Annotated in this window: 61 protein-coding genes and 1 pseudogene (1 of these 62 running past the window's edge); 25 read left to right on the forward strand and 37 right to left on the reverse strand. The window is 57.3% G+C overall.

From position 1 onward, the window contains the following. The 3 genes from E4S61_RS23550 to E4S61_RS23560 form a co-directional block, all read right to left on the reverse strand. On the reverse strand, positions 1-1086 hold a 1086-nt coding region (locus E4S61_RS23550; protein ID WP_135306273.1), incomplete at its 3' end, for a heavy metal translocating P-type ATPase. 59 nt (positions 1087-1145) lie between these two features. Continuing rightward, positions 1146-1895, reverse strand: coding sequence for a helix-turn-helix domain-containing protein (locus E4S61_RS23555; RefSeq protein ID WP_092817285.1), 750 nt, complete (start codon positions 1893-1895; stop codon positions 1146-1148). Positions 1896-1960: 65 nt separating this feature from the next. After that, positions 1961-2248 (reverse strand): hypothetical protein, encoded by a 288-nt coding sequence (locus E4S61_RS23560; RefSeq protein WP_092817284.1) that lies wholly within the window; start codon positions 2246-2248, stop codon positions 1961-1963. Positions 2249-2477: 229 nt separating this feature from the next. Here E4S61_RS23560 and E4S61_RS23565 point away from each other — a divergent pair, with 229 nt between their 5' ends. Both E4S61_RS23565 and E4S61_RS23570 read left to right on the forward strand, forming a co-directional pair. Next, on the forward strand, positions 2478-2942 hold the full coding sequence (locus E4S61_RS23565) for a DoxX family protein (protein WP_225935281.1): 465 nt from the start codon (positions 2478-2480) through the stop codon (positions 2940-2942). 6 nt (positions 2943-2948) lie between these two features. Further along, positions 2949-3236, forward strand: a complete 288-nt coding sequence (locus E4S61_RS23570) for a hypothetical protein (RefSeq protein WP_004594603.1) — start codon at positions 2949-2951, stop codon at positions 3234-3236. Between the two features lie 264 nt (positions 3237-3500). Here E4S61_RS23570 and E4S61_RS23575 read toward each other — a convergent pair whose 3' ends face one another. Continuing rightward, positions 3501-4499 (reverse strand): universal stress protein, encoded by a 999-nt coding sequence (locus E4S61_RS23575; RefSeq protein WP_004594604.1) that lies wholly within the window; start codon positions 4497-4499, stop codon positions 3501-3503. 456 nt (positions 4500-4955) lie between these two features. On the opposite strand from E4S61_RS23575, the gene E4S61_RS23580 reads away from it, so the two are divergent. The 8 genes from E4S61_RS23580 (at position 4956) to E4S61_RS23615 (ending at position 10234) form a co-directional block, all read left to right on the forward strand. After that, positions 4956-5450 carry a DUF411 domain-containing protein gene (locus E4S61_RS23580; RefSeq protein ID WP_004594605.1) on the forward strand — a complete coding sequence of 165 codons (495 nt, stop codon included), beginning with the start codon at positions 4956-4958 and terminating at the stop codon, positions 5448-5450. Positions 5451-5502: 52 nt separating this feature from the next. Next, the gene (locus E4S61_RS23585) at positions 5503-5874 is read left to right on the forward strand and encodes a hypothetical protein (RefSeq protein WP_135306274.1); all 372 of its coding nucleotides are present in this window, start codon (positions 5503-5505) and stop codon (positions 5872-5874) included. Between the two features lie 7 nt (positions 5875-5881). Beyond that, entirely contained in the window at positions 5882-6763 is an 882-nt protein-coding gene (locus tag E4S61_RS23590) for a class I SAM-dependent methyltransferase (protein WP_004594607.1), read from the forward strand. Positions 6764-7112: 349 nt separating this feature from the next. Next, positions 7113-7253 (forward strand): YHS domain-containing protein, encoded by a 141-nt coding sequence (locus tag E4S61_RS23595; protein WP_011222411.1) that lies wholly within the window; start codon positions 7113-7115, stop codon positions 7251-7253. Between the two features lie 59 nt (positions 7254-7312). Beyond that, complete coding sequence (locus E4S61_RS23600) at positions 7313-7915, forward strand: AsnC family transcriptional regulator (protein WP_004594609.1); 603 nt, start codon at positions 7313-7315, stop codon at positions 7913-7915. Between the two features lie 216 nt (positions 7916-8131). Next, the gene (locus tag E4S61_RS23605) at positions 8132-8755 is read left to right on the forward strand and encodes an ABC transporter ATP-binding protein (RefSeq protein WP_004594610.1); all 624 of its coding nucleotides are present in this window, start codon (positions 8132-8134) and stop codon (positions 8753-8755) included. Between the two features lie 109 nt (positions 8756-8864). Beyond that, positions 8865-9485 carry an ABC transporter permease gene (locus E4S61_RS23610; RefSeq protein WP_245180935.1) on the forward strand — a complete coding sequence of 207 codons (621 nt, stop codon included), beginning with the start codon at positions 8865-8867 and terminating at the stop codon, positions 9483-9485. Continuing rightward, complete coding sequence (locus tag E4S61_RS23615; protein WP_004594612.1) at positions 9482-10234, forward strand: ABC transporter permease; 753 nt, start codon at positions 9482-9484, stop codon at positions 10232-10234. Before E4S61_RS23610 ends, E4S61_RS23615 begins: the two co-directional genes overlap by 4 nt. 284 nt (positions 10235-10518) lie before the next feature. Here the strand turns inward: E4S61_RS23615 and E4S61_RS23620 are convergent, their stop codons facing one another. The 8 genes from E4S61_RS23620 to E4S61_RS23655 form a co-directional block, all read right to left on the reverse strand. Continuing rightward, on the reverse strand, positions 10519-11265 hold the full coding sequence (locus E4S61_RS23620; protein ID WP_004594613.1) for a plastocyanin/azurin family copper-binding protein: 747 nt from the start codon (positions 11263-11265) through the stop codon (positions 10519-10521). Between the two features lie 19 nt (positions 11266-11284). After that, positions 11285-11593, reverse strand: a complete 309-nt coding sequence (locus E4S61_RS23625; RefSeq protein WP_004594614.1) for a thioredoxin family protein — start codon at positions 11591-11593, stop codon at positions 11285-11287. Positions 11594-11716: 123 nt separating this feature from the next. After that, on the reverse strand, positions 11717-12070 hold the full coding sequence (locus E4S61_RS23630) for an SHOCT domain-containing protein (protein ID WP_004594615.1): 354 nt from the start codon (positions 12068-12070) through the stop codon (positions 11717-11719). Positions 12071-12073: 3 nt separating this feature from the next. Continuing rightward, positions 12074-12490, reverse strand: a complete 417-nt coding sequence (locus E4S61_RS23635) for a DUF302 domain-containing protein (protein ID WP_004594616.1) — start codon at positions 12488-12490, stop codon at positions 12074-12076. A 95-nt stretch (positions 12491-12585) separates the two neighbouring features. After that, complete coding sequence (locus E4S61_RS23640; protein ID WP_004594617.1) at positions 12586-12939, reverse strand: SHOCT domain-containing protein; 354 nt, start codon at positions 12937-12939, stop codon at positions 12586-12588. A gap of 57 nt (positions 12940-12996) precedes the next feature. Next, entirely contained in the window at positions 12997-13317 is a 321-nt protein-coding gene (locus E4S61_RS23645; RefSeq protein ID WP_004594618.1) for a hypothetical protein, read from the reverse strand. A 168-nt stretch (positions 13318-13485) separates the two neighbouring features. Next, positions 13486-14085, reverse strand: a complete 600-nt coding sequence (locus E4S61_RS23650; RefSeq protein WP_011222408.1) for a helix-turn-helix transcriptional regulator — start codon at positions 14083-14085, stop codon at positions 13486-13488. 125 nt (positions 14086-14210) lie between these two features. Then, positions 14211-15605 carry a permease gene (locus tag E4S61_RS23655; RefSeq protein WP_004594620.1) on the reverse strand — a complete coding sequence of 465 codons (1395 nt, stop codon included), beginning with the start codon at positions 15603-15605 and terminating at the stop codon, positions 14211-14213. Positions 15606-15933: 328 nt separating this feature from the next. Here E4S61_RS23655 and E4S61_RS23660 point away from each other — a divergent pair, with 328 nt between their 5' ends. Continuing rightward, entirely contained in the window at positions 15934-17400 is a 1467-nt protein-coding gene (locus tag E4S61_RS23660; RefSeq protein ID WP_011222406.1) for an amidohydrolase family protein, read from the forward strand. A 29-nt stretch (positions 17401-17429) separates the two neighbouring features. Here E4S61_RS23660 and E4S61_RS23665 read toward each other — a convergent pair whose 3' ends face one another. Further along, complete coding sequence (locus E4S61_RS23665) at positions 17430-17954, reverse strand: ArsR/SmtB family transcription factor (RefSeq protein ID WP_004048660.1); 525 nt, start codon at positions 17952-17954, stop codon at positions 17430-17432. Between the two features lie 201 nt (positions 17955-18155). On the opposite strand from E4S61_RS23665, the gene E4S61_RS23670 reads away from it, so the two are divergent. Genes E4S61_RS23670 through E4S61_RS23680 form a run of 3 tightly spaced genes read left to right on the forward strand, consistent with a single transcriptional unit; the run spans position 18156 to position 20977 of the window. Continuing rightward, a complete protein-coding gene (locus tag E4S61_RS23670) occupies positions 18156-18371 on the forward strand; it encodes a heavy-metal-associated domain-containing protein (protein WP_004594622.1) in 216 nt (71 codons plus the stop codon). A gap of 4 nt (positions 18372-18375) precedes the next feature. Continuing rightward, positions 18376-20295, forward strand: a complete 1920-nt coding sequence (locus tag E4S61_RS23675) for a heavy metal translocating P-type ATPase (RefSeq protein ID WP_004594624.1) — start codon at positions 18376-18378, stop codon at positions 20293-20295. A gap of 28 nt (positions 20296-20323) precedes the next feature. Further along, positions 20324-20977 (forward strand): hypothetical protein, encoded by a 654-nt coding sequence (locus E4S61_RS23680; protein ID WP_135306276.1) that lies wholly within the window; start codon positions 20324-20326, stop codon positions 20975-20977. 36 nt (positions 20978-21013) lie between these two features. Here the strand turns inward: E4S61_RS23680 and E4S61_RS23685 are convergent, their stop codons facing one another. The 6 genes from E4S61_RS23685 to E4S61_RS23710 form a co-directional block, all read right to left on the reverse strand. Then, positions 21014-22246 carry a tyrosine-type recombinase/integrase gene (locus tag E4S61_RS23685; protein ID WP_135306277.1) on the reverse strand — a complete coding sequence of 411 codons (1233 nt, stop codon included), beginning with the start codon at positions 22244-22246 and terminating at the stop codon, positions 21014-21016. A gap of 453 nt (positions 22247-22699) precedes the next feature. Then, complete coding sequence (locus tag E4S61_RS23690; RefSeq protein ID WP_135306278.1) at positions 22700-24376, reverse strand: transposase; 1677 nt, start codon at positions 24374-24376, stop codon at positions 22700-22702. 104 nt (positions 24377-24480) lie between these two features. Beyond that, positions 24481-24921: an arsenate-mycothiol transferase ArsC gene (locus tag E4S61_RS23695; RefSeq protein WP_135306279.1), complete on the reverse strand. Its 441-nt coding sequence runs from the start codon at positions 24919-24921 to the stop codon at positions 24481-24483. Beyond that, the gene (locus E4S61_RS23700) at positions 24914-25384 is read right to left on the reverse strand and encodes an arsenate-mycothiol transferase ArsC (RefSeq protein ID WP_167768626.1); all 471 of its coding nucleotides are present in this window, start codon (positions 25382-25384) and stop codon (positions 24914-24916) included. Before E4S61_RS23700 ends, E4S61_RS23695 begins: the two co-directional genes overlap by 8 nt. A gap of 14 nt (positions 25385-25398) precedes the next feature. Next, entirely contained in the window at positions 25399-26565 is a 1167-nt protein-coding gene (gene arsB / locus E4S61_RS23705) for an ACR3 family arsenite efflux transporter (protein WP_135306281.1), read from the reverse strand. Then, positions 26558-26956: an ArsR/SmtB family transcription factor gene (locus E4S61_RS23710; protein ID WP_135306282.1), complete on the reverse strand. Its 399-nt coding sequence runs from the start codon at positions 26954-26956 to the stop codon at positions 26558-26560. Before E4S61_RS23710 ends, arsB begins: the two co-directional genes overlap by 8 nt. Before the next feature lie 142 nt (positions 26957-27098). On the opposite strand from E4S61_RS23710, the gene E4S61_RS23715 reads away from it, so the two are divergent. Next, the gene (locus tag E4S61_RS23715; protein ID WP_135306283.1) at positions 27099-27518 is read left to right on the forward strand and encodes a RidA family protein; all 420 of its coding nucleotides are present in this window, start codon (positions 27099-27101) and stop codon (positions 27516-27518) included. A 285-nt stretch (positions 27519-27803) separates the two neighbouring features. Here E4S61_RS23715 and E4S61_RS23720 read toward each other — a convergent pair whose 3' ends face one another. Together E4S61_RS23720 and E4S61_RS23725 are read right to left on the reverse strand one after the other, a co-directional pair. Next, positions 27804-28289, reverse strand: coding sequence for a hypothetical protein (locus E4S61_RS23720; protein ID WP_121513335.1), 486 nt, complete (start codon positions 28287-28289; stop codon positions 27804-27806). Beyond that, positions 28282-29154 carry a ParA family protein gene (locus E4S61_RS23725; RefSeq protein ID WP_128904668.1) on the reverse strand — a complete coding sequence of 291 codons (873 nt, stop codon included), beginning with the start codon at positions 29152-29154 and terminating at the stop codon, positions 28282-28284. The genes E4S61_RS23720 and E4S61_RS23725 overlap by 8 nt, the downstream gene beginning before the upstream one ends. A 493-nt stretch (positions 29155-29647) precedes the next feature. Here E4S61_RS23725 and E4S61_RS23730 point away from each other — a divergent pair, with 493 nt between their 5' ends. Beyond that, complete coding sequence (locus tag E4S61_RS23730; protein ID WP_135306284.1) at positions 29648-30322, forward strand: helix-turn-helix domain-containing protein; 675 nt, start codon at positions 29648-29650, stop codon at positions 30320-30322. A gap of 65 nt (positions 30323-30387) precedes the next feature. On the opposite strand, the gene E4S61_RS23735 is transcribed toward E4S61_RS23730, so the two are convergent. Beyond that, positions 30388-31572, reverse strand: a complete 1185-nt coding sequence (locus E4S61_RS23735) for a restriction endonuclease (RefSeq protein ID WP_135306285.1) — start codon at positions 31570-31572, stop codon at positions 30388-30390. A 126-nt stretch (positions 31573-31698) separates the two neighbouring features. On the opposite strand from E4S61_RS23735, the gene E4S61_RS23740 reads away from it, so the two are divergent. The 3 genes from E4S61_RS23740 to E4S61_RS26025 all read left to right on the forward strand — a co-directional run bounded on the left by E4S61_RS23740 (position 31699) and on the right by E4S61_RS26025 (position 34061). Continuing rightward, positions 31699-32244 carry a hypothetical protein gene (locus E4S61_RS23740; protein ID WP_135306286.1) on the forward strand — a complete coding sequence of 182 codons (546 nt, stop codon included), beginning with the start codon at positions 31699-31701 and terminating at the stop codon, positions 32242-32244. Continuing rightward, positions 32231-33601, forward strand: coding sequence for a hypothetical protein (locus tag E4S61_RS23745; protein ID WP_135306287.1), 1371 nt, complete (start codon positions 32231-32233; stop codon positions 33599-33601). Before E4S61_RS23740 ends, E4S61_RS23745 begins: the two co-directional genes overlap by 14 nt. Before the next feature lie 277 nt (positions 33602-33878). After that, on the forward strand, positions 33879-34061 hold the full coding sequence (locus tag E4S61_RS26025) for a hypothetical protein (RefSeq protein WP_209309596.1): 183 nt from the start codon (positions 33879-33881) through the stop codon (positions 34059-34061). 189 nt (positions 34062-34250) lie between these two features. On the opposite strand, the gene E4S61_RS23755 is transcribed toward E4S61_RS26025, so the two are convergent. The 8 genes from E4S61_RS23755 to E4S61_RS23790 all read right to left on the reverse strand — a co-directional run bounded on the left by E4S61_RS23755 (position 34251) and on the right by E4S61_RS23790 (position 41999). Continuing rightward, positions 34251-34685 carry a TRAM domain-containing protein gene (locus tag E4S61_RS23755; protein WP_135306288.1) on the reverse strand — a complete coding sequence of 145 codons (435 nt, stop codon included), beginning with the start codon at positions 34683-34685 and terminating at the stop codon, positions 34251-34253. Positions 34686-34761: 76 nt separating this feature from the next. Then, positions 34762-35223: a hypothetical protein gene (locus E4S61_RS23760; RefSeq protein WP_135306289.1), complete on the reverse strand. Its 462-nt coding sequence runs from the start codon at positions 35221-35223 to the stop codon at positions 34762-34764. Beyond that, positions 35216-35824 carry a hypothetical protein gene (locus tag E4S61_RS23765; protein ID WP_135306290.1) on the reverse strand — a complete coding sequence of 203 codons (609 nt, stop codon included), beginning with the start codon at positions 35822-35824 and terminating at the stop codon, positions 35216-35218. Before E4S61_RS23765 ends, E4S61_RS23760 begins: the two co-directional genes overlap by 8 nt. Next, a complete protein-coding gene (locus tag E4S61_RS23770; RefSeq protein WP_135306291.1) occupies positions 35821-37185 on the reverse strand; it encodes a DNA-methyltransferase in 1365 nt (454 codons plus the stop codon). Before E4S61_RS23770 ends, E4S61_RS23765 begins: the two co-directional genes overlap by 4 nt. A 96-nt stretch (positions 37186-37281) precedes the next feature. Further along, a complete protein-coding gene (locus tag E4S61_RS23775; RefSeq protein WP_135306292.1) occupies positions 37282-37740 on the reverse strand; it encodes a hypothetical protein in 459 nt (152 codons plus the stop codon). Then, a complete protein-coding gene (locus tag E4S61_RS23780; RefSeq protein ID WP_135306293.1) occupies positions 37737-39737 on the reverse strand; it encodes an AAA family ATPase in 2001 nt (666 codons plus the stop codon). The genes E4S61_RS23775 and E4S61_RS23780 overlap by 4 nt, the downstream gene beginning before the upstream one ends. Then, on the reverse strand, positions 39730-39933 hold the full coding sequence (locus tag E4S61_RS23785; protein ID WP_121513345.1) for a hypothetical protein: 204 nt from the start codon (positions 39931-39933) through the stop codon (positions 39730-39732). Before E4S61_RS23785 ends, E4S61_RS23780 begins: the two co-directional genes overlap by 8 nt. Before the next feature lie 44 nt (positions 39934-39977). Continuing rightward, entirely contained in the window at positions 39978-41999 is a 2022-nt protein-coding gene (locus E4S61_RS23790) for a DEAD/DEAH box helicase family protein (RefSeq protein ID WP_135306294.1), read from the reverse strand. A 259-nt stretch (positions 42000-42258) separates the two neighbouring features. Here E4S61_RS23790 and E4S61_RS23795 point away from each other — a divergent pair. Both E4S61_RS23795 and E4S61_RS23800 read left to right on the forward strand, forming a co-directional pair. After that, positions 42259-43286, forward strand: a pseudogene (locus E4S61_RS23795) (Cdc6/Cdc18 family protein). Positions 43287-44028: 742 nt separating this feature from the next. Then, positions 44029-45285: an orc1/cdc6 family replication initiation protein gene (locus E4S61_RS23800; protein WP_122106730.1), complete on the forward strand. Its 1257-nt coding sequence runs from the start codon at positions 44029-44031 to the stop codon at positions 45283-45285. A 455-nt stretch (positions 45286-45740) separates the two neighbouring features. Here the strand turns inward: E4S61_RS23800 and E4S61_RS23805 are convergent, their stop codons facing one another. Further along, the gene (locus tag E4S61_RS23805) at positions 45741-46337 is read right to left on the reverse strand and encodes a hypothetical protein (RefSeq protein ID WP_135306295.1); all 597 of its coding nucleotides are present in this window, start codon (positions 46335-46337) and stop codon (positions 45741-45743) included. Between the two features lie 121 nt (positions 46338-46458). Here E4S61_RS23805 and E4S61_RS23810 point away from each other — a divergent pair, with 121 nt between their 5' ends. Next, a complete protein-coding gene (locus E4S61_RS23810) occupies positions 46459-46869 on the forward strand; it encodes a helix-turn-helix domain-containing protein (protein ID WP_135306296.1) in 411 nt (136 codons plus the stop codon). Positions 46870-46943: 74 nt separating this feature from the next. Here the strand turns inward: E4S61_RS23810 and E4S61_RS23815 are convergent, their stop codons facing one another. After that, entirely contained in the window at positions 46944-47267 is a 324-nt protein-coding gene (locus tag E4S61_RS23815; RefSeq protein ID WP_135306297.1) for a hypothetical protein, read from the reverse strand. 172 nt (positions 47268-47439) lie between these two features. Beyond that, positions 47440-48258, reverse strand: coding sequence for a hypothetical protein (locus tag E4S61_RS23820; protein WP_103992931.1), 819 nt, complete (start codon positions 48256-48258; stop codon positions 47440-47442). Positions 48259-48486: 228 nt separating this feature from the next. Here E4S61_RS23820 and E4S61_RS23825 point away from each other — a divergent pair, with 228 nt between their 5' ends. Then, the gene (locus E4S61_RS23825) at positions 48487-49158 is read left to right on the forward strand and encodes a helix-turn-helix domain-containing protein (protein ID WP_135306301.1); all 672 of its coding nucleotides are present in this window, start codon (positions 48487-48489) and stop codon (positions 49156-49158) included. Then, on the forward strand, positions 49155-49850 hold the full coding sequence (locus tag E4S61_RS23830) for a nucleotidyltransferase domain-containing protein (RefSeq protein ID WP_092893729.1): 696 nt from the start codon (positions 49155-49157) through the stop codon (positions 49848-49850). The genes E4S61_RS23825 and E4S61_RS23830 overlap by 4 nt, the downstream gene beginning before the upstream one ends. Before the next feature lie 124 nt (positions 49851-49974). On the opposite strand, the gene E4S61_RS23835 is transcribed toward E4S61_RS23830, so the two are convergent. From E4S61_RS23835 to E4S61_RS23845, 3 genes are all read right to left on the reverse strand, one after another. Beyond that, positions 49975-50904, reverse strand: a complete 930-nt coding sequence (locus E4S61_RS23835) for an ArdC-like ssDNA-binding domain-containing protein (RefSeq protein ID WP_128904662.1) — start codon at positions 50902-50904, stop codon at positions 49975-49977. A 112-nt stretch (positions 50905-51016) separates the two neighbouring features. Beyond that, positions 51017-51364: a hypothetical protein gene (locus tag E4S61_RS23840; protein WP_128904661.1), complete on the reverse strand. Its 348-nt coding sequence runs from the start codon at positions 51362-51364 to the stop codon at positions 51017-51019. 75 nt (positions 51365-51439) lie between these two features. Further along, positions 51440-52441: a DUF6610 family protein gene (locus E4S61_RS23845; RefSeq protein ID WP_128904729.1), complete on the reverse strand. Its 1002-nt coding sequence runs from the start codon at positions 52439-52441 to the stop codon at positions 51440-51442. A gap of 285 nt (positions 52442-52726) precedes the next feature. Between E4S61_RS23845 and E4S61_RS23850 the strand changes: the two genes are divergently transcribed. Then, on the forward strand, positions 52727-52933 hold the full coding sequence (locus E4S61_RS23850; protein ID WP_128904660.1) for a heavy-metal-associated domain-containing protein: 207 nt from the start codon (positions 52727-52729) through the stop codon (positions 52931-52933). Here E4S61_RS23850 and E4S61_RS23855 read toward each other — a convergent pair. Beyond that, positions 52930-54974: the 3' portion of a heavy metal translocating P-type ATPase gene (locus E4S61_RS23855; RefSeq protein ID WP_128904659.1), read on the reverse strand. It continues 232 nt past the right edge of the window; 2045 of the gene's 2277 nt are visible here — the last part of the coding sequence; its start codon lies beyond the right edge, outside the window; it ends in the stop codon at positions 52930-52932. The two genes, E4S61_RS23850 and E4S61_RS23855, sit on opposite strands and share 4 nt — an antisense overlap.

Genomic DNA, 54974 nt, shown 5'->3' on the forward strand with positions numbered 1-54974 from the left:
CACGACCACGACCGGCGTGTAGTAGCCCGAGAAGCGGTCGACGAACTGCTCGGTGTCGGTCTTCTTCGCCTGTGCGCCCTGCACCATCTCGATGATGCGCGAGAGCGTCGAGTCGCCCGCCGTCGACGTGACTTCGACTTCGAGGTAGCCCTCCTCGTTGATCGCGCCCGCGTACACCTCGTCGCCGGCGGTCTTGTCGACGGGGACGCTCTCGCCGGTAATCGGCGACTGGTCGACCGCGCTCTCGCCCTCGACGACCGTGCCGTCCAACGGAATCTTGTCACCGGGGCGAACGACCACGGTCTCACCCACCTCCACTTCGTCGGCGGGCACCGTGACTTCCTCGCCGTCGCGCACGACGGTGGCCTCGTCGGGCGAGAGTTCCATCAGCTCGCGCAGGGAGTCCCGCGCCCTGTCCATCGCGTAATCCTCGAGCAGCTCGGCGATGCTGAACAGGACGGCCAGCGTCGCCGCCTCGACGAAGTAGCCGATACCGGTCGCCGCGATGATCGCCGTCCCCATCAGCAGGTCGATGTCGAGGCTTCGGTTCTTCGCGGAGTAGTACCCGCTGCGGACGACGGGGATGCCGCTGGCGGCGACAGCGCCGAGGAACAGGACGTCGGCGATGTGGAGCGGGTACTCGAGGACGCTCGCCACCGTGACGTTCTGCCCGGTGAGGAGGAACTCGAAGAGGAGGCCGAGCGTGACGAACGCCGCGCCGAGCCACGTCTTCTTCGCGCGAGGACTCGTCCAGACCTCCGACGGTGGCGCGATGTCGGCGCCACCGGCCGCATCCTCTGACTCATCGTGGTCGGAATCCGACTCTCTGACGACCTCGTAGCCGGCGCCTTCGATTGCGTCGACCACATCGGCCTCGCTGATGCGGTCTGAGTCGTACGTGACGTTGGCCGTACCGGTGGTCGGCTGGAGCGTGGCGTCAACGACGCCGTCGACGCGCTGGAGGCTCTTGTCGACTTTCTGGGCGCAGGACGGACAGTCCATCTCGGGGACGACGAGGCGGGCGGTCAGCTCCCGTCGCTGCCCGCCCCCGCTCGTCTCCCCCGCTGCGTCCGGATTCTCTGTCATCACCTCACAGTAGGGGCGTCAGTTCGATAAGCCTTTGTTGGAATATTCCAAATCGAGGTTCAGCGTGTTGCCGGGGGATCTTCGGGCAACCGTTCGTCGGCGACGTGCTGCTTCGCCAAGTGTTCCTCCGCCCGGCGGAGTCGGTAGGTGAGCGTCGACCGCGGCACGTCGAGATGCTCGGCCAGTTCGCCGACGTCGACTTCGCGTGGGGACTCGTAGTACCCGTGTTCGACGGCTGCCCGGAGTGCGGCCTCCTGCTCCGGCGACAGACCACTTTGCGTCTCGTCGCTTCCCCCCACCGACGCAGTCGTGTCCGCGGTTCGGAGCATCTCCATCCGGGCGCAGTCCCCGACGGCGACTTCGAGGGCGTCGAAGAACGCGGCCACGTCGCCCTCTCCGGAGTGGATGAGTCGCCACGTGTAGTGGCGGCCCTCGTGACGGGTCTCGAACAACACGCTCTTGCCGAGATGGTCGCGGGCGATGTGGGGGACGGACGCGCAGGAGGGGGTGCGCTCCCAGTCGGAGTACAGGACGAGCGTGTCGTCCGTGCGGTCGAGGACGCGAGTGGTCTGTGTGGCGCCGCAGTCCTCGGTAGCCAGACAGTCGGCGTAGTAGTCGCTGGTGAGAAAGGCGTCCTCGATGGCGTCGAGTGCGTCCGGAATGCCGGTCGCGTGGTCGACTCGCCAGAGCTGCTCCGCAGTGGCGTGCAGCGAGAGCGAGCGGACGCGGGCGTCGGGGTGGTCAGCGAGGGCGTCCGCCACCCTGTTACACCCCGGCTCGTATTCGAGGGCGAAGACGAGTTCGCGCATACCCACGCGTAGAGGGCGGCTGGATATAACACGTGGGCTCGGTGCTGCCATCGTGTCGACTGGAGTCAGATCACGTCGTCGGGGTCGTGTTCCTCCCGCATTCGCTGGGCCTCGGCGGCGTACTGCTCCTGCAGATCGGCGTCATTGACCGAGCCGAGATTGTCCGGGTCGGCGTCGACGGCGGCCGTCGTGTCGCGGACGTCGGTGAAGGAAGTGAGCGCCCGTTCTTTCCGGAAGTATCGTTCACCGTCTGGGGTTGCATAGGTGAGGATGATGAGATTCTGCTCGTCGTCGGAGTACGTCCGCTCGACGAGCCAGACGCGGACACCGTTCGAGTCGGAATCGCTGGGCATGGCTGTTCGTTCTCTTCCGGGTCGGAAAGGGGTAGTGTTGGAAATGTGGTCGACAGTGACTCGCTTGCTGAAAATCCCATATCTTTGTCATAGACGCGACTCCCTCATATTGTCCCGAATACAGGCGTCAGATCAAGTATGAAAAGTGCCGAACAGAGACGAGAGGATGGATTCGAGCCGATAGAGGTGGAAACCAAGCGATTGGTAGCGTTCTACTTTCCGATACTGTGTGTCGTATTGGATCCTGCTGCTCCGGCTGACCGCCGGGTGGTGGATGCTCCACGCTGGCCTTGACAAAATCTGGGCGTGGCCCTTCGACGCCAGCTGGTTCGTCGGCGGAGCCGCTCAGGGCACGATTCTCGCCCCCTTCGTCACGCCGTTCAGCGACGGCATCCTGTTGGCGTTCGTCAACGTGGCGGTACCGCTTGGGCAAACCGCCATCGGTCTCGGGCTGATACTCGGTGTCCTCACGAGGACCGCCGCCTTCTTTGGTGCCTTCATGATGCTGTTCTTCTACTTCATCAACGGCTACGGTGGCGGCTGGGCCAACGGTATGGTCACGGGTGAACTCCTTGGGATCATGGTCTTCGGAACCATTGTGGCACTTGGAGCGGGCGGCGTCCTGGCAGTCGATAACCGCCTGCGTGAGATGGAACTGTTCGAGAACACGCGATTACGGAAACTCCTCGGGTGACTACCAATGAGTGACTTATCAACGGCAGACCAAATCGCCATGTACGTCGGCGGTGGCCTGGTTGTCTTGGGCGTCGTCGTGATCGGCCTGCTCGACATGCTACTGGGAGCCGGGCACCCAGTCGATAGCGAGGGAGCAATCGAACACGCTGCAGTGGTCCCCATCGACATTAGGGCGGGCATCATCCTGCTCGGCTTGGTGATTTGGGGACTCGTCGCCGTTTACAAGTTTGCCGCAGGGTCGGCACCGTCGGGATCGACTACGGGCCAAACCCCATCCGGCATGGACGACTAGTTCAACAACTCAGTCCGTGGAGCCATTTGCCAGTTAACTTTTCGCGTTGCTCGCACTAACGTCCATCTGATGCACCTAAACGTGAAGACAAACACGATTTTTAGGAGTAGCCCTGTCGTTTCTTGGTTTTCCTTCTGGTCAGTACGCGCGCTTTATTCAGCAGAACGAACTTAACACTCTTTGGTTTGGTAGAAGAAACGGGGATTAATACGCAATTAGAATTTCCGAATTTAAGACTGAAATTAGTATATTACAAATAATATTTCAATATAGCCTTGACTTCCGATTCTGGTTTGTCTTTCGAAGAAAGGTGTACGGGTGTTTTTTCAATTCAGCTGTCCTTCGGTTAATCGTTAGAACGGGGTAATCTGCTTCCTCGATCACTTGAGCTGCGACGCTTCCCTGTAATAGCCGACGAATGCCAGTCAATCCTCGTGTCCCCATTGTAACAAGGTCGATGTCAGTCACCTCAGTGTATTTGAGAATCTCCTGCTGAGGTTGACCAAAGCTCAACGTAGTTCGGACAGGAACGTCCAAGGTCGCTGCCTTCTCCGTAATGTCCTCCAAGAGCCGAGTTCCCCGCTGTTCCCAAGAGTCAGTGACCTCTTCCCACGTGAATCCAGGCCGACTCGAATAGGACTGTTCGGAAATGATAAAAAGTCCATGTAGGGTTGCATCATACCGTTTAGCAATTTGTAGCCCATGTTTGAAGGCCACAGATGCCTCGTCGTATCCATCCGTAGGCACGAGAATATCTGTGAACTGACTAGTAGATAACTCTCCTACCGGATCAGAGGGATCCATATCAGGTATCGTCAAGACAGGAAGAGAGATATTTTGAATGATGTGGCTGGAGACGTCTCTCCGGAGAATTCGTGCTAATCTAGTCTGTGTAGGTTTCTGGTGGACAAGCAAATCGATATCATTCTCCTCAGCGTATTCCCGAATAACACCTGGAGAGTGCCCACTATCCACTGCTGGTATCACATTGAGTCCGAGCGAGTGGGCCTGATCCACCACGGGTTCAATTACCGCTGCTGCGTCCCATTCCTCTTGTTTAGTGACTTGATCGGATTCCACCTCCGTGCGTTCCTCATCTTGAATATATAACACGTGGAGAGCCGCATCATACGTTTCTGCAAGTGATAGGCCATATTGGACCACTGAGTCCCTTATATCAGCTCCGTAGAGTGGAATGAGGATCTGGTTGTACAGGTTGATGTCCGCACCTTCTCGAACTTCTAGATGGCTGGGGGAGTTCATACATATCTATACGTAACGACGATTTACCGTGCTTTCTGTTAAGAATCGAAACCGGGAGAACAGTCTCTGGGGTGGTGACTTGAGGCTTTTATCGCAAGTAACTCGCTATAGCACGTCTATTTCGAAAAGAGTGGAGACGTCGTTTGGAGTCGCATCAGTTCGACGAGAGCGTATTTCCCACAGTTTCGAGGAGTGAAGTGTCGGAGTCGGTGCGACGAGTCATGCTCTGGGTCATGTTGGGCGCAATTTAAGGCCGATATGCTCGTTGACGGAAAACCGTCACGGCAGCACCCTCGACCGATGAGGGTCGCCACATAGAGACGAATACGGGACTCTGACCTTTGGGGTTTCCTCCTCAGAACTGAAAGTCACCTTCCCCGTCGTGCTTGAATCCGTTCTCAATACACAGGAAAGGTCGACGTACAATTGAATACTTCCGAGCCAAGTGACGAGCATATGGAACGGGCCGTAACTCGTCGCGAACTACTACGGGTCGGTGCGACGACAGTCGCACTCGGAACCGCCGGTTGTTTGGGGTCATCGAGTGGGGATGAGTGGGATATCGAGGGAACGCTAGCGGTGACGAACGCCCAACAATACAGTTCACCAGGCTGTAGCTGTTGTGGAAAATATGCGTCGTACCTGCGGGAACAGCTCGACACGACGCTCGGGGAAACCGAAACCGAGGACGTGACGGATCTCAAGCGCCAACACGGTATTCCATCGGATCTACAGAGCTGTCACACACTCGTCCTCGACGAGTACGTCGTCGAAGGACATGTTCCTGCCGAGGTTATCGCGACGATGCTCGAGGAAGAGCCGGCGATTGACGGCATCGCGTTGCCCGGGATGCCGGCTGGATCGCCGGGGATGGGCGGGACGAAGTCCGACACATTCACCGTCTACAAACTCGGCGGCGGAAAGACAGGTGACGTGTACACCGAGATCTGAACAGAGAACATCTGGTCAAGATACTTTGGGACGGCAGTCGACAGCCTGAACGATGATTCGACGACTCCTCCATGGCCTCGGGTATGTGTTCGCGTACGTACTTTTCCTTGGCGCGAATACGCCGGACTCGGTCGTCACCCGTCTTCGTATCGCGTATCGTCTTGTCGGTGTCCGGATCGTCGAGACGCCACAGATCGATTCGGTCGAACGGACGATCTTCCTGTGTCCGTACCGAAATCTGGGCGCCACTTGGTTCGGGGAGAAGTGGATTTGTCATGACATCCTAGACCGCGTGGACGACGGCTACGTGACGTATCTCCGGCGGCACAAGGGAATCGACTACCAGCGTCCTCGCGGGTGTGCCGACCTCGCGTACTGCGACGAATCCGAGTACTGCTATTCGGAGGTTTCCGAACTCGAGTAGGTGGCCGATGGATCAGAGTACTCTCCGCCACCGAATCACCGACCAGTTTTCTTACCGCGGCGAGCGAGCCGATATCTGGCGGGCGTTCGACCTCCTGTTCGATACTGACGAGTTCCTCAATCTCGGCTACTCGGAGTGGTACCAGCCACATATAGCCGGTTCGAGTCAACGTCGCCTCGTCACGGAAGTCGGCTCAAGGGTCGCGTCGCATCTACCCACAACCGACGGAGTGCGCCTCCTCGATGTCGGCTGCGGTCGGGGGGGTCCAGCCCTCCACCTCGCCTATCAGTTCGGCTTCAACGTCACTGGTGTCGACCTCGTTCCGTACAACATCCAGATGGCAACCGAGAACGCACGGGGTAAGCACCTCGATTCCGAGTTCATCATCGGTGACGCGACACAACTCCCGTTTACCAGGGACTCGTTTACCGCGTGTACAGCCATCGACGCACTCGTATACCTCCCCGAGCGGAATCGCGTTTTCGCTACAGTCGCAGATACCCTCGAACCCGAGGGGGTTCTCGTAGTCTCCGATCTCGTGATGCAGTCAGACGTGACTGAAACGGAACGGAGATTGGTCGATTCATTTGCGGATGCGTGGGATATGCCGTCCTTGGGTACTGTTGAAGGATACAAAGCTGCTCTCGACGAGACGAGCTTTGAGCTCAAAGCGGTCGAAGATATCACGAAACACAGCGTCGGACGCTTCCGAAAGTGGACGACGCTGTACCTCCAGCTACTCACGAGCCCGCTCCGGGCTCTCATTGAACGACTGTTAGGAGCGTATGATCTCGATCCCCCAGCGATTACTGAGCAGGTACGGAAGGCTCACCACGCGCTGCCGTTCCTGCGACACGTTATCTTCGTTGCGGAACTAGAGACTACTTGACTGCTACTTGCACGGCGCAAGAAAGAATCGGATCGTCACGTCGACGCTTGAGCATCCACGAATTTGGATGGACCTGTGGGGTCTTCACTGCTCGTGATTGTCGTGTGGTGGATCGTGACCCATAGGTTTAGAATTGGTTCAGACTCCAGTATTTATATAGGACACAGATAGGAATCCGTTGGTATACTCGAACGATAGTTCGGGATTGTGAGGTACTAACCGTTGATTGTGGAGTCAGAAAAGCCAAACCGTGCAGCACGGCTCAAATCGCTATGTATCCCGACTTTGGATTGCTAAGAACAAATTGCTTGATTCAGGCCCTCGTACCATTGATGTGGGGTGAAACCGAATGGCAACTGATCCAGTCTGTGGAATGGACGTCGATGAAAGTGATCCGGCGGCCACAGCTGAGTACGACGGTCAGACGTACTACTTCTGTGCCGAGGGCTGCAAGGAGACGTTCACCTCGACACCGGAGGAGTACGTCTAACCGTCACACCCCACACCTGCGTCGTAGCTCCCCCACACCCACCCCCATTCCGCCTTTCGATGACCCAACCAGAACTTGACGACACGGATCGCGAAATCCTCCGTCTTTTAGCGGAGAACGCGAGACGACCCTACAGCACTATTGCTGAGGCTGTAAATCTTTCACCCCCGTCCGTTTCAGCACGCGTCCGTCAGTTGGAGCAAGAAGATGTCATTCGTCGATTCACCGTTGATCTCGACCTCACACAGTACGAAAACCGGATACACGTCATGGTACGCCTCCAGCCTGAGCTCGGAAAGACGGATTCTCTTCGAGAATCGATCCTCGAGACCCCAGCCGTAGAACACGTATTCACAACTGCGGAGGGCGAAATCGTAGCTGTTGCGACGCCGCCGCGGAATACAGTCGGAAACTGGGCGCAGCAATATCTACCACTGACTGACGTGCGGCGATACGACGTACAACTGCTGTCGAACGCTGCTCAATCAGCGTATGCCGAGGGGACTGAATCCGCACTCAAATGTGCAAATTGCGGAACCACTGTCGGTGAAGACGGACTAGCCACCCGTGTCGGTGGTTCACTCCAGCAGTTTTGCAGTGAGAACTGTGAAACAACGTATAGGGAACAGTATACAGAAAGTCAAGAGAAATCTGATGCTTAGAGTCTAGCATTAGCTGTATACTCAATTCCTGATTGCTTACGAGTTTGCTGCAAATAGTTTTGATTTGAAACAGTAATCGCAGTGAATTAGAAGCGTGTGTATACACCTATGGAAGCGTCCACAACCACCAAAGGAGAAGCTACAAGCAACAAGGTACTCGTCCGTGCTAATGAGATTGAAAAAACGTACGGATCGAGTTTTCCATTTACGCGGTCAGTGACCGTCCTCACCGATGCCGATCTCGAAATTCGGACGGGGGAAATCGTCGGGATCGTCGGCGCGAACGGGTCGGGCAAATCCACGCTCATGAACATCCTCGTCGGTGTCCTCGAACAGGATTCCGGAACAGTCGAACGGACGGGAACCGTTGGCTGGTGTCCACAGGAACCACTGCTTTACGACCGCTTGACGGTCGGAGAGACGTTCCGACTGTTCGGTTCCGGATACGGAATGACCGCCGAAGAAATCGACGAGGCCAAACACCGCTTGGCGTCGAAACTCGATTTCGAGCAGTACCTTGACTACCGAATCGACCAACTCAGTGGTGGAAACCGGCAGAAAATCAATCTCAGTATCGCCCTGATGCACGATCCGGACGTCCTCATGCTGGACGAGCCCTACACTGGATTCGACTGGGAAACGTATCTCACGTTCTGGGATCTCGCCGAGGAACTCGCTGCCGACGGAACAGCTGTCACGATGATTTCACACCTGATCGAAGAGCAAAGTCGTCTCGACCGCATCTATGAGGTTCGTGACGGACAGGTCTACGACGTGACTGACCAGGAAGGCGAGACTGATGCAACGGCCAGTGAACGGGGGGAAGAGACCGATGAATAGGGTTTGGACGGGGATTCGGGCGAACGTCTCCACCTTCCTCAGAACCCCCCTGAATGTTGTCCTAGCACTTCTCCTTCCGATTGTCGTTATCGAAGGCTGGGGACAAGCAATGGCTGGGTTACCAAGTATGCCGACGGTCGAGGCGATTCCGATCGAGCTAGGTCGCCTCCTCGGAGCGATATTCGGGGTCGCCATCATTGCCGGCCTGATGGGACTCGCGCAGATGATTAGTGCGCGTGCAGCCGATCGGCGACTCGTTCAGACAGGCTATCCACCCCGAACACTGCTTGCGACTCGATTAGCGACGCTCGGAGGTGTGACCGTCGTCGTGGCTGCCGTAAACTACGGCGTTCTCTGGCTGACGATTTCACCGGAAGCCCCTGTCCTGACGTTCGTATTCCTCGTACTTGCCGGCCTCGTCTATGCGTTTCTTGGCGCACTCGTCGGGGCGCTCCTTCCACGACTGTTCGAAGGCTCGCTCGTCGTGGTGTTCCTTGCGATGATGGATGCGTTCCTCAGTGGCGACAGTCCGCTGGCCGCCGACGTTCCCGAGTTCGTGGAATACTTCCCGCTCTATCATCCAAAGGAACTCCTTCAGGAGGCGATGTTCCAAGGCACATATACGACGGGTGATCTCGGCTTCGTCGCCGGATACCTGCTAGTCCTGCTTGTACTCGTCACCGCAGTGTTCGGAGTGACGATGCGCACCAGTGGTGGGTGGTCCGCATGAGTCGTACGACAACGGCGTTCACAATCGGCATCAAAGAACAGGCGCGAAACTACGTCCTCGTCGCTCTACTGGTCGTCCTACCGGTCTCGTTCATCACGTTGGCGTTCGCAGTCACCCAGGACGTCGAGATGCCGGTTCGGACGCTCGTCGACGGTGAGACGGTGACGGTCATGCGAGGGATGCCTGAGGTCCACGGCGTGATTATGACGCCGATTACGAGCGCCCTCATCGCGGGACTCGCCGGGTTGTTCCTGATGCGAGAAGCCAAAGACACAGACGGTCGTCTGGCAGTCGCCGGCTATCGTGCACGACAGGTAATCACTGCCCGGTTTGGGGTCCTCGCAGCAATCACTCTCATCGTTACCGGCGTCTCAGTCGGCGTGATGCTCGTCGATTTCCAGCCTGAGCATCTCTGGTGGTTCGTCGCAGCGATGCTCGTCGTCTCGGTCACGTATGGTCTCATCGGGATGCTCGTCGGGGCCGTTTTCGACCGCCTAGCCGGGATGTGGCTAATGCTGATTCTCCCGATGCTCGATATCGGACTCTTCCAGGATCCGCTGTTCATCCAGTCCGAGCCCGAATGGTGGATGAAACTACTCCCCGGCTATTGGCCCGTCCGTGTGATGGTCGATACCGGACTCACAACGGACGTAGATACGACTCTCTCATTGGTGTGGGCTACTGGATACCTCCTCCTCGTAGCTGTCCTCACAATCGGCGTCTACTACCGAATTACACAGGAGAAGTAAGATCAGGCCAGTAGACTACTTACTCCGGTAACTGTAGGGGAGAAGACCCAAACAGCACTATATCCAGCTTCGCTCAATTGGATAGTTTGACTCGGATTTCACTACGACCGTCTGATCGGGCAAACGGTTCGGTGGACTCTGGTTGCTGCTGTGTCCCTCGTTCTCTGGGCACCGATGAGTGCGGCTTACGTTCCGCGGAGAAGTGCCGCGGCGTAGGAACAGGTCTTCGAAGGACTCCTGAGCGAGGGACCTCAGGCGTGTAGAAATGGCGACGACACCGCGCCTTACCGAGATGGGTCTTCACTCCCAGTCTCCAACCGTTCACGACGCTTCTGGAACTCTTCTTCGTCGATCTCGCCTCGTGCGTAACGACGTTGGAGGGTTTCCATAGCGGAATCGTCACTCTCTGGAGGTGCATCGCCTCGACCCATTGCCCAGTAGAGGAAGCCGCCGACCAGCCCCAGCATCCCGAGTGCCCCGCCGACGAACGGCAGCCCACCGAACCATCCACCGTTCCGGCCGTGCATCATCCCTGGACCCATCATTCCGCCATCGGTACTCCCACTGCCGTCGACGTCCGAGCCGACGGCAACGGCGCCGTTCTGGACGATCGTTTCGCTGTCTGGGACCTCGCCGTCCGGGATCGGGCTGTCTTCAGCTGGACCGCCAGGGCTACCAACGACGATGCGACCGACCATGCCGACCGTCTTGTGAGGGATGCAGTAGTAGTCGTACGTTCCGGGCACCTCGAACGTGTGCTCGAAGCTCCCCTGCGAGATGGTCCCGCTGTCGAAGGCGGTGGCGTCGGCGGGAACGCGGTCCGGATAGGCCGTCGCCGAGTGAGCTCCGGCTGCTATCTCGAAGCGGACGGTCGTGCCAGGTTCGACGTGGAGCCCGATCGGGTCGAAGTAGTTGTTGCCCATCTTCACGACGGGCGTCTCCTGTGCGGCGACTGGTTGGGTGAATCCCGCACTCGCGACTGTGCCAGCACCGAGCGCTCCCAGGAACTGGCGTCTACTGTAGTCTGTCATTGTAGCTGGTTGGCTTCTGTTATCCACGGATGATGCTGGCGAGCCGGTTCGTGAGTCCGGGCGATTGCTGGCCGGCGCTCTCGATGGCAGCCTCCAATTCGTCCCGGTCGACGATGCCGATGAACTCGGCCGTCTGTTCCCCGTTTGCATACACGAGCGTCGTTGGCGTCTTTCGGACACCGTACTCCTCGGCCGTCTCCAGATCGGTCTGGATGTCGACCTCCCGGAACTCGACATCCGGATACGCATCTTCGATACCCTCGTTTTTCTCTCGCTGCGTTGCGCACGCTCCACAAGTCTCCTGTGTGAACAGGATAACTTCCGTCATAGTAGCTAGTATGGTCTTATGCTTTTAGCACACTTCTATTCACATCCGAAAGCTGTGAGGGTCACAGATTTCGGATTCCAAGGGGCCGGACGTGAGTAACGCCGGAGGTTGGTGGTCGGACCGTCACTCCGAGCGTTCGAGCTTGTTCCGACGCGCCTCGAACTCTTCCTCGGTGAGATCTCCGCGGGCGTATGCCATACGCAGCTCCTCCATTGCGGGATTCCGCGACGACTGCGATGCCGTCACGCGACGGAAGACGAGATATCCGCCACCGAGCAGGAGGAGGAGGAAGACCAGCTGGACGAGCATCCCGACGAGTGGCCACCAGCCGCTGGTCGTCCCGTATCCACCCATCATTCCACCGTATCCCATCATCCCGCCGAATCCCATCCCCATCGTGAGCAAGGGGAGGACGATGATCGCCCCGAGGATGAGGAGGACGATGGTTGTGGTGTCGAGTTGGTTTGATGATGTCATGGTTCAGATCTCGGTCGATGATTCGAGTTCGTCCGCGACGCTGGCGAGAACGCGTTCGAACCGGTCGTGGACCTCGTTCGCGATCGAGTCGAGTGCCTCGTTGTCGGCGATGCCGACGAGCTGTTGTGGGTCGACGGCACTCACCATGACCTCGCCGCCGTCGGTTTCGTAGACAATGACGTTACACGGGAGGAGTGCGCCGAGTTCGATCTCTTCGTTCAGGCCCTCGTGTGCCAGCCCCGGGTTGCACGCACCGAGGATGCAGTACTGTCGAAACTCCTCGCCGAGTTTCTCCTCGAGCGTCGCTTGGACGTCGATGTCACAGAGGACGCCGAATCCTTCGTCTTTGAGCGCCGCAATCGTCGTGTCGACGACGTCGTCGAACTCACCGGTGACTGAAGTCTGTATTGTGTATTCCATGAAGTATCATACCCCGTCTACGGGGTTAACGGTTGGGTGCCGCAACGGCGGCCGTTGGGAATATGATGTATCGGCTGGAACAGCAGCTGCTCCAGTCATCCGGTGCGTTCGAGCTGTTCTCGCCGCCGATCGAATTCGTCATCCGAGAGCTCTCCGCGGGCGTAGCGCTCACGGAGAACCGACAGCGACTGCTCTTCGTTCCCACCGGAGCCTCGATTGAGGAGCGCATAGACAATGTAGAGCGGAACGGCGATGAGGAGCCCCATCCAGAGGAACCCCCAGAGCCCCATCGCTCCACCGAAGAGGCCCCAGCCGCCCCCCATCATGCCGCCGCCGTAGCTCCCACTACCGTGGGCAACAGCCGGTCCAGTCGCCGCAACTAGCAGCGGGACGGCGAGGATCGCGAGTCGCCGAGCAGTGCGTCCGATGTGAGTGGTGAGTTGCGTCATTATCTTGCGTTGGTGAGTTGTGGTGTTCGATTGGAGCGATCGAAACGGCCAGAGCCGTCAGCAGTGGCCCTGCCCGTACATCCCGCCGTTGTAGCCGTCGTCAGCCCCGTCGTGGTATTCCCCGTCAGCCATGTCCTGGGCCATCTCGTCGACGGTCACACCCATGTGCGACTCCATCCACTCGACGCTACCCGGGCCCATGTGTTCGGTCATCTGTGCCTCCATCCAAGTGGCCCATTCATCTGCGGTGGCATTGTCCGTAGGCGCGTCGTCAGCGGTCGTTGCGTTGTCGTGTGCGCTGACTGCCGGTGCGGCGAACGCGAGTCCGACAATCGCGAGCGCCACGAGCAGCCACCGGCCGAGTTTGAAGTTGGTCATTGTCTCTCTCCTCGGTTACTCGTAGGCCTGCTCGGGAGTTATCGACATGGGTGTGAATCCATACAGGAGAACGTTCGAGAACGTCTATAACATCTTCTAACCGTTTTGCTCGAGGGAGACCGTTCATACCTACGGAATTCGAGAGGGAGAGCGCCCGATAGATAGCGACTATTTTCCCGGTTGTTGCTGCCGAAGGTCATCACTCGGATACACACGATAGGTCCGACCCTGTCGTTCCCGATACAGCAGACCTCGCTCCTCGAGTGAACTCACGGTCTGGCTTACTTTACTCTTCGAGAACTCAGATCGATCCCGAAGTTCAATCTGCGTGATTCCGGGGGAGTTCAGGACGGGTTCGAGGACGCGTCGTTCATCATCCGGTAAGAGATCGAGAACGCGTGCTTGGGGGTCCGATTCAGGATTGATAGACGTCGCCGGTGCAGCGTCATCATCCATCGACGTAGCTGTTGCCGCCGATGTCTGTGCAGGATCGACAGGCGCCGTTGTGTCGGCCACTTCTGGATCGGTGAGTTCTCCCCGGACCACGTAATAGACGCCACCGATAACGCCAGCAACCAGCAGGGTTCCAACCACGTACCAGAGGGGGTCTGGGCCGTGCATCGTTCCCATAGATGAACCCATCATTGACCCCATCGATTGCTCGATAGCCCGACGCTGTTGATAGGCCCGCCAACTGAGTACCCCGCCGGCCAGGAGAACGAACCCGAGAAGCACACCGACGACAGTATCTGCTCGACGGCGATTCATATGACAGCCCCGAGTTGCGGGATTTGACTATTCATACCGTCTATTTGAGCGCAGTAGGTGTGACAATTGCGGATTGAAACTGTGATGATGAACCCCATCACAGCGGATGAACCACAGTGCGATCATCAGTGGTCATGATCGTGATCGTGGCTCGATATTTGCGGGCTTTGATTAGTAAATTCCGTTGGTTCTTCTTCGAACGTACGCTTGCATTTCTTTGAGCAAAAATAGTACGTCGTCCCATCGTGGGACGCACTCGGGCCCTCATCGTCGGTTCGCATCCCGCACACCGGATCTCGATACTGACCTGGTGCGCCGAGTCCCCGCCGGTAGACATACAGAAGGAACCCGGAGAGCGCAAAGGCGATAATATTGAGGTAGAACGTGTAGTTGAGCTCGAAGTACGTCTGTTCAGTCGCCGTCTCGCCGCCCGCCAGATCTGGAACGATACCCAGCGCGTCGAACAGCAGCTCCATGAGGAAGCCGGTGAACGCCATCGTGACGAAGAAGACGCCGAGGATGTACAGCATCACCTTCCAGCCGTAGTACTTCCGGTAGACGTTCAGGACGGGCACGGTGATGAGGTCGGCGTAGACGAACGCGATGATCCCGGCGAAGCTGACGCCACCACCCCAGAGCGCGACGGCGAACGGGACGTTGCCCATACTGCCGACGAAACTGAGGACGGCGATGATGACGCCCATGACGGCGTTCTCGGCAGTCACGAGCAGGCCGTCGCCCTGAATGAACAGCGTGTTCCACACCCACTGCGGGACGAAGACGATGACGAACCCAGAAATAAGGAAGCCGGCGACGATGTCTTTCCAGATCATCGACCACTCCTTGCGGTACTGATTCCCGACCTTGTACCAGCCACCCCACGACAGCAACTCGTCACGCCACCCGCCGCTACTCGACGTCTCCTGGCGATAGGTCTCCATACAGCCCTCCGAGCAGAATTTGAGCGTCTCACCGCCGTCGGTCGTGAGCGTGTACTCGTCTTTCCCCTCCATCCCGCAGGTGGGATCTTCCGTGACGCCCGCCTGGCGGTCGCGCTCGTTGAGCTTCTCGCGGACTTCGTTAAACAGGTTTTCGGGAAGCGTGAGGTGGACGATGGCGGCCATGACGGCGATGAGAATCAGGCCGCCGAGCAGTTCCGCGACGAGGAACTCCCAGCCAAGCAGGATGAGAATCATCAGCCCTAGTTCGACGATGAGGTTCGTCGACGCGAACATGAACGCGAGGAAGTTCACCGCGTGCGCCCCCTTCTTGAACAGGCCCTTCCCGATGGCGACGGCGCCGAAACTACAGCCACTGCTTGCTGCTCCGAACACAGTCGCCTTGGTAAGTCCAGTTAGATCGCCCTCACCCAGCACCTGTGCCATCCGCTCCTTCGAGACGTAGACCTGGACGAGACTCGTAATCGTGAGGCCCATGATGATCGCCCACGCCGCCGTCCAGAGAAATCCGACACCGATACGAAGGGATTCAAGAACTCCGTCGATTATCGTCGCCTGCATAGGTGTATCATTGTAGGGATCATCTATTGCGGTTTTGATTAGAATATACTGCCTATGAGGGTATCAGTACTATGGCATCGTAACCGTCGGCCATAGATGATCTATCGTGAAGAGGGGAAAACATTGCAAACCTCCACAAGCTCCACGGAATCCGACTTCAGATTCAAAAGGGGAATCTGATTAAATCACGCCGACGTATTAGAGGCTAATGGGACCAGTAGAGACCGATGATATCCCAAATGAGGGGAACACCACCTGGAAGAACAGCCTTCGCCGGCCTGCTCGGTTGTCCAGTACGGTAACTGTCACATCCACTTCCTAATTTACGATGGCTGTCGATCTGGCAATCCATGATGCACTCGTTCTCACAGCCGACGAGCGGAACCGCCTGTACGAGCGCGGCACAGTATGCATCACCGATGGCTGTATCGAAGAAGTCCGACCATCACGTGCAGGAGACGGAGAATTAGAAGCGTCCACCGTTATCGACGGGAACGGGAAACTGGTGATGCCGGGGTTGGTGAACGCCCACACGCACTTGGAGATGACACCGCTCATCGGTGCGTTTAGCGAACTCGAGCTGACGGAGATGCTTGGGAGTGGGACGGCCTTGTTTAACAGATTAGGGAACGGCGAATTCGAGTACCTCGTCGAGGCAGGCGTCGAGCTCGCAGCGCTCAATTTCCTCTTGGGCGGTGTCACGACCGTGAACTCGATGGACGCACGGCCTGCCGCAGGTGCAGAGGCGTTCGGGGAAGCAGGGCTCCGCGGATTTTTCGGCCCGGCGATCTCGGACCTCTTCTGGGACCAACCAGTCGATCAGCAGTTCTCCCGTGCTCGCGAGTTCGTCGAAACGTACCACGACACGTACGACGGCCGAATCAGGGCGACGATCTGCCCGCACGACGACTGGTCGTGTACCCGGCAGCTGTGGGAACGGACCGCATCCCTCGCCGCAGAGTATCCGGACCTGCTCGTCCACACGCACTTGCTCGAACTCGAGGAGAGTAACACGATGGCACGAGCGAACGGTGGCGAGGACTCGGTAGGATTGCTCGACGACGTTGGACTCCTGGACGACCGACTGGTCGCTGCTCACTTCCGCCTCGGCGACGAAGAGGACATCCAGCGAACCGCCGAGGCGGACGCGGCTGTTGCGCACTGCCCGTCCGTCTTCTGTTACTGGAATCCGGACGGGGAGACGCAGTGGACGCCCGTTCCCGAGCTTCGAGCCGCCGGCGTCGACGTCGGAGTAGGGATTGACGACCACTACTGGCACGACTCGTACAGCATGTTCGGTGAAGCGCGGCAAGCTCGGCTGGCGGCAAATCTCAAGCGTTCAGCCGGGCAGTTCGACTCGATGGAACTGATACGAATGCTCACTATCGAGGGCGCACGCGCGCTGGGGATGGGCGACGAGATCGGCAGTATCGAAGCGGGAAAGCGCGCGGATATTATCCTCCTCGACGTCGACAAACCGAAGTTCACGCCACTGACCAACGTTCCCGCACACGTCGTGAACAACGCGGTCCCGGCCGACGTCGAGACAGTGATCGTTGACGGCGACGTCGTCCTCCGGAATGGTGTGCCCGAGACAATGGACTCGGACGACGTGCGACAGCGAGTAAATCAGGCTGTCGAACGCTTCATGGACGAGACAGGCTGGGAGTTAGACATTGGTGGTAGTGAACCGCCGACCAGCATCGAGACTGTACGGGACCTCCCAAAGCGTGGCCCTGCGCGACTCCTGACTCGCCTCGCGATGCAATCCGCGCGTGATCGGTTCTCCTTCTAAGACCCTGCCAGCGTAGGGGTGGTTCCCCCTCAGGAATTTCTGTGGGCGCGAACGAACGCACGTCGCAGGACGGTCAGAAGAACGTACGTCTCGTACTTCTGGGTCTGGCAGTGCTCGCAGGGCTGCATATCCTCGACGATCTCCTCAATAGCGTCGTCGTACTCGTCGGTGAGCGTAGTGAGCGCGTCCGTGATCTGGGGCTGGGCAGCGTCGATCATCTCCTCGACGGCGGCGTCGGCCGAATCTGGTAGTGAGTACGAGAGGACGATCGTGTTCGCGTGGTAGTACTTCGTCGTCCCACCACGCCCCTCCTCGAAGCGAACGACGTCGACGAGGCCCGCATCCCGGAGCTCGTTGATGTGATGGCGGACCGTGTTCTCCGTCCGGTCGATGCCGCGATCGTCGAGGCGTTCGTGGACCTCGGTCGCAGTTAGGGCTTCCTCGGACAGAATGTCGAGGACCATCGCCCGCATCGGCTCGTCGATGGCGTCCGAAATCCGAGTGTCTCGCACCGCGATGTCGTCGAGACGGTGGTCGGTATCGGAATCACTCATACGAGGACTGAGCGCGAGCACGCGGGAAAAGGTAGCGGGGCAGGAGTCGGGTAGGTGTCTGTCGAGGTATCCAGTACAGGATGGACCCGCGATAGCGAAAGCCCTAGACGACCCGTTTGACTGTTCCAACGACTCGTATGCGAATTCAAACATATCATATAAAAAATACTTATTGAGGTACGGGCACTATCTCAAACTGTAATGAGCGACACAACCCAATTCCGCGTCCTCGACTTCGACTGCCCGACCTGCGCGAGTACCGTCGAACGCGCCCTGTCGAACGTCGACGGCGTCCAGCACGTCGAAGTCCACTACGCGACCGGCCGCGTCGAGATCGAGTACGACGACAGCGTCGCTGACCCCGACGCCTTCGCAGAGACCATCGAAAACCAGGGGTACACTCCCCAGCCCGCCTAACACTATGAACAAACAATCGATCACGCAGTACTACCGGAACCACCGGAAGGCCATCGTCACGGCGACAAGCGGCCTGCTGTACGGCGGTGGCTGGAGTCTCGGCTACCTCACGAGTTTCGAGATGGCAAGCGCCGCCATCCTCGTCCTCGCGACGGTCGTGGGTGGCTACGACATCGCCAAGACCGCTTACCACGAGGTCACCAACCGGACGCTCGGCATCAAGACGCTGGTGACGCTGGCCGCCATCGGTGCTATCGTCATCGGGGAGTACTGGGAAGCCGCCGCCGTCGTCTTCCTGTTCAGCCTTGGCAGCTACCTCGAAGGCCGGACGATGCGGAAGACCCGGACGGCACTTCAGGAGCTACTGGAGATGACGCCCGACACGGCGACCGTCCGTCGCGACGGGACACTCCAAAAGGTCTCCGCCCGCGATGTCGAAGAGGGCGAAGTCGTCGTCGTAAAGCCGGGCGGGAAGATCCCGGTCGACGGAACCGTCGTCGACGGCGAGAGCGCAGTCAACCAGGCGCCGGTCACCGGCGAGAGCGCGCCCGTCCACAAGGCCGACAGCGACGAGGTGTACGCCGGGACGGTCAACCAGGAGGGCGCGCTAGAAATCCGGACGACGGGAGCGGGATCGGATACGACTCTCGAACGGATCATCCGTCGCGTCGAGGAGGCCCAGGAGGCTCAGTCGCCCACGGAGAGTCTCATCGACCGGTTCGCGAAGTACTACACGCCGGCCGTCATTGCCCTGGCTATCGGCGCGTACGCGGTCACGCAGAACGCGATCCTGTCGCTGACGCTGCTGGTCATCGGCTGTCCGGGCGCGCTGGTCATCGGGCCACCGGTCAGCATCGTCTCGGCCATCGGTAACGCCGCCCGGTCGGGCGTGCTGATGAAGGGCGGCGAACACCTCGAACGCGCCGGCAAGATCGATCTCGTCGCCTTCGACAAGACGGGGACGCTCACGAAGGGCGAGACCACCGTCTCCGGTATCGAGGGGTTCGGCGTCGCCGCCGCCGACGTCCTCTCGCTCGCAGCGACCGCCGAGAAGAAGAGCGAACACCACCTCGCGGACGCCATCGTCGACATGGCCCGCGAACGCCAGACGGCTGCGACGGACGGTGGAGCGACGGTCGCCCAAGCGGACGATACGGACGTGGGGCGCAGGTCGGTCCCCGATCCCGACGACTTCGACGTGGTCGCCGGCAAGGGCGTCATCGCCCATGCCGATGGCCAGGAAGTCGTCGTCGGCAACCGCGCGCTGCTGGACGACCGCGACGTCGATGTCCCCGATCGGGTCGCCGACTACGTCCGCGAGCGTGAGGGGCGCGGCGAGACAGTCGTCCACGTCGTTCGGGACGGGGACATCATCGGCGCGATTGCGATGCGGGACGAGCTCCGGGAGGCCGCTCCTGGGGTCGTCGCGGCGCTCCAAGACGCTGGCATCGAGACGGTGATGCTCACCGGCGACAACGAGCGGACGGCCGCTGCCGTTGCCGAGGAGGTCGGTATCGACGAGTACCGTGCCGAACTCCTCCCCGAGGACAAGCAGTCCGTCATCGAGGGCTACCAGGCCGACGGCCACGTCGTCGCGATGGTCGGCGACGGCATCAACGACGCGCCATCGCTGGCCACTGCCGATGTCGGCATCGCGATGGGTGCTGCGGGAACGGACACCGCTATCGAAACGGCTGACATGGCGTTGATGGCCGACGACCTCGAACGCATCCCGTACGCGGTCAAACTCAGCAAGGCGACGCGCTGGAACGTCCTCGAGAACGTCGGGCTCGCGGTGCTGACCGTGACCGTCCTCCTCGCGGGCGTGCTCACCAGCTACGTCACCCTCGCGTCGGGAATGCTGGTCCACGAGGCCAGCGTCCTCCTCGTCATCCTCAACGGGATGCGACTGCTCCGCTACTGACCACGAGACACGATCACAACCACAACTCATGACATCGAATTCGACTGCGACTGACACGACCCAGACGAGAACCAATTGGCAGGTCGACTACGACGCCGACCCGATCGAAATCCGCGACCCCGTCGCGGAGGCCCTCGGCGTCCTCGAACCGGGCGAGCCGTTCGTCGTCACCTACCGGGACGCGGTGAAAGAAGCCGGACACTCCTGTCCGACAGCCTCGGGTGCCTATCGGATCGTCCAGCTCGGGCTCGACGCCCTGTATCCCGACGACTATCCAGTCCGGAGCGAAATCGAGGTCCAGACGGCCGGCCCGCAGGACGATGCCGCGTACGGCGTGATGAGCCGCATCATCTCGTACGTGACTGGCGCGACCGGCGATGACGGATTCAGCGGGCTCGCCGGCGGCTATGGCGGCCGCCGCGACCTCCTGCGCTTCGACGCGTTCGACCCGGACACGGCGGACCCGACGTTCCGGTTCCGGCGAACCGAGACGGACGAGACCGTCGAAGTGGCCTACCACGTCAGCGATGTTCCTGGCGGTGGACCCGCGATCGGGAACCTCCAGGGGATTCTCGACGGATCGGCAAGCGACCAGCAACGGGAGGCCTTTGCTGACGCCTGGCACCGCCGGGTACAGGTCGTCCTCAGCGACGACTCGCTGTTCACCGTCGACGCGGTGTGAACGCGACGGTCTACCCCTCACACTCGAAATATGTTACTACGGTATACTATCGATCTCCTCGAGCGCCTCAGTAGCGACATTACCGAGTTCTCCGGCCTCGATATGTGAATACCGCTCTCTCACCATCTCCTCTGAATTGTCGAGATACCGGGCGGCAACCGTGTATCCGAATGCTCGAACGAGAACTTCTCCCATCCCACGCCGACCACCGTGCGGGGCGAGATAGTCGTGTTTCGGATGGTCGATATCGATCTCTGCGGCCTCAGAGAGGCGTTGGAGAATCGACCGTGCGCCGTCCGTCGTGATCGACGGCGGCCGAATATCCTCATCGAGCGCCAGGAGGAGGTCGCGAGCGTACTCCCCACGGCGTTCGGCGATTGCCTCCGTATGTTCTCCTCGGTCGGCGAGATCATCCTGGACGAGCCCTGCGAGCGTCCGCTGGTCGAACGTGGGAAACACCGGCCAGCGCTCCGTCGGTGGGTCCATCAGCTGGCGGTAGCTCCGTAGCGGCGAGATCACCGGGTCGGGGAGACTCGCGGCGTCCCATTGCTGTTTCTTCCGGTAGACGTCCATACTCCCGTCGTCGAGGGAGAGGTCCTCCCAACGGACGCCGCGCCGGCGCGGGTCGTTCGGATCGCGGAGGAGTTCTCCGACGCGGACGGCGGTGTACGCGAGGACGAACACCAGCGCCCGGTCACGAGCCGCCTTCAGCGCCGCGTAGCGTGCTCGCTGCTTGTCGAGGGGGTCAGTACCCTCCGGGAGTGTCGTGTACGTCTCGACGGCGTCGCGGGCCCGTTCGTCGACGTGGCGAGTGAGGGCGTGGCGCTGTTCGGACGTCCAGGCCTGTTGGTCTCCGGGCTTGCGGCCGTCGTCCTCCGGTAACGGTGCCATCGCACTCGCCCGCTGCGCGTAATGCGCCTCGAGATACCCTTCGTTGACACACCACCCACACCAGGCAGAGATATAGCGGTAATAGGTTTGTACCGTGTTCTGCTTGAGTCCCCGATCTCCACCGAGATGCCGGGCGTACTCCCGGAACACGCGTTCGTCGAGATCGTCGAAGGTCGGCTCGCGGTCGATGTCGTCGGGGACGATCCCGGTCCAGTCGTCGGCGCCGCGGTCGCCGGCGGCCCACTCGGCAAACCGTTCGAGCTCGCGGGCAGCGTTACGTCGATAGTTCCCACCGTCGCCGCCGCGGCCTTTCCCCTTGTCTTGGAGGTAGCGCTCGAAGCTGTCGTCGAGCGGCGTCGAAAGCGCTGGGTCAGGCATTCACCGGCCCTCCACCGTCCTGCGGGCCCGGTCTCGGTGCCTCTACCCCGGGGGAAGCGCCGTCTTGAGGCGGTTGCAGCATTCGTGCTTCACCGACGGCGGCGGGGTACTTCAAAGTGGGCGTGATTACGAGCATAATCAGGACCATCAGGGTTAGATCCGAAATGCGTCGGTTTCGACGGTTTCCAGGTCCCTATCCGTTGAGTAGTCGATACCCATACTAGTATAAAGTATATTCTGCTATATCAAATTCTGGGCGTTGGAAGTTGAGACTACACCGGGTTTAGCGGGCCTATGATGAGTGTTTTCAGCCGAATCAGTGAACAGAAGTTGCTTCAGATCACCCTTCGTTCGCTTCTTCCTGTCGTACTAACAACCAGATAGTCGTTTTCCTGAGATTCTCGATAGCGTTGCCACTCGGGAATCTGCGCTCACCCAGGAGTGAGGGCCCTGCTATCCGATCCCAGTTTCCTTCTTCAGCAGCGTCAATGTGTTATCAGCCGTCACGATCGGCGAATGCTCGTACTCACCTGTCAACTCGACCTGGACGAGCAAATCAACCGCTCGCCAAATCGAGTACAGGAGACACGCAAACGCGAAGTAGAAGAAGCGGAGTCCGAAATTTTTCGATGTCGTCGCGGCCATGAATCGCTTAATCGACCTGTACCCACTCTCGATTTCCCACCGGTAGCCGTACTCCGTGAGGTGCCCGCTCCCTCGGTTCGTCATGAACACCGAAAACTGACGGTGATCGTCGTGGTCTGAGTCCTCTTTTCGCCGATAGATCAGCGTCGTCTCGTGCCACTCATTCTTGCCGAGATGGAGTTTACGGTCCGTCTCGTACCGATCTTGATCGCGCTGGAGTAACCGCTTTGCCTGGGCCTTCTCGCTGGTCTGCATCCGCTTCGGAACGACGTACGTGAGCTCGCGTTGGCTGACCATCTCTAGGACGTGTTGGCTGTCGAACTCCCGGTCCATCAGCACATTGTCGACGTTGACGAGTTCTTCAGCCGAGTCGAGCAGGTCTTCGACAATCTCCAAGCGACTCTCGCCTCTACGTACAGGACGAGCGTCCAGGACAATCGGGACCGCATTGCCGACTAACTGCACCGTCGCCCACTGATAGGCGTACTCATCGCTCTGCTCTTTGGTCCCGAGAATCTCGTCTTCATGGCCTGTGCGGTCGCCTGTGAACGGCTCGGCTTCGGTGATGTCGATGGCGACGATACCAGCTCGAAAGAACTCCTCCGTCTCCGCCGCCTCGCCCAATAATCGGCCGATAGCCTGTCGGTACATTTCCCGAATCTGTTCGATGGAGAGGTCTCGAAGGTGTTCACGATGAGCGTGGCCCAGTGGTGTTCGCTCTCTAGTCGATTCGTAGGTGAAGCTGCGAGCGCCCTCGTTGGCGGCTAAGTTTTCTCGGAGGCCCAGATACGTTTGTAGGTCCCAATATGCGTTCTCGTGTATCTCACAGCCCTCGTCACGGTCCAACGAGAACGCTGGGAAGACGACGCGGCTGACGTGGTCAGTGAGCTTCTCCGCCTGGTCCAAGACAGTCTGGTCGTCCGGTTCCGGCTCGTCAGAATCGTCGAGGCGGTGTTGCAGCTTTCGCTCTGGTTCATGGGGAACATCGACGCCCGCATTCTGAGCCTTAATCAGAATCGTTCGAGCAGCGGTCTCGACGGTTTCGCGAAGGTCTGTGGTGAAGCGTTGGTTCCAGCTGCGCCACAGCGTCGACTGATCAGGAACCGTGTCCAACCCGATTCCCTCACTGAGTTTTGGGTGAGAACCGAGATACTCGACCAGGGGTGTTTCGTGGTCCCATCCGTGAAGTTCCTTCAGGACGAACACGCGAAAGAGCGTGTCCATCTCGTAGCGTGTTAGCCCTCCATAGCAGTCATGCGTGTTGAACCGAAAGTAGGCTAGCGGGAGTTCACAGACGAACTCCTCGACTGAGACGTGGCTATCGTGTCTGAACCACGTCGCCGAGACAACGCGAATATCCGATTCCAATCCTGCAAGTGAGGTTCTATCGTACAGTGGTGTCGAATCATACACCGGATAATCAACGTGTGACTGCCGTGCAATCCGACGAAACACGGTTCGGTTAGACTTTGGGGATTGGGACATTACCAAGTGTTGAGCCAAAACAGGGTCAAGAGTGCCTCATATCTGCGTCTAAGATAGAACAACGAGATCAACACCGCAGGTACCGATCGGTGTGACGAGGGTTGCTACGTCGATCCGAGTTCATCGAAGAGGTCGTTTACCCGTCGTTCGATTTCGTCGCGGATGCGACCGACCTCAGCAGCCGACTTCCCGTCCGGGTCGTCGAGATTCCAGTCACGGTTCTCGCCCGCCCATCCCGCGGGACAGACGTCGTCGGCCGAACAACCCATCGTGATGACGTAATCGCTCCCCTGTGTTTCCTCGAACGCGATCTCCCGAGGTGTCCGTCCCGAGATATCGATGCCAACTGCGTGCATCGCCCGAACCACCTCGTCGTGGACATGGTCAGCAGGGCGTGTTCCACCAGTTATGATTTCGATTTCGTCCTGGAGTCCTCGCTGTTCAACTTCTCGCTGTGCGAGCGCGTAGGCCATCTGCGAGCGACCTGCGTTCTGCACGCAGACGAAGGCAATTCTCAGCGGTTCGGATTCTGTGTTCTCATTCATGTGTTACGTAGTTCGCGCGACGCTCCGCCTGTGTCGGCAGCTCGTCGAAAAGTTCGATCACCTGCTGTTCGATTTCGGTACTGATCGCCCAGACAGACTCCCGATCGGAGTCTACTGGGTCGACAAACCCCCAGTCTCGAACGACGACTCCGGGTGGAAGGTCCTCGATTGACAGTGCACAGCCCATCAATACGATAAAATCGCACGCCTCGAGCGACTCACGGGTGATCTTCGTCGGTGACCGGTCAGATAAGTCGTAGCCTTTCTCAGACATCACCTCTATGACGGTCGGATGTATCGCGACAGCGGGATCGGTCCCACCAGAAACGATCTCGATGTCACTTCGCATCTGAACCTGAACTTGGGTTTCGGCGAGCGCGGCGGCGATCTGGCTCCGGCCTGCGTTCTGCACGCAGACGAACCCGAGGCGAAGCGGACCGAGGGTGTCTGTGTGTGATACCATCAGTGGCTCCCCCATCAGTCGTCTTCAGCGGGCGGTGGGGAGGAAGAGGTGCTGAGCTGTCCGGTTGTGGCACCACTCCAGTCGAACTTGCGCTGGAAGTACAGCGCCACGTTGACCAACGCTAATAGGACCGGGACCTCGATGAGCGGGCCGACGACGGTGGTGAAGGCGACGCCGGAGCCGACACCGAACACCGCGACCGCCACCGCAATCGCGAGTTCGAAGTTGTTCGAGGCGGCGGTGAACCCAATGGCCGTCGTCGTCGAGTAATCCGCGCCGATGCCCCTACCCATCCCGAAGCTGACGAGGAACATCACGACGAAGTAGATCGTCAGCGGGACGGCGATCAGGAGGACGTCACCGGGCGAGGCGACGATGTTCTCGCCTTGCGTGGCGAACATCACGATGACCGTAAAGAGGAGCGCAACGAGCGTGACTGGGTCGATCTTGGGGACCAACGTCTCGTCGTACCACTCCTCGCTCTTGGCTCGCGTGCCGATGTACCGCGTGAGGAACCCGCCGATGAACGGGATGCCGAGGAAAATAACGATCGCCTGGAACACCTGCATCGGCGTCACATTGAACGTCTCGATGCCCGCGACGAGCGTTTCCATCCCGAGCAGTGGCGGGAGGAATAGCCCGAAGAACCAGACGTAGACACCGTACGTGACGATCTGGAAGAGGCTGTTGAACGCGACCAGCCCAGTCACGTACTCCGTCGAGCCTTCTGCGAGTTCGTTCCAGACGAGGACCATCGCGATACAGCGGGCCATTCCGATGAACACGAGGCCGAGGAAGAACTCGGGACGAGCAGGCAGGCCAGGCACGAGTCCACTGAAGAAGATCACAGCGAGTCCGAACATAAGCGTCGGGCCGATCAACCAGTTTTGAATTAGGCTTAGTCCGAGCACACGCCAGTTGCTGAACACGGCCCGCAGTTGGGAGTAGTCAGCCTTCGCCAGCGGCGGATACATCATCGCGATGAGGCCGATTTCGACGAGATGGAAGTCCTGAATCGGCTGGGTTACCGACGGGGCGACGAATCCGAGTCCCACGCCGACGGCCATCGCACCGAGAATCCAGACGGTGAGGTACTTATCGAGGAAGTCCATCGACCGCGGGTCGCCACAGCTCTCACAGTCGCAGTTCGGCCCATGGTCGTGAGCATCGACGTTACTCATCGGTCACGCTCCCCTCGAGGACAGTGATAAGCGCGACAGCCCGGTTTGTTGCACGGTACTTCTTCCACCGGCCATCTTTTCGGCCCGAAACGAGTCCTGCATCGAGAAGTTTCGAGAGCGCGTGGCTGAGCCCGCTCTCGGTCACGTCGACGACCGCATTCAGTTCACAGACGCAGAGTTCCTCTTGTGCGGCAACGAGCACACGGACGAGCGTATATCGTGTCTCGTTGGAGAGTGCTGAGAGCACATCGAGTTCAGCGTTCACCTGCGCTGTCCCGAGTGCTGCTTCGAGGGTGCTGAGTTCGTCGAGGCGGCGCTCAACATCCTCGTTGCGACACTCCCCGAGTTCATCATCGAGATAGCGGCGAAGTCGTTCTGTAGTTTGTGCCATCAATATCGACTTGAGTAGATTCTCAATTAATTGTTGCGGTATAGCCGAGGTATTGTTCACTCAAGCGCCTCACAGTGCGGTGGTGCTCGAGAATCGAGAACAGACGGAAAACATTATACTTGAATATACTCTAAATCAAAATATGGAGGCGAACTCAGTGACCGAATCACAGCTAAGTCGTGCCAGTGAGAGTAGCCGCAAGCAGCGTGACGGAACAAAATTTATCGGCGGCTATGGCAAGAAAACGGGAGATTCGGACCTCCTCTTCATCGAAGGCCAACTGCCGGAGGATGGAGACCGGATCGCGAGCGATGCATCCCCTGTGCGTCAGCTCGAATTGTGTTTAGGAAACCTCGAAACCCAGCTTGAACGGCACGGGAAAGAAATGAGTGACGTTCTGCAGCTCACCCTGTATCTCGCTGAGATGGATGCATACGAGCGTGTGAATGACGCCTATGAGCAGTACTTTGATGAGACGTATCCAGCCCGAACGACGATCGGCGTCTGTGAACTGCTCGGCGATGCTGCAGTTACCGTGGATGCCGTCGTCGCCATCGAATAGAGCCGAGAGGTCGTTGCAGCTACCTTCACGGATAAGTTGGATCAGATAAACGGGCGATGTTCGCCACCGGTTTCATCCCGCCCAGTATCTACCCAATTCTATACCAATAGAGTCGAGCGGAACCGTATGCATTGAGACTGCCAGTCTCAACTGTTGCGCGACCGCCGTTCGGACCCGGTTCTGAGAATAATCGCAAGACTGCAAGCAGATAGCTTGCTACACAATCTGCATAATGTACAATGCGCACAAAATTTGAATGGTGAGGAAAATCAGCCAAATCCAATGTTAGTCGTTCGTAGCTTGCTCGCTCAGCATCTCAACAACTTCCTGAACACGTTCCTCATCGGCTTCGATACCACGCTCCCGGAGGATCTGGAGGGCAACCTCATCACCGTGGTCCGCAATTACCCGGAGACACGCATCTTGAAACTCTCTTCCCTCAAACTCGGGAACATCAAACATAGAACACGCAGCAGTTACCGATGATCGCATCCGGGTGACGCCATCCCACGTGTCCTCCCGGACATAGAAGCCGTGCATATCGGTCTCATCAAAGGAGAAGGCCGGTCCACCGGTGGATTCGTCCACATCCTCCTCATCCTGCTCAGGAATGGACTCAGTCTCCGACTCTGTGTCCTCAGTAGTTATCTCTTCATCCGGTTGCGGTTCATCCTGGGCGTCAGTACGTTCGTCGTCATCCGATTCGGCTCCTTCCTCCGTTTGTTTGAGCTGTTCAGCGACGTCCCCGAAACGGTCGTCCTCATTAGGCATGGCTGTGTTCCTCCACGAGGTCCGCTAAGTGATCGAAATTCGGGATCTGGTCGCAATCTTCGTCGAACTCCGAGACCGGCATTCCTTGCTTGAACGCGCGAGAAATCGCGGTCCGTTCGCGAATCCCTGGCTTCGGAATACTATCGATGGTGCGTTCCGAATCATCGAGGGCATCGAAGATCTCCGGGTCCACACGAGCGTACTCGGGGACGAATGAACCGAACTCCCGGTTGAGATTTTCAACGAGAGTCCGATGCTCGTTGCGTTGTCCCATTGTTTCGCGAATCATATTCGGAGTGACTGCGAGGATATCCAACCCGATATTCTGCCGGATTGGGGAGATCTGGCGTTCAATCATCTTATTGAGGCCGTTGATCGAGCCAGCACGCGGGATTAGCGGGATTATGACGCGCTGGACGGCGATGAGGGCGTTGTCGGAGAGTTTCCCACGGCCGCCTGCGGCATCAATTATCACGTAGTCGTATCCGTTTTGAATGAGCGGATCGACAACGTTCCGTCGAAGCTTCACGTCTGCGAACCGTTCGTCCTTCAGCCTCGTCTCGACGTTCTCGAGCTCGTTACTCGACGGGAGTAGGTGAACGCCGAAGTCCGTCTCGATAAGCAGGTCTTCAGGGTCCTCACCATCGATAAGGGCGTCACCGAGGTTCGCATCTCGGTCGTACGCATCGTCGTATCCCAACTGGGTCGTCATATGCCCGTCCTTATCCAGATCCAATAGTACCGTCTCATGGCCACGAGCAGCGAGTCGATCAGCGATGTTGAGCGCGATCGTGGATTTCCCTACCCCTCCCTTGAGCAACGAGACAGCTGCTCCGGGGAGCCCTTCAAACTCGTCAGCACTCATAGCTCAGCACCCCGTAAGCAGCGGATTTTGTACATTTTGTAGGTAATGTACATTGGGTAGATGTTGAAGGTTGCGCGAGTTTTGTCGATAATGTAAGTTTCGTACTGGTCATACGCGGTCAATGAAGTTCATCCACCTTAATTCTGTGTCAGACAGATTGCGTACGACATTCACACAATCTACATTTTGTACATTATGTAGATTGTTGGCTCAATCTCAATTGTCATAGTCACCGTCGACTCTACGCAATCTACATAATTTAGATTATCAGCATTTCATACGTATTCATCGCAATCTTTGTCACCCACACGAATCAATTGAAGAAGCCCAATTTGCATTATCTACATTATCCACATTATGCGGATTGGCTATGAGATCTACATTCTTCAGTCATTCAATAGGAGAGTCCTGAGTAATAGAACTCAGACAGAGCCGTCCTACCCCGTCCTCTAGTAAGACTTTTAACTGTTACTGAGTTATTGGTAACTACCAGATGTACGAGGTTCTCGACGACACCGCGGCGCAGGTCATCCTCGCTATCGAGAGTGGTGACTCCATCCGCCGTGTCGCCCAACACCTCCACACACCGTACGAGACGGTGAGACAGGCCGTCAATCGGCTGGAAGACGCAGGCTACGTTTCCTATGACGACGGCCTCACTGTCGTCGACGAGCGCGTACGCGACGCAGCACTCGAGCTCGTCGCTGCCAGCGCCGGCGTCAGTCCACCATCCATCGAGGAGGCCTACGTCATCCCGCAGTTCGGTGACTGGCCGTTCGCGTTCACGCGGATCGACGCCGTCTACGTGTGGACTCAGGGCGGCTACCAGGTCGGTCGCGAGCCCGACGACTATCCACTATTCCTCGCTGTTCGTGAGCAGGACGTCGACGCCTGGGAGACGTTTTTCGAGTCGTTCGGCCTCTCCACTGCATTCGAACGACAACCCGGAGACGAGTTGGACGGACCGCTACAGATCGTCCTCGAGCCACGTCCCTCACTCGACATCGAACACGTCGAGGGGTACCCGGTGATCCCGAGAGCAGAGACAATCGAGTATATGCGCGAAAACTACGCTCAGTTCCAGTCTGGGCTTGCGATGCTCGACCGGATGTACGAGGACCTCGATCTCGGCATCACCGACAGGAAGACTGAGCGAGTCCAGTCATAAGTTTCGGCAATCGGAGTGGCACCCATCGAACTCCTACGGTTCACAGTGATTTCTAAGTCGGCCGTTCAGCCCCCAGAAGGGAACTGGCCAATATCCCCGAACCGGACTGTCGGTCCCATCCAGTTCCCGTCTTCGTCGTAATGGAGGTTGACGTTCCAGCCGAGTTCCTGCCAGATCTCCGTGAGCGGGTTGCGTAGCGAGTCGGTGACGTCGGCCTCGGCCAGCGGGATTTCAGCCAGGTCGGTCGTGTACCGGTCCGTCCGCAACGGCTGCTGCACCGCCGGTCCCGATATCCGGGTTTCGTACGCGATGGTCGCGCCCTTGGCGTCCAGCAGGCTGATAAAGCAGAACACGGTTCCGGTCACACCCATCTCCTTCAATGCGCGGATCCCGGCCTGCACCGCGATGCCCGCCTTGCAGTCCAGCGACTTGTCGGTGTCCCGGGCGTTATTCAACAGGAGGCCGTCCTGCTCGTCCTCACGGAACACCCACGTATCCACCGCCTCGTACAACCCGTCTTTCTGCAGGTACGTGTAGGACTTGTACGGCTGTCCCATCCGTCCGCCCGCGTTCAGCTTCCCCTTCCCCACGGTCTCGGTGCCGGGATGGACGTTCAGCTTGCCCATCCGGGGAAGTCCGGGGAGATCGTCGGATTGTTGGACGTAGTTCCCGCTGAAAACGCCGTTCGGAATCAGGTGGACGACCGCTGTCGGGCCTTCCTCCAAGTCGCTGGCCACGCCTTCCCGGTTGGAAATCAGGTCAAGGCGTTCGTCCCGTAGATCGATGATCTGGTCCAGATGGTCGTCGTTCCGCTTCGGGTTGAATCCGAAGTGCCGCTCCGCGAGGTCCGGTCGTTCGTGACCGGTGATCCCGATGATATGCCGCCGGTGCAGGATTTTCAGATCCCATCCATACTCTTCTTCGATCTCTGCCTCCATATCCAGTTCCTGCTGTCCGGTGACGCGCTGGTTCGTCACGAACACCAAGAGGTCGAAGGACTCGCTCTGCTCCTCCTCGAGTTCCTCCACGCTTTCGGCGTCGTCGCGGAGCTTCCCTCTCCAGTTGTTGTCGACGCTGGCATGGCCGATTCCCTTTCGGCCGTTGATCTCGATGCGAGCATCCCAGCCGCCGTCGGTTCCGATCACACCGCTTTCGTGAACGTCGTAACCTTCGTTCCGCAGTACCTCGCCGGCGATCTTCTCGAAGGTTGTTCCGTCGACGGTGTCGACGGCCCACTCGAGTTTATCCATGCCCAGTTTTCACTGCGGTTGATAAATAACCGTTTGCTCAACCAGCACCGCTGTTTTAGAGGAAGATGATTGTATTCTTCGCTATCACTTAACTGGCAGGAGGTCCGAGGTTCGATCATTCAACGGATGACCGGGGAAGACGACAAGTTCACGGAGTGGATTGACGAGTTCCACGAGAAGGACCGAGAACATCAGATTGAGCGGATGGAGTGGATCGATAAACACCACCCAAACACGGATGGGTACCGGGCCTTTCACGGCGGCTTCTCATCCTCCAATCTCTACGAAGAAGCACAGCAGGCCTACCTCTTCGGCCTGTTCCAAACCAGTATGATCAGCGCTCTCTCAGTGGTCGAACAGGAACTGATCGGCATCCTATATGGGGCGGGAGATGACGAGATCAAGGAGAAGGGTGCTGCCGCAGCGATCGACGAAGCCGCATCGCGCCACCTCATAACACCGGAACAGAAACAGGTCCTACATCGGGTGCGGAGGGTCCGGAACCCGACTGCCCATTTCCGTCTGTGCGTGGACGATGATTCACTGGAGGGTCGCGCAATCAACCAAAATACCGCACCATTCGACTTGATGAAGGAAGAGGCCCAGACAGCTTTGAAGGCCATGTTCAGTGTGATCGGGAACGGCGATGAGGGACTGAATGGATATCTCTGACTTCGCCGATGTGGCGGATTCTGACGACCAGCTTGAGGAACTGGTGCACGACCTGCTCGACGCGGCTGCGGACATCCTCGTCGACGTCGACCTGCCGCGGACGCAGGTTTCCGAACTACAGGGAACGGGCGGCGAAGCCAAGCACGTCCGGATCGAACGCCCCAGCCTCGGCCCGGTTGTTCGAGACGTTGAGTGGTTAGACGACGTTGATGAAGCCATCGACTTTGCGGACCATCTTAGCGAGGAGTACGACTATTCCATCGACCAGCACTACCTGACTAACCTGTTCAAAGACTCGTTCGGCCGAGCCGGACAGCACCTAGATTCGTACCAGGAACAAGAAGACCGGATAACCAAGAACATCATCGCAGACGTCCACGACCAGGGGAAGGCTGAGCTGATCGCCCCCTTGGAAGGATTGGACATCGAAACCGACCGGGTGCGCATCCGGGACGGGGTCGAGGTCCGCGACTACGAGGACGGCGTGGTCCTGGGCGAGGACTCCCTCCCACTTATGTCCGATACGTTCGGCGGCCGGCACCGTGTGTACAACGACTCCTACCTCCGCATTGAGTTCACAGAGAATGACTTACTGGCAAAGGTGCCGATGCAGGCGATCAACCTATACACGTTGGCGATCAGCCTATCGCTCGGCGGGTTGGTGCGCGACCTTCGTACCTACATCAGTCCTGTAACGTACAGCATGCACAAGTGGGGGCGGAAGATGTCATCCGGCCAGCCCACCGGGTTCGGAGTTGAAATCACCGAGAAGAACGGTCCGCAGATACAGGCCACCTTGGACCTGCTGGAACCGTACTTCGAGTTGTCCTCGGAACCGTACGAGACGCCGTACGCAGCCTTCTACAATTTCAGTGGTCCAGGAAACCTCGCTATCAGCCACTACGGCAGGGCGATCAACACGTGGAGCATCCCGGATAACACGGTCACGTTCACGATTCTCGGCCTAGAATCACTGTTCATTCAGCACACCGCTGGCGAAACCCCGAGCAGAGACGTACCACGGTACGCCGGTTTTCTCATCGGGAACGCCGTAGACATGTTCGACCCGATCACCGTCGCCGACTACATCAGCAGCGGTTACGAACTCCGGAACCAGTGGGCTCACGGCGGGAAGCCCGACCGTGAACCAAGCGAACTGGAGGCGTGGTTGTGGGCGATTCTCCGCGCCGCGATATACGTCTTCTACTGGCTCGACACCTACACGTCACTGCTTGACCAAGGACTTCCGCTGGATGACGCATTGATCGACGGAGAAACCAGAGAGTCGGTGAAAGCGGAGCTGGACACGTTCGATGTCACAGAGTACATGGAAGTCGAGTATCTGAAAACCGACTGACGACGAATAACCGCTGGTCTACAGTTCGTTCGGCAGGAGGTCGGTGATTGACGCCTCGAACGCTTGCTCATCGTCGACGGCTCCGCGCACCACGAGGCCGTCAGATCCGTACTCGGCCAGTAACTGCGGCATGCGCCGCACACCGAGATCTCTCCTTCTTCGGCGTGCACGGTCGCGGCTACGACCTGGTCCACACCGTCCGCAACGCCATGAACACGACCAAGTCGACCGTCACTAATACGCGGATGTCCGTTGCTGGATTTCGTTCCCGTTCAGTATGGGCACCGTGCTCGCGGAGGAACTCATCAATACGATCAGTATGGGAATCCGCATCCTCTCTATCGACGTGAACGACCAACGTAGGATGCTCCGCGTCGCTATTTTCAATGACGAGGGAGACATCTTTGAACTAGTCCGGCTGTCTGTACGCCTAAAACTCATCGGCGACCTGGTCGGCTAGGTCGTCAAGCACCTCGGTCGGTTCCTTTGTCATAGATTGAAGTTCGGCCTTGGAAGGTTGTGCCATCGCGAACGGGTGGAGAAAGCGTGAATTGCCTTTCAGAACCACCTCCATCAAACCAACTCGAATGGAGCTTTCACACACCGATGATTTACCGAGGAGAAGACCGAGCCACAGAATTACAGCGGGTTAGAGCGCTCGTGGGTCGCTATCGATGATCCTCGCAAACGCGACGTTCTCCTGAACTTGTTCGATTTCGACTGTTGGCTCGTCGCCGGGTTGAGCGCCGGGAACGATCACGACGTACCCCCGTTCGACTTTTGCAATACCGTCTCCCTGATCCCCGACGGTTTCGATTGTCACGTCGCGCACCTCGCCCTCATCAACAGGAGGTTTCGAGGGGGATTGGTTCTTAATCTCGTGAGAAGGAGGCTGTTGTGACTCCGGTTGCATCGACGACGCTGTCGAGACTTGGGACTCTAGAATGGCCACTCGATACGTTTCGTTTGCTGACAACGCTTCATGATCCACTTCACTCGAAGGGATTTCTACTAAGTACGTTCCATCCTCTTCTTCGATCTGAGTACTAAACAGAGAACAAAGGGAGCTTGGGATTTCGACCATTTCTATTTATATGAGCCTTCACGGTAATAATTAGCGTCTGTGATGACCACCGATTCCTGGTCCAGATCGGGAGACATTAGAGAAGTAAATCAGTGAGAGCGGTCTCTTCGACCTGCTCACCGTCAGTAATGTGGATGATCACTTCGTCTTCAGACGAATAATCTTTCAGAACCTGAAGACAGCGCCCACAAGGTGATGACATCTCTTCATCCGCGACTGCAACACCTACAATTGGTTGCTTAGTGCTGTCAAACCCTTTCCAGACTGCAAGTTCGAGAGGATGTACATCATGAGACATCCCTTTCGTTAGTCGAGTTCCAGCACAGACAGAGCCATCCTCAGTTCGGACTGCTACCCCAACATCTGACTCACCTTTGGCCTCAAACGCTTTTTCCCGCAAAGACTCCCAGCGTGTTTCTTCGTCTCGTTCATCCCCGCCAGAAGGAATGCCGAGCTGAGCAGGGGTTAGTCGTCGTATCTTAGTCGGTGTACGGTGGGTGTTTCTAATTCCCAGCTGTGTTTGGGTGTGGTCAGTCATAGGTGACAAATGACTCCTCCGTTATTTCTGAATCACTAGTTCTGTACAAGTGGGAGAAAGCTTCTCCACCAAATTCGTAGCCAAATTCCTCGATGAATGTCTCAACAAGAGTATAGGCAGAAGGATCGTCCACCTCAAATCCATAGTCACGGAATAGATACGCAGACAGAGATTCTGCCGGGATTTGATTGTCATCACAAAGATGATGTCGGGCAAGCTGCCAATGACGATCTTCAATTCCCCATTTCGAATTATGGCCTCCCTCCTCAACTTCGGCGATTTGCATAAGTGGTGCAGTTGACCGAAGGGAGGAAGGAGCATATGTACCGGCGACGTTCTTATTATACCATAGAGAACTCAACGACGGGTTTGTTGATTGATTGAAGGGCACAAAATAGGGCTTGTCTGTATCATCCTCCCCGACACGGAGGTAATCGTCGAAAAATTCGTTATAGGGAAAGGAGAGTCCAGTTTTCCGATTATCGAGTCCGGATTGTTGCTGGAGACAAAGATATCCAGGAAACATCCGGTGGATAGGGGCATCGATTAACCGGTGGAGACAATCTCGTACGACCTCAGGTTTCAGGACGTATCTCGTCATTTGTATGTGGACAGTGCTTGGTCCTGTTGGAAGTTGGAAGTATCTAAGTCTGTCCCAAACCCATTATATCCAAGACTGTTCGCCACTTGGATGGTGGTTCCAGAGCCAGCAAATGGGTCAAAGACAGTTCCCCTAGTCCAATCAGGATTCTCACACTCACAGCTGGTCCACCCGACAGTAGTCCACTCAGGGAAAGTGAACTCACGGAAGTAACCACCTAGAATGTCTTTTGCCTTCTTAGCACGACGCTGAACATCTTCATCATTTGCTCCTGCACCAACTTGGAATTCCTCTGCTTTCCCCACGTCAGAAATCCCGACGGCCTGAATGGCTCGAATATGGTCCTCTGTCAATTCGTCGTGGTTATGGTAAATTTCCAATGCCCGCTCTGCCTGCGGACGATCCGTATTGAGCTCTGTTAATCCTCGCTTCGTATCCCGACGTCGAGGCTCATTACACTCGGAACAGATTGAAGGGGGACATGCAAGCGTGATTGCCCTCCGCACTAGGTCGCGTGGGAAAGGAGCAAGGTGATCTCCAGTATTCCGATCATGAGAGATGCGCCATACGTCTCCCGGGTTCGATCCATTTCCGTATAACTCTGAGTAGCCGTGCAAGTCGTAGAAATAATTATCTTTGTCTTGGACTAGATGGAATATTGGCTCATGCCGTGGAACAAGTCGGTCTTGGGCTGAAGACGGGATTCCATTATCCTTAGCCCACTGAATTTCGTTCCGGATAGTCCATCCCGCTTCTTGAGCAGCTCTTGCAAACCGACCAGGGATTCCCTGAAGGCTTTTATTATGGTATGTGTCGCCGATGTTAAGGAACACAGACCCAGTAGGCCGAAGAAACACTTTCCAGTGCTCTAGTGCATCGATCAGGTTCTCGATATAGGTATCCGGATCAGGCTCCTGTCCTAGCTGGTCTTCGGTCCCATAGTCCCTCTTTTGCCAATAAGGGGGAGAAGTGACGATGAGATCTACTGAATTCTTACTGAGATCGATCGCATTCTCTTGGTTTTCACTGCCACCGTCTTTGGGATGGATTTTCGCTGCGTCGGCCTCAACGACATTCCACCAAGGCTCAGTATCAGCGGGGAATTCGCCTTGTCCTTCTTTCAGTTTCTCCAAGTCAGGAGCAGGGTGATCGAAGTACTCCTCTAGATCACCGACTAGATTGACCGCAGCTTTCGGGTTGTCAAGGAGGTAATCATATAGGTCATCAATATTACGAGCCTCCCCGACTTCGTCCACGAAGTCCGTAAGAGAGGTAGAATTGTTTTGATGACTGATGTGCTGTGCTATAATTTCTATGACACCTCGAACTTCCTCATCAACCTCAGATAGATTCTCATCCATGAATCAGATCCCTCCGACAGAGTGGGGGTTGCATCGTTGTTACGCTTGTTTCTCGGGGTACTACTAGTGGACTTCGCAATAATATTCGACGACGACTCACGGTTCATCGTCCTCCTCTGGCTGATACTGTTTCTTGACCTCGAGAGCCAGTTCCCGCCGTGGTTCGTCATCTGCCGGGCCAAATACTCGACCGTGTAGCAATTCGATTCCCGCATTAGCGTACTCTTCTGCAATCTCATAGACCATCCGCTGGTCACGAAGAACGCGAACATCTCTCTCTTCACTCACTGCCACAGCCTCGATAACAGCCTGCTGGCGTTCCGAGAGACTCGCACGCCCGAAAAACGCGCCTTTTTCATTCTTTATCGTTTCAGGCATTGTGTTCTCTCTCCCATATCCAAGGGCGAACATGAACAGATCGTGATTCTCAGCCTGATAGAAGGGAGAATCCTCAGATTCCTGCAACGCCTCAAACATTTCTCGCCGTTCGCTATCTATATGGACGTCACGCCGGGGTTCACGTTCCTCGTAGCTGTCTTCGGTATCTTGACTCATCGGTCGGTCACCTGTGTTACACCGTTTTGGAATTCAAGATGGTACTCATTCGCAACCTCGTTGGAAATGTACGCCCTGACGTCTTCACTATACTCGACGTCAGTCATGAGGAACGTGACCTGGGTATCATTCAGGTAGTCAGGTACGTTCTGTGCGATAAGCTGTTTCGGCTCGCTAGATATCCGTCCCAAGGGTGTATCGATGACAACAGGGGCGGAGAATCCGCTGATTTTGGAAAGTGCAGCCATGAACGAGAGAGCAAGCACTTGTCGTTCGCCAGCAGATAGTGAACCTAGATTCTTTCGACCGTCCGGACCGTAGAGACGGACCTCATACTCTTCAGTGAGGACGACCTCATAATCTTCATCTTTCCAAATTAGATCGTTATAGTACCGTTCGAGCCGTTGTTCAGTTTCCGTTCGAACCTGCTCCAGAATCTCCCCTTTAATCTCAGTGAGTTTGCCAGTGGCACTGTCGATGAACTCACTCTGTCTCACAAGGAGGTCATGTTCGTCCTGCTCGCGCATTGCCTGTTTCCACTCCTCCCGACGCTCATCAACGACATCTTCCTGTTGTTCAATTTTCCCGTTCAGTTCCCCAACTTCACGTTCCATCTTACTGATTCTACCTTGGATATCCCGACGGCGTTGCTCTAGTTCCTGAGCGCGTTCATTATCGATGATATCTTCGTCTTCAAGCTGAGCAGAGATGTTTGCCAGTTCTGTCTCGTTCTCGTCGATAGCTGTCCGTGTATCCTCTAGCTCGCTGAGGTCAGCCAGGAGATCTTCAATAAGCGATTCGCCATCACGGAGTGCTCGCTCCATCCGGAGCCGCCCCTCAATTGCATCTTGACTTTCACTAGTTTGCTCTTCCAACAGGTCCTCAATGTGTTCTCGTGAAGAGTCACATTCGGCCAAGTCAGTCCCACAAACACACGTATCCCGAGAAAGAATCCCTCGAAGTAATTCCTCTGTTAGCCCAGGGACACCATTTTGTGACGATTCGTACTCTTCCAATTCAGAAACAGCATATCGGAGGGCATCAGCGTTGTATGCAATCCCGCCCGCTCGGGCGAGTGATGCCCCTACAGCCTCTTTCGCCTCTACAAGCTCCTCTTCCTGTTCATCCAGGCGTTCTTCCAGATAGACACGCCGCTGCTGCATCTCCCGAACGTCATCGTCTGCACTACCCGCAAGCTCATCATAGATGTCATCTATTTTGCCCTCAGCGGTGTCAATCTCGTCCTCTAAGTCATCCCGCTTTTGTTTCAGGCGTTCCAGCTCTTGTGAGGCTTCTTCCTTCCGTTCTTGGAGTTCTTGTATATCACCGCCGAGCTCGGAGGATTCACTCTCAAAGTCCCGCTGTACCTTCCCTAAATGACTAACAGCACTATTCAGAAGTTCAATATGAGATACATCGAGCACAGCTGCCCGTACATGGTCGGTGTATCCAGTTTGGAAGAACTCATCCAGCTGTTCACCATCGAACAGGAAATATTCATGGACGTGAGTTGGGAGAATCTCGCGAAGAATATTTTCAGGGTTCGGGTTCGGTCGCCAGTCATTCCCCCCAAACCGCTGGCGTAACCGAAGGTCACCTATAGAGCTGTTAAATTGTCGTTCCTCGCGGTCTCCTTCTGCAGCATCTTCTTGACGAGCTGTCGAGAAAGTTCGTCGGAAGGCGTACTCGGGTTCGCCTTTACCCAGCTTGATCTCGATGTGCCCTTGAATCGATTCACCAGGTTCCAATTCCTTCAGCCGCTTCTTGTTAACAAGCGGGTCCGACTCGAGGCCCTCGTCATCATTCGAATCAGTATGGGTTTCTTCCCCGTAGAAACACAGCGTAATCGCGTTCAGAATGTTTGACTTGCCAGATCCATTCTGCCCCTCAATCACGTTGATGTGCTTCTCTGACGTGGTCTCTAAGGGGATCGTTTGATTTCCTTCATATTGCCTGTAATCCTCTATTTCGAGTTCGAATATCTGAACGTTATTCATTGTCGAATTCCTGCAGTGATTCGTTCCCGACAAAGTTGTCCACGAGCTCTTTATACTGCTCAGCGTACTCGGCTCGCGGCTCTTTCAGAATGTCCCGTTCATGCTCCAAAACCCCGCGTAAGAAGGCCCGAAGATCGTCATCCTCAACCTCGTCAACACGGTCAAGGATTAACGAATGTACCTCGGAGTCATTCATGCGATACTGCAACCATATCTACAAACGCATATCAATGTATCTTCTCAGATACCATATGCGATACGAACGTCTTCGATTTTGTTGCGGGCTTCATATTCATTTTCGGCTGTTTCAGCGAATTCCTCGAAGCGACGTAGTTCCTTCTCGAGAATGTATTGTTCAGACATCGCAATATCATCATCTGGTTCAAGAGTTGGAACAACGAGTAAGTCATAGATATCCGCACGATCCTTACCGGGGGCTTGACGAAGAACCCTGCCTCGGCGCTGGATAAATTGCATCGGGTTCCCGGTATTAGCCATCAGGATTGCTGTCCTAGTAGCGGGAACGTCAACACCTTCGTCTAGACATCGCATTGCCACAAGGGCCTCGTATTCACCCTCCCCAAACCGGGTGAGTAACTCCTCACGCAAGTCATCACCCTCCTCATGAGTAAACCGATGATGCATAACCCCAAATTCATTCAGAATCGACCCGACTGTGTCTATCTGTTCTGAGTTAGTATAGACTAGAAGGTGCTTGATATCATCTAAACCTCGAAGGATATCCCGGAGGACATCGTACTTGTTGATCGCTTCTTTAACGATTTCTGCGCGTTGTGATTGGAGAATATTTGTTGTCTCTTCATCCGCATCTTCAGAGTATCTTGATGCGACTACAGACTGAGTCATTTGACGATAGTTCTCCAACTCGTCTTCATCCATTTCAACAATAATGGGATGATACCGATATGGAGTCAGATACTGCGGAATGGCGTCTTCTAACGGGTATTCGTATATGACCCCGTCAAAATAGTCAAGCAGGTGGTTAGAACCTTCTTCATCATAATAGCGCTCCGGAGTCGCTGATAGCCCTATCCTCGCATCATAGGAATCAAGAAGGCCTTTTCGCCTACCCTCGGAGCCCAGGCCGTGTACTTCGTCCCCGATGAGGATTGTATCCCGAGAAAGCTGACTCACTTTCTCTCGAAAGTGCTCTCCGGAGAATGTTTGATGAGTTGTAATCAGGCATTCGTAATTCTTGATTCCGAGTTCTAAATTTGAAACCGCTCGGGAGAGATCGTTTTTCCAGTCCGGATTAGCTGAGTGATAGACAAATTTTGGTTGGTCGAGCCCGAACGTTTCCATCTCCTGGGCCCACTGCCGAGCGAGGTGTTTCTGAGGGACAGCAATTACACAAAGAAGTGGGTCATCTACGGTATCTGTGTATTCATCAAGTGCCGCTAGAGCTGTGAACGTCTTGCCTGTTCCAGTTGCCATCTGGAATAGGCCCCTGTTGTCATTCTCGAACCAGGAATCAACAGCGTCCCGTTGATAATCTCGGAGAACAATTTCAGATTCGGTGGTAGCAACTGATTCTGGCGGTTCATAAGGTCGATTGTTATTATCTCGGAGTTCAGCGATTCCCTCCTTAACCCCCTCTGGGATTGTATGGACCCCGACATTCTCATCTCGGCCTTCCCAAAGGTTCTCAAACCGCTTTTCTTGCATATTCACCCCCTCATTATCGCGGTCGCTTATCCAATCACAGTCGATAGTATATGCTTCGTAATTCCGGAGAGCCTGTTCGCTATCGTTCTGGGAGCCATGGAAAGCAACACGATTCCCATTCCAGTCATAGAATACCCCAAATTTATCGTGGAAGTCCCCCGACAGCTTCTTCGAAGGAACAGCTAGCTTGATTTCGAGTAGACCATCGGCGATCATCCACGCGATCGCATTGCGAGTTTCATACTCCAGATCATACCGCAGATCAGAAATCGTGCTATCTAGCGATTCTCGGAGGACCTCATCCGTTTTAGCACGGTTCCCCTTCTTAAGAGCCTCCCAGTCATCTTCTTCCAAAATAGGACTCATTATCCACTGCGCTGTACCGCCATTTTCAGCAAGTTCCGCTATTCCTCGTGCTGCAGACCGGACCCAATTTGTAGTGAAGTATCCGACACCGCGTCGATAGACCTTAGCTCGTGAGAGAAGGGGGATATAGAAATCCTGCATTAGGTCATCAGAAGAGGTATCGATGACCCTAGGGAGTTCCAAATCTGTGAAATCGCTCTCGGGCTCCATCTTAAAACAGATAATGTGGCAGAGGTTCAAAAGCGTATATACCGTCTTTCCCGGATTCGGACTTGAATTATGAACACCAAGATCGACCACCTTTGAGAATGAATGGCGTTTCCGGAAATGAGGAGTTAGCTAAAGAAACAGCACGGAACCACCCGACGTGAGTCAATTTATACAGTTCTCAGATATGTCCGAAACACTTCCCGGAAACGACCCAGTTATTCTTTTTATAGCTGGTTGTGAATCACTCCAGTAGAACCAAATGATCCGCGATGCTCGCGTCCTCCGGGCCGGATTCGTCCCTCGAGAAGTAGAGCATCGCGACGCTGAAGTCAACCACCTCTCCAGCGTCCTCGAGCCCATCACGAACGGAGAACCAGCCGACACAGCCATCGTCACCGGACCCAGCGGCGTCGGCAAGACGTGCATCTCGCAATTCGTCACCGAACGCCTACGTGAGGAGGTGCTCGACGTCGAGGCCACCTACGTCAACTGCTGGCGCAACTACACCCGATTTCGGACGCTCTACCAGATCCTCGACGATCTCGGCGCCACCATCGACATCCACCGCCAGTCGACGCCCCACGACGAACTCGTCGACCGCCTCCAGCAGCATGACGGCCCGCGAACCGTCGTCATCCTCGACGAGGTCGACCAACTGGAGGACCCCAGCGTCATCTACGACCTCCACAGCCTCCCGCAATTCGCGATCATCTGCATCGCGAACAAGGAAGAGGAGCTGTTCAGCCGCGTCGACGACCGCCTCGTGAGCCGACTGCGCTCCAGCGAGCACGTCCGGATGGACAAGTACCACGACGAGCAGCTGTACGACATTCTGAGTTCGCGGGCGAAATGGGGCTCGACGAGGACGTCATCACCGACGACCAGCTCTACCGGATCGCCGACGCGGCCGCCGGCGACGCCCGTCTCGCAATCGGTATCCTCCGAACGGCCGCCGGCAAGGCCGATCGCGAGAACCACGAGCGCATCACCGACGATATTCTCCTGGACGCCGCCGAGGATGCTCGGACCCAGATCAAGCAGAAGAGTCTCGACTCGCTCACGCCGCACCAGCGCGTCGTCTACGACATCGTTCGCGAGCACGGCCCGGTCGGGCCGAGCGAGATTCACGAGCGCTATACCGAGAAGGTCGACGATCCGCGGACGAAACGGACAGTGCGGACGTATCTCTCCAAGATGGTCCAGTACAACCTCCTTGATGCGGAAGGCACGAGCCGGGACCGGGAGTACTCACCCGTCGGTTCGGAAGCTGCGTCGCCAATGCAGTAATATCCTGTCTCCGATTGGGTGAGATCGAGCGGCAATCAAACGAACCCTTGCGGAATCGCGAAACGCCGAAATCACGGTACTAGTACTGAGTGCCGACCGCGAATCGAGCATAGGCCATGAATAGTTAACCAACATACCGTCAATACATGCGCTTTGTTGGTTAATCGATGATCTGTATCGGTCGAAATTCGAACCACGATGAACGATAGGGATCACGGAGAGTAGATTCAGAAACGGTCATCATCGGGAAGTGGGAACGAGCGAAACATGTGAAAAGAGGTCCACGGTCATCGATCGATTGGTGTCGGGAAGGGTAGATTTCGACTGGAATATCGGGTAGGCAACGATGGTAGCAGGGAAAGGGTAACCAGAGTTGCCAGTATTGCCAATAACACCGTCGTTTAAGTACCTCTCTCACTCCACCATTGCCAGTAACGAGGGGAGAATGGACAGGAGGGCAGAAGATGTCACGTCTCTAGTCTAGTTACTGTTATCTAAACCTACTATAGCTAGTCGAGTTTTCGCTAGTACGGGTTCAGTTTAACATACAATGTATTAAAAGTACCGCTAATTAGAGAGGGGGTCGTTGACCCCCTCCAGTTGTTGCAAAGGTTTACTGGCAATAGTGGAGTGTGTGTGTTTTATAAGTGGATGCGACACTGGCATAATTGGTTCGAGTGGTGGGTTAGTGGTGATACTGGAACCCATGGTTTTATGATGGTTCTTCGTCTTGAGTCCGCCTATGGGCCGATTCAATCGAGAATCGTTCATCATCCAAGACAAAGACGTCCTCCGGGATGATTACCAGCCAGAGACACTCGAGGAGCGGGACGAAGAACTCGACGAATATGCGGCCGCTCTCCGTCCCGTCATTCAGGGCTGGCAACCGAACAACGTCTTTCTCTATGGCGTTACCGGCGTCGGGAAGACAGCTGCTACGCACGATCTTCTTGAGGAGCTGCAAGAATCCGCCGGAGAGTACGACGACGTCGATCTCAACGTTATTGAACTCAACTGTACTGGCTGCACCACATCCTATCAGGTAGCGGTCAATCTCGTGAACGAGATTCGCTCTCCTTCTCACCCTCTCACCACAGTCTCGTCTTCGCGCGAACCGATGAGCGAAACCGGGTATCAACAAAAACGCATCTTCAACGAACTCTACAACGACCTTGAGTCGATCGGTGGGACTATTCTCGTGGTTCTGGACGAGATCGATAACATCGGCTCGGATGACGATATTCTGTACGAGCTTCCACGAGCACGCTCGCAATTGGATCTCGATGTGAAAATCGGTGTGGTCGGCATCTCGAACGACTTCAAGTTCCGAGAAAACCTCTCTCCGAAAGTCAAGGACACTCTTTGCGAAGAGGAAATCTTGTTCCCTCCGTACGACGCGACTGAACTGCAGAATATTCTCAAGCAGCGAGCCGATATCGCGCTCTACGACGATGTCCTCGAATCAGATGTAATCCCACTGTGCGCCGCATTCTCTGCACAGGACTCGGGATCTGCTCGGCAGGCGTTACGGTTACTCCGGAAAGCAGCCGATATCGCCGAGAACGACGCGATGGCGGGTGGAGAGGCGGAAATCACCGAAGACCACGTTCGGGAGGCCAAGCATCAGATCCAGCGACAACAGGTTGTCGAAGGGATGCATTCGTTGACCCGGCAGGGGCAGTATGTGCTCCTGACTGTCTGCCAGCTAGCGGCAGAAGGTGAAACGCCTGAACGAACGAAACTGATCTATGAGCGATATCAAGCAGTTCTTCGAAATCACGGTAGTGAACCACTGAAACGCAGGCGGGTACACGACCACTTGTCGGATTTGAGCCTCCACGGGATTTTACGGTTGGTCGACTCGTCGAGTGGACGCGGAAACTACAACGAATACGAGCTTGATGTCTCCCTGTCGTCGGCCCTTGACGCACTCGAAAGTGAACTCGGAGAGCTCGACGATATTCGTGAAACTGCCAAGCGGCATCGGGTTCTGGAGTAACTTCTCAACCGCCAACACCAGTACTGCCAATACCCTCTCCACTTTTGCCAGTAACCGCGCAACCGTCAGTGCCAGTTTATCCAGTACCCTCTCCGGTGTTGCCAGTAACCCCCTGCCCCAATCAATCCGACTAGTTACTACCAGGACCACCGTTGCCAATTACATCTAATAGCGTCTTGTCCTCCGATTTTACTGGCAATGGTGGAGTGTCTGACAACATCTAAACAAAATTTCATTTACGAGCATTTGTAATCACTCTCCAGTGGACTACTCATCCCGAAAGGATTCGTGGTTCGAAGTTCCAATCTTGCACGGATTCACCCCGCACTTACTACTCGAAAACGGGGGGGGTGTCTTCCTGTTAGAGTTCATTCGTTGTCTGGGCCATCGGTGAACCGGATTTCGTGGAGAAACGACAGAAACGTCGGGGGTGTGAGTTACCGATTCGTCTCTGTCTACGGGTATTCCAGATCACTCACGAGAGCCTCGGCACACTCGACCAGATCGTCCTCAGTCGTCCACCGACAGAGACGTCCAGCCTCGTCGAGCATCTCGAAGATCGCGGTCTGCATTCCGCTGTAGGGATTATCGACGTCGACGTTCGTGTCGATCGCGTCCGCATCCAACGAGTCATACTCGCGTTTGAACACGTGAGTCTTCGCGAAGTACTCCTCGAGAGCCGTAAAGTAGCCCTGCTCGACGAGGAAGCCGCCCTGGGCGTGTTCGGCGACACCCACGATGATGTCCGTGTAATCGGCGAGCAGTCGGAACTTGAGGTAGGTATTCGTCCACTCGCTTCGAATGTCGACCATCAGGAACGCGTACGCACCGGGCTGCCGGTTGAGGCGATCTTTCACGAGCTGGAGACGACGGATCTCGGGTTTCCCGTAGCTGCCGAGAACGAAATACGAATTCTTAGCTGAGAAGATCGGCGTGAGCTCCGCAACACTCTGTTTGAGCGCTTCGTACTCCTCCGGTGTGAGTGAGGCCTCGTGCAGATACTCGTCGGCTTTCTCGGCGAGTTCATCGACAGTAACCGGTTCCTCACTCATCTACCCGGGACTTCTCCCGTACCCTGCTTCAATGTGGCGAATACATCGGTGACCGTATCGCAAAAGACCGATTCGTATTTGAGCGAAACGCTTTTGCACGCACTACACGAATTGTGGTGTAATGAGTACCTCCGACCACACGCCAAGCGACCTGGAGTCCGTTCGAGAGCGGCTCAACGTCGTCACCCAGGAGACACGATTCGCGCTCCTCCAGGACATCCTCGGGCATCCGTCGGAACTGCCGACGCTGAGGGAACTCGACTACGTCAACCCCAGCAAGAGCCAGACGACGATTCGCCAGCACCTCCAGCAGCTCGTCGACGCTGGCATCGTCGAGGAAATCCTCCTGCCCGAGGACCGCCGGAAGAACGATCTCCCGTACAAGTTCTACGGAATCAGTGAGAGTGGTCGGCAGTTCCTCGATGAGCACAAGCTCCTCCGGGCACAAGACACGCTTCGCGAGATCTACGACCGTGTGGAGAAGACCGACGACATCAAACGGTACGAGACTGCCCCGCGACCCGAGCGCTAACAGCTCCCGTCTTTCACTTCGCAGACGGGGTGTCTCCCTGAACCATCGGTCATCCGACTGTGGCGTTATCTCGTCTATCCGTCAGGATTGACGGGACCTTTGTACTGAGAACGGATTTTGTCGCCGTCCCGCCACTGCCAGTAGTAGTAGCGGTTGTCGTTGATTTCCTTGATCGTGATCGTCGCCTTCGTCGGGACATCATCGGGGAGGTCATCGGGTCGCTCGTCGATCTCGTCTTCCTCCTCCGCTTCGGCAAGGCGGGCCTCGCGCTCGCGATGCTCGGCGAGGTCCTCGGCATAGTGGGCAACGTCTCGGAGCAGCTCGGGTGAATAGCCGTTGAGTGTGTCGATGACGTCGGTGGGGAGGTCCGCTGGGGGCGTCGGTGGCTCGTAGGACATGGGCCGATCTGTGTTAACCAACACAGGCGCAAACTGCATAGTTTTGTTGGTTAAGTTGCTGCCAACTGTTCTCACCGGTTCTCCAGCAGCCGTCTCACTACTCGAAACTCTCCATCAAGGAGTTTCGTCTGATGTTACAGTAGCCTCGGGAGATCTCGAACGCTGGGCGATCCTACGAGTTCGAGGGGAGACGCCCATCAGGTCGTGGGACCCGCCCCTGCTTGATCTCCTGATCGACTCGCCGGAGGTGTTTACAGCCGCCCTCGGGCGTACGCTTCCGCCAGTCTGGACACGTACACGACTCGCTGATCACGTCGACTTCATACCAGTTTCCGGACGCCGATCGGACCTCATAGCGGCCACCCTTTTCGAGCAGCGAGACGGCCATCGATTCGTCGACGGCACGTCTGGTTCGCGGCTCGAGGTCGTCGTGCTGGGTTGAGTGCTCCGTGACGACCATCCGATCGCGTACGTCGCCGGTGCGGCCGCCGTCTGGAGCAACCGCAGCCTTGGGATCCTGGAGACGATCCGCAAGCAGGGCCTCAACTGGATGGCCCTCCGGCCACAGATAGTGGACTTCCCGCCGCTCGCGATGGTCGTAGGAGCCACAGGCGGCAGCGCTCCCAGTCCAGACACGCCACGCCCCGAGTGCTGCCATCACGTCGACGATGACTCGCGGAACAGCGTCGTACTCGTCGGGGTAGAACACCCGGAACCGAGTACACTCCTCCTGCGGCGGAACCGTCTCCCACCACTCGACGTCGTCGTCCCAACTGTTGCACATCGCGTCGTCCTCTCCGTAGCCGACAGTCACGCCGTCAACCTGCGGTACTTCCACCGATGTGTCGTCAGCCTCTCCTTCGAGCAGCCGAAGGACGGCGTACCTGAGATACTCGTGTTCCGGATGGTCCGAAGATTGGGCGACCTGCTCATGGTGCTCTGCGACTCGCTCTGCCTCGTCGAGAACGGTCGTTAGATATCGGTCGGTCATAGGTCGGTGGAGACAGGAGTGCGCCTCCGCCCTTCGGCGGGCGCTGAAAAACTTAACCAACGAATAGCGATCCATCGTATCCTTTGTTGGTTAATTCATCTCCGCTCAAATTCTGAGCCGGATCGGATTACCGGAGCCAAGAATGGTATATCTGTATAGCGATAACGTCATAGGGAATACGGGGGACAAGACTAATACCGTTAGATGCGATACCGATAACTAGCGATGATGGAGTACGTCGACGAGACCGCGGCGAAAATCATGGTCGCGGCCCGGCCGGGCGACTCGATTCGTCGAATCGCCCAGAAGATCGACGGCTCCTACTCGTGGGTCTACGACTGGATCGAGCGGTTGGAGGACGCAGGCTTCATCCGGCGTGAGGACGGCGTCTACATCGAGAATTACGCTGTCAGGGATCGCTACTACGATCTCGTCGCGGCCATCTCTCGCGCTGTTCCCCCCTCGATCGACGACGGCTACGTCATTCCGCACTTCGCCGGGATGCCCTTTGCGTACACGAAAATCGACGGCGTCTACGTCTGGACCCATGGCGGTTATCAGATCGCCCGCGGCCACGACGACTATCCGATCTTCATCCAGGTTGCCGACCGTGATATCGAACGGTGGACGGCGTTCTTCGATGAGTTCGGGATTCCGAGCCGGATCGAAGAGCGGCCGGACGCGACCGACTCCGACGCGGCCGTCTCGTACGTGTTGTTCCCGACGAGTGGGGGCATCACTCGCGAGTGGGTCGACGGCAATCCGGTTATTCCGTTGGACGAGACGATCGAGCACATGTTGGAGTACCGGGTGAACTACGAGCCGGCGTTGGAGATGATCGCCGACGAGTACGACCGCGATATCGACGCGTCCCACGAGGATCCGCGTCTCAATGCATGAGCCTCGGTGAACGCGAAGACGAACTACTGGATACGCTGGAGGCAGTCATCGACGCTGACCTGCCGTACGTGCTCGTCGGTGGGTGGGCGATCGCGGCGTTCAATCAACGCTTCACCACGGACGTCGACGTCGTCATTCCGGCCCAAGCGGTCGACGACTACACGGACCTTCTCACCGACCGCGGCTACGAGAAAACGGCCGATGTCGAGCGAAACGAACTCTACGAGGGCCGGACTATCCGGTTTACGAAAGATATCGGGAATCCGGTTCAGTTCGACGCGATGGTGGACGCGCTGGGCTGTCGCCAGACGGAAGCTGAATGGTCGTATCGCTATCTGGCCCAGCACTCTGTCACCGAGGAACTGCGAACCGGGCGCCCGGTAACAGCCAGGATTCCGGAACGGGAGTTGCTGTTCGCGGTGAAACTCCACAGTGGCCGCAAGGCAGACTCTCGGGATCTGGTGGTGCTGGCTGCTGGCGCGGATTTCGACCGGATCGCGACCCATCTGCATCGCGGAGAGTCCGAGAAGCTCGCTGGTCGCATCGAGACTGTCCTCAACCGCCTCACGTCGGAGGATTTCGCAGATGCATTCAAAGGAGTCTTCGAACAGCAAACGGTTCCCGAACAGGATATCGATGCCGTCGTTGAGTTCCTTCGTGACCAGCAGCGCCGAATCGATTCTGAACGATAACATCGACTGTCGGTGGGGTTTGTCTTGGAATCGATCGAAACGCGCAGGGTCGGACGCCGAACGAATTAACCAACAGAGTGGGATAGTACCCCAAGCCGTTGGTTAACAGCTGGAGAAGGCGTGTTCAGTCCTCGGCGACCGTCCCGATTATCTCTTGCGCGGTGGAACTGATCCGGCCGAGACGCTCCTGAATGCTCTCCGCATCGTCGTCCTGCCACGCGGCAAGATAGAACGCTGACCCGCTCGTATCCAGGTTGAAATACCGCCCGACGATGTACGCAACGGCTTCGGCTTCGACCTCGCGTTTTGCGCGCTCGGGTTCGTCGTTGACATCGAAATGGAGCAGTGCGTGGGCGTACTCGTGAATCAGCGTCACCGCGAGGTCGGCCTGATTCGCTCTATCTTTCGCTTCGACGACGGGTTGGCACTCGTCGAGATTCCGGTGTTTGCAGACGCCTTTCGCGTCGTCATGCTCCCACTCAGCAGCGTCGACGACACGGACGTCGACATCGAGAGTAGCTGCCGCATCAAGGAGCGCTGGCACCAGGTCGTCGGCGTTACCAGTGGCCTCGGTTTCCAGCTCGGGGAGCGGTTCGCCCTCGGTTTGAGACACATCGAAGACTGCAGTTGGTTTGAATCCAACCAGTCCTTTGGACCACTCCTCGGCCGGTGTCTCGTCGTAGTCACAGTCGCTTTGCTCGTGGTAGCTCGGTGAGTTCTCGCACTCGGGGCACTGCTTCGTAATAATGGGTGCCCAGATCCAGATCGCCTGTTCGCCCTCTTGGACGTGCCGGTCGAACTCCGATCGCCACGTATTGTAGCCCGCTACGCGGGTTGCCTCGGGACACTGGAGCTTGATCAAGAGGGTGTTGCGATGGGAGTAGTCGTGGAATCGGGACTGGACATCGAGCCACTCTTGGAACTGTTGGCTGGCTTTTGCCTCGTCGACGTCTGCGACGAGCTCGTCGATCCAGTCTTCGATGGTACTGTGCATCTCGTCGTGTCGGGTGTCGGTCTCCTCGAACGAGACTCCCGACTCACTGGCTGTCATCATGGATTGCATCACATCGAGTACGACGACGTCTCCGAGAAGTCAGGACGCGCCGCGCCCCTCGGGGGCGCACGATAAACATCGGCGCGACTTCGGGGGGTTTAGATCGGGGCTGCTATCGGAGCGCTGCTTTCTCGTCAGCGAAGCCGACCGTGACGAGGTACTCGAGGAACGCGTCGAACTGGTCGACATCGCTCGGCGTGTCCGTCGCGAGGTGTCGAACCCACTCGATCGCCCACTGGAACGCGGGATCGGTTCCGCCCTTGCCATGTATATACCACCAGCGGGCGGCCTTCAGGACGACGAGCGGATTCGTCGGCGGTTGCTCGCTTGCGAGTCCACGAGTGATCGATCGGATTTCCTCGGGTACCTCAGCGGGGTCGACCTCGCCTGATTGGGTGTTCGATACGTCGACTGGAATATCGTCGATCGAGACATCGTTCGGACGCTGTTGTTGACTCACGGAAAATCACCTTCTCGGAGGACTTTTTGGATCGAGCCCTCGCCCCCTCCGGGGCGCGAAAAACCACTCGTAGCGTCACGCCGGTGGAATGTACACGCTCTGCTCGCCGGCGATCTCCTCGAGGTTGTTCCGATGGCGATGCGAGAAGTAGCACTCGTAGCTGCAGTAGCCACAGAGCACGCCGGTATCATACTCCGCGATGAAGGGACCGCGCCGAGTCGTCCAGACGTTCGCTTCACATTCGGTACACGCAGCACTATCGAGGTCGGTTGGTGACGGCCCCTCGTACTCGATTTCGAGGATGTCGCTATGTGGCGCTGAGTCAGGCCAGACGCCGTGGGACTGCCAGAAGGCCTTGATGCGGGCGAGACTGTGTCGCACCGTCTTCCGAACTGTGACGTGGGAGGCGTCACGACCGCTATCATCCCAGCCGTCAGCCGTCCAGAACTCCCCGAACTGCGCGCCGCGATGCAGCCCGTTCCAATCGAGGCCGACGATGTCGGCTGGTGGCTCGTCGGTGAGTGTCGGCCTGGTCAGCTGTCGAATGGCGTCGAGCTGCTTGGGCGGACTCCCACCGAGGATGTGGACGCGCCGCCCTCTCCAATCGGTTGGGTCGGAGAACTCGTGCGCCAGGCGATCGGCGTACCCTCGCGAATAGCCGAGGATGATATCATCTGGGATCGTGTCAATCACCGCTTGGGATTTCGGGACGATGATGACCTCGGCATCGGGAAAGCTGTCCTGAATCTCACGAGCAGCAGCGATGTGGGCGTCAACGTCAGTAGGTTCGTAGATGTCGCCGATGACACCGACCTGTGGCTCGTACTCGAAGAACCGCTCGACGAATCGATCCAGATCGGGGTTCTGGAAGTCGTTGTCGAGCATCCCGACGGGGAGGGTGAGATTCTGATATTGGGTCTCCTGATACCCGCAGTCCTCCCGAAAGCCGGGAAGGAAACCGAGCTCATAGGCATCCAGAGTGAACGGCGCTCGATGGAGGAACGCCACGATGTCGGCTTGTCTGGCGGCAGCGATGTCGCTCGCCGTGCTGGCGCTGGAGCTCAGCTCGAGGGACATGATTGGAGTTACGAGGCCGCTGTTGGCCGCCCCGCGCCCCTTCTGGGGGCCTGACAAACCGAGGTACAGTCTGTTAACCAACAACAGGGAAACTTATGCGGGGATTGTTGGTTAAGGACAGGACTTACTCTTCGTCGTCAGTGGTCCCCTCCTCTCGAAGAGCCTCCACCCCTTTGGGGCCGACACAAACAACTCTCCGGACGATGACGCCCCGCCTCTAATAGAGATAAAACCGATACAACAGTTACCGTAATGGTCATCCCCCGCGAGTGTTTACAGGCCCGTATGGAGCGAAAGACGATCGCCGTCATCGGGATGTCGTGCAACGGGTGCGAACAGAACGTGGAGACCGCCCTGCGAAACCTCGATGGTGTAAATCGGGTCGAGGCCGACCACGACGCTGACACGGTCGACGTCGTCCTCAAGGATGGAGTCTCAGACGACGACGTGAACGCGGCAATCGAACAGGCTGGCTATGACGTAAAGGCTTAATCGGCTGTCACTCGGCCGTCTCCACGCTCGCCGTCGGTGCGTTCTTTGAGAGCGAATTCGGTGTTGACACCCTCACCGGAGAGGAGCTGACCAGCGAAGCTGTTGGCGAGGACGGCCGAGACGGACAACACCATCGCAAGCATCGCGAACACCGGGTGAACGAGCCCCGTGGTCGCGGCGGCGACGCCGATGCCGTTGAACGCAAAGGCCGTCACGAGATTCTGGCGAGTCTTTCGATAGCTCTCGTTCCCGATCTCATAGGCGTCCATCACGCCGCCGAGCCGGTCACCCATCAGGACGATGTCCGCCGATTCGATGGCGATGTCGGTCCCGGCGCCGATGGCGATGCCGATGTCCGCCTGTGTGAGTGCCGGCGCGTCGTTGATGCCGTCGCCGACCATCGCCACGCGGTGGCCGGCTTCCTGCAGGCGACCGATCTCCTCGCGTTTCTCGTCGGGCAACACGTCGGCCATGACGCGGTCGATACTGACCTCCTCGGCGACCGCGTTCGCGGTGCGCTCGTTGTCCCCGGTGATCATCACGGGCGTAATGCCGGCGTCGCGAATCCGCCGGATGGTCTCGGCGGCGTCTGCTTTGATTTCGTCACCGATGCCGATCAGGCCGAGTAGGTCACCGTGACGAACAACTCCGGCAACGGTGAGGCCGCGGCCCTGAAGTCGCTCAATATCGTCGCTCCTCTTCGAAAGGTCAATCCCCTCATCGCTGAGCCATCCGGGTTTCCCGACCAACACGTCGTCGCTGCCGACGATCGCTCGGACGCCCTTGCCGGTCACCGAGTCAAAGACGTCGGGATCCGCGTACTCGACATCTCGCTCGTCAGCGAACTCGAGGATCGCATCGGCGAGCGGGTGTTCGGAGAAGGCCTCCGCGCTGGCCGCCGTCGCGAGTACGTCTTCCTCGTCGGCGTTGAACCCGACGACCGCACTGACGGCGGGTTCGCCGACGGTGATCGTGCCGGTCTTGTCCAGCACGATGTGGTCGACGTCGGGGAAAATCTGGAAGGCGTCGCCGGAGCGCATCAAGATGCCACGGTTCGCTGCCTTCCCGCCACCCCGAATCAGGGCGAGCGGTGTTGCCATCCCAAGCGCACACGGATAGCCGAGGACGAGGACCGCCAGCGCTGCGAACGCCCCTCGCTGGACATTGGGGTCTGCCCCCCACGCGAGCGGTGCGACCACCCAGAAGAGGAACGAGAGCGCGGCAATCGTCAAGACGCCTGGGACGAAGTACTTGAGGACGCGGTCGGCGAGCTGGATAATGCCGGGTTTCATCGCCCGCGCCTCCTCGATCTCGCGTGCCACCTGATTCAGGAACGCGTCCTCCCCGGTTGCAGTCACCTCGATAAGCAGCGTCCCGGTCTCGTTGACGCTGCCACCGATCACCGTGTCGCCGACCGTTTTCTCCTCGGGGATGGACTCACCGGTGGCAACCGACTCGTCGACCGTGGACTCTCCCTCGACGACCATCCCATCGACGGGGATGTTCTCGCCAGGCTTGACCCGGACGTAGTCGCCGACGTTGAGGTCGTCGAGGGGGACTTCCTCGACGTCACCGTCATCACTGACGCGGCGTGCCGTGTCGGGCTGGAGGTCGAGAAGGCCTTGGACGGCTTGGGAAGCCCGCGTGCGGACGATGAGGCTGGTGTACTCCGAGAGGATGTGGTAGGTGGTGATGAACACGGCGACGGCGAAGAAGTGGACGGTCGGGAAGCTCGGGAAGACAAACAGGCCGAGTAACCCCCCGAGGAGCCCGGCGAAGGCGCCCGCTTCTAGGAGGACGTGCTGGTTGAAGATCCTCCGACGAAGGCTCTGGAACGCCTTCTGTTTGATGTAGCGCCCGGGACCGAACATCGTCCCGAGCGCTAGCCCCAGCGTCACCAGGTCCATCGCGAGCGATGCCGACTCGAAGCGTCCCATTACGAGAATCATCCACCCCATCAGGGCTGCGACAACGAGAGATGCGCCGCCAGCGATGAGGAGACGCCGCTTCCCGTCGGTGAGTTCGGCCTGCTGCTGCTCGT

The organism is Haloarcula amylovorans (genome assembly GCF_004681185.1).
In the GTDB taxonomy this organism is placed as follows: domain Archaea; phylum Halobacteriota; class Halobacteria; order Halobacteriales; family Haloarculaceae; genus Haloarcula; species Haloarcula amylovorans.

Bases quoted from the DNA above. Each gene is read 5' to 3' on its own strand.
- E4S61_RS23825 (WP_135306301.1), top strand. From the start codon at position 48,487: ATGGAGTACGTCGACGAGACCGCGGCGAAAATCATGGTCGCGGCCCGG.
- E4S61_RS23685 (WP_135306277.1), bottom strand. From the start codon at position 22,246: ATGCCTGACCCAGCGCTTTCGACGCCGCTCGACGACAGCTTCGAGCGC.
- E4S61_RS23585 (WP_135306274.1), top strand. From the start codon at position 5,503: ATGATTCGACGACTCCTCCATGGCCTCGGGTATGTGTTCGCGTACGTA.
- E4S61_RS23810 (WP_135306296.1), top strand. From the start codon at position 46,459: ATGAGTACCTCCGACCACACGCCAAGCGACCTGGAGTCCGTTCGAGAG.
- E4S61_RS23680 (WP_135306276.1), top strand. From the start codon at position 20,324: ATGACATCGAATTCGACTGCGACTGACACGACCCAGACGAGAACCAAT.
- E4S61_RS23745 (WP_135306287.1), top strand. From the start codon at position 32,231: ATGGATATCTCTGACTTCGCCGATGTGGCGGATTCTGACGACCAGCTT.
- E4S61_RS23850 (WP_128904660.1), top strand. From the start codon at position 52,727: ATGGAGCGAAAGACGATCGCCGTCATCGGGATGTCGTGCAACGGGTGC.
- E4S61_RS23690 (WP_135306278.1), bottom strand. From the start codon at position 24,376: ATGTCCCAATCCCCAAAGTCTAACCGAACCGTGTTTCGTCGGATTGCA.
- E4S61_RS23660 (WP_011222406.1), top strand. From the start codon at position 15,934: ATGGCTGTCGATCTGGCAATCCATGATGCACTCGTTCTCACAGCCGAC.
- E4S61_RS23655 (WP_004594620.1), bottom strand. From the start codon at position 15,605: ATGCAGGCGACGATAATCGACGGAGTTCTTGAATCCCTTCGTATCGGT.
- E4S61_RS23600 (WP_004594609.1), top strand. From the start codon at position 7,313: ATGACCCAACCAGAACTTGACGACACGGATCGCGAAATCCTCCGTCTT.
- E4S61_RS23635 (WP_004594616.1), bottom strand. From the start codon at position 12,490: ATGGAATACACAATACAGACTTCAGTCACCGGTGAGTTCGACGACGTC.
- E4S61_RS23620 (WP_004594613.1), bottom strand. From the start codon at position 11,265: ATGACAGACTACAGTAGACGCCAGTTCCTGGGAGCGCTCGGTGCTGGC.
- E4S61_RS23835 (WP_128904662.1), bottom strand. From the start codon at position 50,904: ATGATGACAGCCAGTGAGTCGGGAGTCTCGTTCGAGGAGACCGACACC.
- E4S61_RS23670 (WP_004594622.1), top strand. From the start codon at position 18,156: ATGAGCGACACAACCCAATTCCGCGTCCTCGACTTCGACTGCCCGACC.
- E4S61_RS23645 (WP_004594618.1), bottom strand. From the start codon at position 13,317: ATGACCAACTTCAAACTCGGCCGGTGGCTGCTCGTGGCGCTCGCGATT.
- E4S61_RS23610 (WP_245180935.1), top strand. From the start codon at position 8,865: ATGGCTGGGTTACCAAGTATGCCGACGGTCGAGGCGATTCCGATCGAG.
- E4S61_RS23845 (WP_128904729.1), bottom strand. From the start codon at position 52,441: ATGTCCCTCGAGCTGAGCTCCAGCGCCAGCACGGCGAGCGACATCGCT.
- E4S61_RS23720 (WP_121513335.1), bottom strand. From the start codon at position 28,289: ATGCCTAATGAGGACGACCGTTTCGGGGACGTCGCTGAACAGCTCAAA.
- E4S61_RS23805 (WP_135306295.1), bottom strand. From the start codon at position 46,337: ATGAGTGAGGAACCGGTTACTGTCGATGAACTCGCCGAGAAAGCCGAC.
- E4S61_RS23630 (WP_004594615.1), bottom strand. From the start codon at position 12,070: ATGACATCATCAAACCAACTCGACACCACAACCATCGTCCTCCTCATC.
- E4S61_RS23650 (WP_011222408.1), bottom strand. From the start codon at position 14,085: ATGAATCGCCGTCGAGCAGATACTGTCGTCGGTGTGCTTCTCGGGTTC.
- E4S61_RS23765 (WP_135306290.1), bottom strand. From the start codon at position 35,824: ATGACGAGATACGTCCTGAAACCTGAGGTCGTACGAGATTGTCTCCAC.
- E4S61_RS23785 (WP_121513345.1), bottom strand. From the start codon at position 39,933: ATGAATGACTCCGAGGTACATTCGTTAATCCTTGACCGTGTTGACGAG.
- E4S61_RS23770 (WP_135306291.1), bottom strand. From the start codon at position 37,185: ATGGATGAGAATCTATCTGAGGTTGATGAGGAAGTTCGAGGTGTCATA.
- E4S61_RS23735 (WP_135306285.1), bottom strand. From the start codon at position 31,572: ATGGATAAACTCGAGTGGGCCGTCGACACCGTCGACGGAACAACCTTC.
- E4S61_RS23830 (WP_092893729.1), top strand. From the start codon at position 49,155: ATGAGCCTCGGTGAACGCGAAGACGAACTACTGGATACGCTGGAGGCA.
- E4S61_RS23575 (WP_004594604.1), bottom strand. From the start codon at position 4,499: ATGAACTCCCCCAGCCATCTAGAAGTTCGAGAAGGTGCGGACATCAAC.
- E4S61_RS23815 (WP_135306297.1), bottom strand. From the start codon at position 47,267: ATGTCCTACGAGCCACCGACGCCCCCAGCGGACCTCCCCACCGACGTC.
- E4S61_RS23675 (WP_004594624.1), top strand. From the start codon at position 18,376: ATGAACAAACAATCGATCACGCAGTACTACCGGAACCACCGGAAGGCC.
- E4S61_RS23775 (WP_135306292.1), bottom strand. From the start codon at position 37,740: ATGAGTCAAGATACCGAAGACAGCTACGAGGAACGTGAACCCCGGCGT.
- E4S61_RS23560 (WP_092817284.1), bottom strand. From the start codon at position 2,248: ATGCCCAGCGATTCCGACTCGAACGGTGTCCGCGTCTGGCTCGTCGAG.
- E4S61_RS23625 (WP_004594614.1), bottom strand. From the start codon at position 11,593: ATGACGGAAGTTATCCTGTTCACACAGGAGACTTGTGGAGCGTGCGCA.
- E4S61_RS23615 (WP_004594612.1), top strand. From the start codon at position 9,482: ATGAGTCGTACGACAACGGCGTTCACAATCGGCATCAAAGAACAGGCG.
- E4S61_RS26025 (WP_209309596.1), top strand. From the start codon at position 33,879: ATGGGCACCGTGCTCGCGGAGGAACTCATCAATACGATCAGTATGGGA.
- E4S61_RS23700 (WP_167768626.1), bottom strand. From the start codon at position 25,384: ATGGTATCACACACAGACACCCTCGGTCCGCTTCGCCTCGGGTTCGTC.
- E4S61_RS23730 (WP_135306284.1), top strand. From the start codon at position 29,648: ATGTACGAGGTTCTCGACGACACCGCGGCGCAGGTCATCCTCGCTATC.
- E4S61_RS23695 (WP_135306279.1), bottom strand. From the start codon at position 24,921: ATGAATGAGAACACAGAATCCGAACCGCTGAGAATTGCCTTCGTCTGC.
- E4S61_RS23710 (WP_135306282.1), bottom strand. From the start codon at position 26,956: ATGGCACAAACTACAGAACGACTTCGCCGCTATCTCGATGATGAACTC.
- E4S61_RS23715 (WP_135306283.1), top strand. From the start codon at position 27,099: ATGGAGGCGAACTCAGTGACCGAATCACAGCTAAGTCGTGCCAGTGAG.
- E4S61_RS23790 (WP_135306294.1), bottom strand. From the start codon at position 41,999: ATGGAGCCCGAGAGCGATTTCACAGATTTGGAACTCCCTAGGGTCATC.
- E4S61_RS23580 (WP_004594605.1), top strand. From the start codon at position 4,956: ATGGAACGGGCCGTAACTCGTCGCGAACTACTACGGGTCGGTGCGACG.
- E4S61_RS23595 (WP_011222411.1), top strand. From the start codon at position 7,113: ATGGCAACTGATCCAGTCTGTGGAATGGACGTCGATGAAAGTGATCCG.
- E4S61_RS23780 (WP_135306293.1), bottom strand. From the start codon at position 39,737: ATGAATAACGTTCAGATATTCGAACTCGAAATAGAGGATTACAGGCAA.
- arsB (WP_135306281.1), bottom strand. From the start codon at position 26,565: ATGAGTAACGTCGATGCTCACGACCATGGGCCGAACTGCGACTGTGAG.
- E4S61_RS23755 (WP_135306288.1), bottom strand. From the start codon at position 34,685: ATGGTCGAAATCCCAAGCTCCCTTTGTTCTCTGTTTAGTACTCAGATC.
- E4S61_RS23640 (WP_004594617.1), bottom strand. From the start codon at position 12,939: ATGACGCAACTCACCACTCACATCGGACGCACTGCTCGGCGACTCGCG.
- E4S61_RS23555 (WP_092817285.1), bottom strand. From the start codon at position 1,895: ATGCGCGAACTCGTCTTCGCCCTCGAATACGAGCCGGGGTGTAACAGG.
- E4S61_RS23725 (WP_128904668.1), bottom strand. From the start codon at position 29,154: ATGAGTGCTGACGAGTTTGAAGGGCTCCCCGGAGCAGCTGTCTCGTTG.
- E4S61_RS23590 (WP_004594607.1), top strand. From the start codon at position 5,882: ATGGATCAGAGTACTCTCCGCCACCGAATCACCGACCAGTTTTCTTAC.
- E4S61_RS23820 (WP_103992931.1), bottom strand. From the start codon at position 48,258: ATGACCGACCGATATCTAACGACCGTTCTCGACGAGGCAGAGCGAGTC.
- E4S61_RS23740 (WP_135306286.1), top strand. From the start codon at position 31,699: ATGACCGGGGAAGACGACAAGTTCACGGAGTGGATTGACGAGTTCCAC.
- E4S61_RS23665 (WP_004048660.1), bottom strand. From the start codon at position 17,954: ATGAGTGATTCCGATACCGACCACCGTCTCGACGACATCGCGGTGCGA.
- E4S61_RS23570 (WP_004594603.1), top strand. From the start codon at position 2,949: ATGAGTGACTTATCAACGGCAGACCAAATCGCCATGTACGTCGGCGGT.
- E4S61_RS23800 (WP_122106730.1), top strand. From the start codon at position 44,029: ATGGGCCGATTCAATCGAGAATCGTTCATCATCCAAGACAAAGACGTC.
- E4S61_RS23760 (WP_135306289.1), bottom strand. From the start codon at position 35,223: ATGACTGACCACACCCAAACACAGCTGGGAATTAGAAACACCCACCGT.